General features: G+C 70.7%; 52 protein-coding genes and 1 pseudogene (1 of these 53 running past the window's edge). 31 read left to right on the forward strand and 22 right to left on the reverse strand.

Features of this window, described 5'->3' with window-relative positions; all coding sequences use genetic code 11:
- Positions 1-2,626, reverse strand: partial view of a methionine synthase gene (gene metH / locus NUV38_RS01280; protein WP_374625719.1) — the 5' portion only. The gene continues 1,022 nt to the left of window position 1, outside the view; only the first 2,626 of its 3,648 coding nucleotides appear in the window; its start codon is at positions 2,624-2,626; the stop codon falls past the left edge of the window.
- 272 nt (positions 2,627-2,898) lie between these two features.
- On the reverse strand, positions 2,899-4,203 hold the full coding sequence (locus NUV38_RS01285) for an MFS transporter (RefSeq protein ID WP_257727394.1): 1,305 nt from the start codon (positions 4,201-4,203) through the stop codon (positions 2,899-2,901).
- Between the two features lie 53 nt (positions 4,204-4,256).
- On the opposite strand from NUV38_RS01285, the gene NUV38_RS01290 reads away from it, so the two are divergent.
- The 5 genes from NUV38_RS01290 to NUV38_RS01310 all read left to right on the forward strand — a co-directional run bounded on the left by NUV38_RS01290 (position 4,257) and on the right by NUV38_RS01310 (position 9,155).
- Positions 4,257-4,904: an HAD family phosphatase gene (locus NUV38_RS01290; RefSeq protein WP_257727395.1), complete on the forward strand. Its 648-nt coding sequence runs from the start codon at positions 4,257-4,259 to the stop codon at positions 4,902-4,904.
- A 28-nt stretch (positions 4,905-4,932) separates the two neighbouring features.
- Entirely contained in the window at positions 4,933-5,886 is a 954-nt protein-coding gene (locus NUV38_RS01295) for a site-2 protease family protein (RefSeq protein WP_257727396.1), read from the forward strand.
- On the forward strand, positions 5,883-6,770 hold the full coding sequence (locus NUV38_RS01300) for a tRNA (adenine-N1)-methyltransferase (protein WP_257727397.1): 888 nt from the start codon (positions 5,883-5,885) through the stop codon (positions 6,768-6,770). The genes NUV38_RS01295 and NUV38_RS01300 overlap by 4 nt, the downstream gene beginning before the upstream one ends.
- A gap of 160 nt (positions 6,771-6,930) precedes the next feature.
- A complete protein-coding gene (arc, locus tag NUV38_RS01305; RefSeq protein WP_257727398.1) occupies positions 6,931-8,643 on the forward strand; it encodes a proteasome ATPase in 1,713 nt (570 codons plus the stop codon).
- Between the two features lie 89 nt (positions 8,644-8,732).
- Positions 8,733-9,155, forward strand: coding sequence for a GNAT family N-acetyltransferase (locus NUV38_RS01310; RefSeq protein WP_257727399.1), 423 nt, complete (start codon positions 8,733-8,735; stop codon positions 9,153-9,155).
- Here NUV38_RS01310 and NUV38_RS01315 read toward each other — a convergent pair.
- Entirely contained in the window at positions 9,145-10,320 is a 1,176-nt protein-coding gene (locus NUV38_RS01315; RefSeq protein ID WP_257727400.1) for a glycosyltransferase family 1 protein, read from the reverse strand. The genes NUV38_RS01310 and NUV38_RS01315 overlap by 11 nt on opposite strands.
- A gap of 152 nt (positions 10,321-10,472) precedes the next feature.
- Between NUV38_RS01315 and dop the strand changes: the two genes are divergently transcribed.
- The 5 genes from dop to NUV38_RS01340 all read left to right on the forward strand — a co-directional run bounded on the left by dop (position 10,473) and on the right by NUV38_RS01340 (position 15,532).
- Positions 10,473-11,975, forward strand: coding sequence for a depupylase/deamidase Dop (dop, locus tag NUV38_RS01320; RefSeq protein ID WP_308219632.1), 1,503 nt, complete (start codon positions 10,473-10,475; stop codon positions 11,973-11,975).
- A gap of 72 nt (positions 11,976-12,047) precedes the next feature.
- Entirely contained in the window at positions 12,048-12,254 is a 207-nt protein-coding gene (locus NUV38_RS01325; protein ID WP_257727401.1) for a ubiquitin-like protein Pup, read from the forward strand.
- Positions 12,255-12,265: 11 nt separating this feature from the next.
- The gene (gene prcB, locus NUV38_RS01330) at positions 12,266-13,081 is read left to right on the forward strand and encodes a proteasome subunit beta (protein WP_257727454.1); all 816 of its coding nucleotides are present in this window, start codon (positions 12,266-12,268) and stop codon (positions 13,079-13,081) included.
- A 22-nt stretch (positions 13,082-13,103) separates the two neighbouring features.
- Positions 13,104-13,799, forward strand: coding sequence for a proteasome subunit alpha (prcA, locus tag NUV38_RS01335; protein ID WP_257727402.1), 696 nt, complete (start codon positions 13,104-13,106; stop codon positions 13,797-13,799).
- 113 nt (positions 13,800-13,912) lie between these two features.
- Positions 13,913-15,532: an alpha/beta hydrolase gene (locus tag NUV38_RS01340; protein WP_257727403.1), complete on the forward strand. Its 1,620-nt coding sequence runs from the start codon at positions 13,913-13,915 to the stop codon at positions 15,530-15,532.
- Positions 15,533-15,566: 34 nt separating this feature from the next.
- On the opposite strand, the gene NUV38_RS01345 is transcribed toward NUV38_RS01340, so the two are convergent.
- On the reverse strand, positions 15,567-16,547 hold the full coding sequence (locus tag NUV38_RS01345) for an aldo/keto reductase (protein ID WP_257727404.1): 981 nt from the start codon (positions 16,545-16,547) through the stop codon (positions 15,567-15,569).
- 87 nt (positions 16,548-16,634) lie between these two features.
- On the opposite strand from NUV38_RS01345, the gene pafA reads away from it, so the two are divergent.
- From pafA to NUV38_RS01385, 8 genes are all read left to right on the forward strand, one after another.
- Positions 16,635-17,996 (forward strand): Pup--protein ligase, encoded by a 1,362-nt coding sequence (pafA, locus tag NUV38_RS01350; protein ID WP_257727405.1) that lies wholly within the window; start codon positions 16,635-16,637, stop codon positions 17,994-17,996.
- A gap of 102 nt (positions 17,997-18,098) precedes the next feature.
- Positions 18,099-19,019, forward strand: a complete 921-nt coding sequence (locus tag NUV38_RS01355; RefSeq protein WP_257727406.1) for an FKBP-type peptidyl-prolyl cis-trans isomerase — start codon at positions 18,099-18,101, stop codon at positions 19,017-19,019.
- Between the two features lie 20 nt (positions 19,020-19,039).
- Positions 19,040-20,008, forward strand: a complete 969-nt coding sequence (locus tag NUV38_RS01360; protein WP_257727407.1) for a YafY family protein — start codon at positions 19,040-19,042, stop codon at positions 20,006-20,008.
- A complete protein-coding gene (locus NUV38_RS01365) occupies positions 20,005-20,970 on the forward strand; it encodes a YafY family protein (RefSeq protein ID WP_257727408.1) in 966 nt (321 codons plus the stop codon). Before NUV38_RS01360 ends, NUV38_RS01365 begins: the two co-directional genes overlap by 4 nt.
- Before the next feature lie 27 nt (positions 20,971-20,997).
- Complete coding sequence (gene tatA / locus NUV38_RS01370) at positions 20,998-21,276, forward strand: twin-arginine translocase TatA/TatE family subunit (protein ID WP_257727409.1); 279 nt, start codon at positions 20,998-21,000, stop codon at positions 21,274-21,276.
- A gap of 3 nt (positions 21,277-21,279) precedes the next feature.
- Complete coding sequence (gene tatC, locus NUV38_RS01375; protein ID WP_257727410.1) at positions 21,280-22,113, forward strand: twin-arginine translocase subunit TatC; 834 nt, start codon at positions 21,280-21,282, stop codon at positions 22,111-22,113.
- 25 nt (positions 22,114-22,138) lie between these two features.
- Entirely contained in the window at positions 22,139-23,008 is an 870-nt protein-coding gene (locus tag NUV38_RS01380; protein WP_257727411.1) for a YegS/Rv2252/BmrU family lipid kinase, read from the forward strand.
- A 23-nt stretch (positions 23,009-23,031) separates the two neighbouring features.
- A complete protein-coding gene (locus NUV38_RS01385; RefSeq protein WP_257727412.1) occupies positions 23,032-25,803 on the forward strand; it encodes an RNA helicase in 2,772 nt (923 codons plus the stop codon).
- On the opposite strand, the gene NUV38_RS01390 is transcribed toward NUV38_RS01385, so the two are convergent.
- Positions 25,793-26,734 (reverse strand): 5'-3' exonuclease, encoded by a 942-nt coding sequence (locus NUV38_RS01390; RefSeq protein ID WP_257727413.1) that lies wholly within the window; start codon positions 26,732-26,734, stop codon positions 25,793-25,795. The two genes, NUV38_RS01385 and NUV38_RS01390, sit on opposite strands and share 11 nt — an antisense overlap.
- Before the next feature lie 349 nt (positions 26,735-27,083).
- Positions 27,084-28,631 carry a M20/M25/M40 family metallo-hydrolase gene (locus tag NUV38_RS01395; RefSeq protein ID WP_257727414.1) on the reverse strand — a complete coding sequence of 516 codons (1,548 nt, stop codon included), beginning with the start codon at positions 28,629-28,631 and terminating at the stop codon, positions 27,084-27,086.
- Positions 28,632-28,736: 105 nt separating this feature from the next.
- On the opposite strand from NUV38_RS01395, the gene NUV38_RS01400 reads away from it, so the two are divergent.
- From NUV38_RS01400 to NUV38_RS01410, 3 genes are read left to right on the forward strand one after another with little or no spacing between them, the layout of a single operon-like run.
- The gene (locus NUV38_RS01400) at positions 28,737-29,813 is read left to right on the forward strand and encodes a Xaa-Pro peptidase family protein (protein WP_257727415.1); all 1,077 of its coding nucleotides are present in this window, start codon (positions 28,737-28,739) and stop codon (positions 29,811-29,813) included.
- 13 nt (positions 29,814-29,826) lie between these two features.
- A complete protein-coding gene (gene lnt / locus NUV38_RS01405) occupies positions 29,827-31,323 on the forward strand; it encodes an apolipoprotein N-acyltransferase (protein ID WP_257727416.1) in 1,497 nt (498 codons plus the stop codon).
- 14 nt (positions 31,324-31,337) lie between these two features.
- Positions 31,338-32,150 (forward strand): polyprenol monophosphomannose synthase, encoded by an 813-nt coding sequence (locus NUV38_RS01410; RefSeq protein WP_257727455.1) that lies wholly within the window; start codon positions 31,338-31,340, stop codon positions 32,148-32,150.
- Between the two features lie 12 nt (positions 32,151-32,162).
- Here the strand turns inward: NUV38_RS01410 and NUV38_RS01415 are convergent, their stop codons facing one another.
- The 6 genes from NUV38_RS01415 to NUV38_RS01440 all read right to left on the reverse strand — a co-directional run bounded on the left by NUV38_RS01415 (position 32,163) and on the right by NUV38_RS01440 (position 37,938).
- Positions 32,163-32,537, reverse strand: a complete 375-nt coding sequence (locus NUV38_RS01415; RefSeq protein ID WP_055968259.1) for an RNA polymerase-binding protein RbpA — start codon at positions 32,535-32,537, stop codon at positions 32,163-32,165.
- 62 nt (positions 32,538-32,599) lie between these two features.
- Positions 32,600-33,925, reverse strand: coding sequence for an MFS transporter (locus tag NUV38_RS01420; RefSeq protein ID WP_257727417.1), 1,326 nt, complete (start codon positions 33,923-33,925; stop codon positions 32,600-32,602).
- The gene (locus NUV38_RS01425; protein ID WP_257727418.1) at positions 33,922-34,698 is read right to left on the reverse strand and encodes a glycerophosphodiester phosphodiesterase; all 777 of its coding nucleotides are present in this window, start codon (positions 34,696-34,698) and stop codon (positions 33,922-33,924) included. Before NUV38_RS01425 ends, NUV38_RS01420 begins: the two co-directional genes overlap by 4 nt.
- 44 nt (positions 34,699-34,742) lie before the next feature.
- Positions 34,743-36,278, reverse strand: coding sequence for a UDP-N-acetylglucosamine 1-carboxyvinyltransferase (locus tag NUV38_RS01430; RefSeq protein ID WP_257727419.1), 1,536 nt, complete (start codon positions 36,276-36,278; stop codon positions 34,743-34,745).
- Between the two features lie 45 nt (positions 36,279-36,323).
- The gene (locus NUV38_RS01435) at positions 36,324-37,277 is read right to left on the reverse strand and encodes a DMT family transporter (protein ID WP_257727420.1); all 954 of its coding nucleotides are present in this window, start codon (positions 37,275-37,277) and stop codon (positions 36,324-36,326) included.
- 1 nt (position 37,278) lies between these two features.
- Positions 37,279-37,938: an MBL fold metallo-hydrolase gene (locus tag NUV38_RS01440; protein ID WP_257727421.1), complete on the reverse strand. Its 660-nt coding sequence runs from the start codon at positions 37,936-37,938 to the stop codon at positions 37,279-37,281.
- A 55-nt stretch (positions 37,939-37,993) separates the two neighbouring features.
- Here NUV38_RS01440 and NUV38_RS01445 point away from each other — a divergent pair, with 55 nt between their 5' ends.
- Positions 37,994-38,902: an alpha/beta hydrolase gene (locus NUV38_RS01445; protein ID WP_257727422.1), complete on the forward strand. Its 909-nt coding sequence runs from the start codon at positions 37,994-37,996 to the stop codon at positions 38,900-38,902.
- Positions 38,903-38,947: 45 nt separating this feature from the next.
- Positions 38,948-39,742 carry an alpha/beta fold hydrolase gene (locus NUV38_RS01450; protein WP_257727423.1) on the forward strand — a complete coding sequence of 265 codons (795 nt, stop codon included), beginning with the start codon at positions 38,948-38,950 and terminating at the stop codon, positions 39,740-39,742.
- A 4-nt stretch (positions 39,743-39,746) separates the two neighbouring features.
- On the opposite strand, the gene NUV38_RS01455 is transcribed toward NUV38_RS01450, so the two are convergent.
- The 3 genes from NUV38_RS01455 to NUV38_RS01465 are packed head-to-tail and all read right to left on the reverse strand — an operon-like array spanning position 39,747 to position 41,731.
- Complete coding sequence (locus tag NUV38_RS01455) at positions 39,747-40,133, reverse strand: low affinity iron permease family protein (RefSeq protein ID WP_257727424.1); 387 nt, start codon at positions 40,131-40,133, stop codon at positions 39,747-39,749.
- A 9-nt stretch (positions 40,134-40,142) separates the two neighbouring features.
- On the reverse strand, positions 40,143-41,306 hold the full coding sequence (locus tag NUV38_RS01460; protein WP_257727425.1) for an MFS transporter: 1,164 nt from the start codon (positions 41,304-41,306) through the stop codon (positions 40,143-40,145).
- Positions 41,303-41,731, reverse strand: coding sequence for a hypothetical protein (locus NUV38_RS01465; RefSeq protein WP_257727426.1), 429 nt, complete (start codon positions 41,729-41,731; stop codon positions 41,303-41,305). Before NUV38_RS01465 ends, NUV38_RS01460 begins: the two co-directional genes overlap by 4 nt.
- An 88-nt stretch (positions 41,732-41,819) precedes the next feature.
- On the opposite strand from NUV38_RS01465, the gene NUV38_RS01470 reads away from it, so the two are divergent.
- Both NUV38_RS01470 and NUV38_RS01475 read left to right on the forward strand, forming a co-directional pair.
- The gene (locus NUV38_RS01470) at positions 41,820-44,174 is read left to right on the forward strand and encodes an excinuclease ABC subunit UvrA (RefSeq protein ID WP_257727427.1); all 2,355 of its coding nucleotides are present in this window, start codon (positions 41,820-41,822) and stop codon (positions 44,172-44,174) included.
- A complete protein-coding gene (locus tag NUV38_RS01475; protein WP_257727428.1) occupies positions 44,167-45,120 on the forward strand; it encodes a DMT family transporter in 954 nt (317 codons plus the stop codon). Before NUV38_RS01470 ends, NUV38_RS01475 begins: the two co-directional genes overlap by 8 nt.
- On the opposite strand, the gene NUV38_RS01480 is transcribed toward NUV38_RS01475, so the two are convergent.
- Entirely contained in the window at positions 45,104-46,864 is a 1,761-nt protein-coding gene (locus NUV38_RS01480; RefSeq protein WP_257727429.1) for a GNAT family N-acetyltransferase, read from the reverse strand. The genes NUV38_RS01475 and NUV38_RS01480 overlap by 17 nt on opposite strands.
- Positions 46,865-47,007: 143 nt before the next feature.
- Here NUV38_RS01480 and NUV38_RS01485 point away from each other — a divergent pair, with 143 nt between their 5' ends.
- Together NUV38_RS01485 and NUV38_RS01490 are read left to right on the forward strand one after the other, a co-directional pair.
- Positions 47,008-47,811 (forward strand): alpha/beta fold hydrolase, encoded by an 804-nt coding sequence (locus NUV38_RS01485; protein ID WP_257727430.1) that lies wholly within the window; start codon positions 47,008-47,010, stop codon positions 47,809-47,811.
- A 183-nt stretch (positions 47,812-47,994) separates the two neighbouring features.
- Positions 47,995-48,303: a hypothetical protein gene (locus NUV38_RS01490; protein ID WP_257727431.1), complete on the forward strand. Its 309-nt coding sequence runs from the start codon at positions 47,995-47,997 to the stop codon at positions 48,301-48,303.
- A gap of 33 nt (positions 48,304-48,336) precedes the next feature.
- On the opposite strand, the pseudogene NUV38_RS01495 reads toward NUV38_RS01490, so the two are convergent.
- Positions 48,337-48,843: pseudogene (locus NUV38_RS01495) on the reverse strand (hypothetical protein); the annotation flags it as partial.
- Positions 48,844-49,139: 296 nt separating this feature from the next.
- Here NUV38_RS01495 and NUV38_RS01500 point away from each other — a divergent pair.
- Entirely contained in the window at positions 49,140-49,808 is a 669-nt protein-coding gene (locus NUV38_RS01500; RefSeq protein ID WP_055968287.1) for a TetR/AcrR family transcriptional regulator, read from the forward strand.
- A gap of 27 nt (positions 49,809-49,835) precedes the next feature.
- On the opposite strand, the gene NUV38_RS01505 is transcribed toward NUV38_RS01500, so the two are convergent.
- Complete coding sequence (locus NUV38_RS01505) at positions 49,836-50,843, reverse strand: AraC family transcriptional regulator (RefSeq protein ID WP_257727432.1); 1,008 nt, start codon at positions 50,841-50,843, stop codon at positions 49,836-49,838.
- A gap of 131 nt (positions 50,844-50,974) precedes the next feature.
- Between NUV38_RS01505 and NUV38_RS01510 the strand changes: the two genes are divergently transcribed.
- From NUV38_RS01510 to NUV38_RS01520, 3 genes are read left to right on the forward strand one after another with little or no spacing between them, the layout of a single operon-like run.
- Complete coding sequence (locus tag NUV38_RS01510; protein ID WP_055968291.1) at positions 50,975-51,295, forward strand: 2Fe-2S iron-sulfur cluster-binding protein; 321 nt, start codon at positions 50,975-50,977, stop codon at positions 51,293-51,295.
- A 25-nt stretch (positions 51,296-51,320) separates the two neighbouring features.
- Positions 51,321-52,709, forward strand: coding sequence for a cytochrome P450 (locus tag NUV38_RS01515; RefSeq protein ID WP_055968293.1), 1,389 nt, complete (start codon positions 51,321-51,323; stop codon positions 52,707-52,709).
- Positions 52,706-53,908, forward strand: coding sequence for an NAD(P)/FAD-dependent oxidoreductase (locus NUV38_RS01520; RefSeq protein WP_055968294.1), 1,203 nt, complete (start codon positions 52,706-52,708; stop codon positions 53,906-53,908). Before NUV38_RS01515 ends, NUV38_RS01520 begins: the two co-directional genes overlap by 4 nt.
- A gap of 44 nt (positions 53,909-53,952) precedes the next feature.
- Here NUV38_RS01520 and NUV38_RS01525 read toward each other — a convergent pair whose 3' ends face one another.
- The 4 genes from NUV38_RS01525 to NUV38_RS01540 all read right to left on the reverse strand — a co-directional run bounded on the left by NUV38_RS01525 (position 53,953) and on the right by NUV38_RS01540 (position 57,239).
- Positions 53,953-54,570: a 1-acyl-sn-glycerol-3-phosphate acyltransferase gene (locus NUV38_RS01525; protein ID WP_255354069.1), complete on the reverse strand. Its 618-nt coding sequence runs from the start codon at positions 54,568-54,570 to the stop codon at positions 53,953-53,955.
- Between the two features lie 94 nt (positions 54,571-54,664).
- Complete coding sequence (locus tag NUV38_RS01530; protein ID WP_055968624.1) at positions 54,665-55,120, reverse strand: PaaI family thioesterase; 456 nt, start codon at positions 55,118-55,120, stop codon at positions 54,665-54,667.
- A 137-nt stretch (positions 55,121-55,257) separates the two neighbouring features.
- Positions 55,258-56,325: a BtrH N-terminal domain-containing protein gene (locus NUV38_RS01535; RefSeq protein ID WP_055968297.1), complete on the reverse strand. Its 1,068-nt coding sequence runs from the start codon at positions 56,323-56,325 to the stop codon at positions 55,258-55,260.
- A 188-nt stretch (positions 56,326-56,513) separates the two neighbouring features.
- Positions 56,514-57,239, reverse strand: a complete 726-nt coding sequence (locus NUV38_RS01540) for a transglutaminase family protein (protein ID WP_055968299.1) — start codon at positions 57,237-57,239, stop codon at positions 56,514-56,516.
- Positions 57,240-57,671: the final 432 nt, after the last annotated feature.

The following is a 57,671-nucleotide window of genomic DNA, read 5'->3' on the forward strand; positions in this document are numbered from 1 at the left end:
GGCGCTCGCGCAGGCCGTCGTAGTCGTCCTTGAGGGCCTCGAGGAACGGCGGGCGCTGCTCGTCCGACAGCAGCGACGCGACCACGGGCACCGAGCGGGACGCGTCCTTCACCCACACCACCGGGCCGTGGTAGCGCTCGTCGACCTTGACGGCTGTGTGCGCGCGCGACGTCGTGGCACCCCCGATCAGCAGCGGCACGTCGAAGCCCTGTCGCTCCATCTCGCCGGCCACGGTGACCATCTCGTCGAGGGACGGCGTGATGAGGCCGGACAGGCCGATCGCGTCGGCGTCGTGCTCGCGCGCGGCGTCGAGGATCTTCTGGACGGGCACCATGACGCCGAGGTCGATCACGTCGTAGTTGTTGCACTGCAGGACCACGCCGACGATGTTCTTGCCGATGTCGTGGACGTCGCCCTTGACGGTGGCCATGATGACGGTGCCGTTGCTGCGACCCTGGTCCGCGGCATCCTTGGTCGCCTCGATGTACGGGATCAGGTAGGCGACGGCCTTCTTCATGACCCGGGCCGACTTGACCACCTGGGGCAGGAACATCTTCCCGGCGCCGAAGAGGTCGCCGACGACGTTCATGCCGGACATCAGCGGCCCCTCGATGACCTCGATGGGCTTGCCGCCGCGCTCCTCGATGAGCGCGCGCAGCTCCTCGGTGTCGGCCTCGACGTGCGCGTCGATGCCCTTGACGAGGGCGTGGGTGATCCGCTCGCCGATGGGCAGGGAGCGCCACTCCTCGCTGGCGACCTCGGCCTTCTCGCCGGTGCCGGCGAAGTCCTGCGCGATCTCGAGCAGGCGCTCGGTGGCGTCGTCGCGCCGGTTGAGGATCACGTCCTCGATCCGGTCGCGGAGCTTCTCGTCCACCTGGTCGTAGACCACCAGGGCTCCGGCGTTGACGATGCCCATGTCCATGCCGGCCTGGATGGCGTGGAACAGGAACACGGCGTGGATGGCCTCGCGCACCGGGTTGTTGCCACGGAACGAGAACGACACGTTGGACACGCCACCGGAGACGAGGGCTCCGGGCAGGTTCTGCTTGATCCAGCGCGTGCCCTCGATGAAGTCGATGCCGTACTCGGCGTGCTCCTCGATGCCCGTGGCGACCGCGAAGACGTTCGGGTCGAAGATGATGTCCTCGGCCGGGAAGCCGACCTCGTCGACGAGGATCCGGTACGCCCGCTCGCAGATCTGCTTGCGGCGCTCGAGGTTGTCGGCCTGGCCGTCCTCGTCGAAGGCCATGACCACCACGGCCGCGCCGTACTTGCGGCACAGACGCGCGTGCTCGCGGAACGGCTCCTCGCCCTCCTTGAGGGAGATCGAGTTCACGATCGACTTGCCCTGCAGGACCCGCAGACCGGCCTCGATGACCTCCCACTTGGAGGAGTCGACCATGACCGGGACGCGGCAGATGTCGGGCTCGGCAGCCACCAGCTTGAGGAAGCGGTCCATGGCCGCGACCCCGTCGATCATGCCCTCGTCCATGTTGACGTCGATGACCTGCGCGCCGTTCTCCACCTGCTGGAGGGCGACCGCCAGGGCCGTGTCGTAGTCACCGTCACGGATCAGGTTGCGGAAGCGTGCCGACCCCGTGATGTTGGTGCGCTCGCCGACGTTGACGAACAGCGACTCCGGAGTCACGACGAGCGGCTCGAGCCCGGAGAGCCGCAGCGCGGGATCGACCGTCGTGGGCACCCGCGGGGGCAGGCCCTCGACCGTCGCCGCGATGTGCGCGATGTGGTCGGGCGTCGTGCCACAGCACCCGCCCACGAGGTTGTAGAGGCCGGCCTCGGCGAACTCGCGCAGCACGGCGGCCGTCTGGTCCGGCGTCTCGTCGTACTCGCCGAAGGCGTTGGGCAGGCCGGCGTTCGGGTAGCAGGACACGAAGCAGTCGGCCAGGCGCGAGAGCTCGGCCACGTAGGGGCGCATCTCCTCCGCGCCGAGGGCACAGTTGAGCCCGACCAGGAGCGGCTTCGCGTGCCGGACGGAGTACCAGAAGGCCTCCGTCGTCTGCCCGGACAACGTGCGTCCCGAGGCGTCGGTGATCGTGCCGGAGATGACGATGGGCCACCGACGGTCGTACTCCTCGAACACCGTCTCGACGGCGAAGATCGCGGCCCGGGCGTTCAGGGTGTCGAAGATGGTCTCGATGAAGACGAGGTCGCTGCCGCCGTCGAGCAGGGCGCGCGTCGCCTCGGCGTAGGCGTCGACCAGCTCGGCGTAGGAGACGTTGCGGGCGCCGGGGTCGTTGACGTCGGGCGAGATGGACGCGGTCCGTGTGGTCGGTCCGAGGGCGCCCGCGACGTAGCGGGGCCGGCCCGTGGCCTCGGCGACGGCGTCGGCCTCACGACGCGCGAGCGCGGCGGCCTCGTAGTTGAGCTCGTAGGCGAGCTCGACCATGTCGTAGTCGCGCAGCGAGATCGCGTTGGCGTTGAACGTGTTGGTCTCGATGATGTCCGCGCCGGCCTCGAGGTACTCCCGGTGGATGCCGGCGACGATGTCGGGCTGGGTGAGCGTCAGGAGATCGTTGTTGCCGACCACGTCGCTCGGCCAGTCCTTGAAGCGCTCCCCGCGGTACCCGGCCTCGTCGGGACGGTCGCGCTGGATCGCGGTGCCCATGGCACCGTCGAGCACCAGGATCCGCTCGCTCAGTCGAGCGGTCAGGTCCGCGGTGGCGTCGGGGCGCCACACCTGGGGTCGGGTCACACGCTGCTCCACGGTCGGCTCTGTCCTCCACGATCGACACTGCGAGACGCCCGCGCCGCGTGCTGAGGCACGGACTCGGACTCGTCGGGGTTGATGTGGGAATCCCCAGCCGGCGGCGGGCTCGCGTGGACCTTCGCGGAGATTCGCTCCCATCCTCCCACGAGAACGCAACGGACCGCGTCAGGTCACGGCCCGAGGGGGTGTTCCAGCTCGTCGGCGGGCATGCGGGCGCCGACGATCGCCACCACCGCCACCACGATCGGGACGAATGCCGCGACGAGGAAGACCTCGCGCAGCCCGATCCACTCGGCGGCAGGTCCCGCCACGGCCATGGAGACCGGGACGAGGAGCAGCGACACGAAGAAGTCCAGGCTCGAGGCCCTTCCGAGCAGGTCCGCCGGCACCCGGCGCTGGAGCAGGGTTCCCCAGATGACCATGGGCGCGGAGAGGAAGACCCCGACGACGAACATCGCGACGGCGATGGCGGGCACCGACGTGGTGAGGCCGACGACGAGGAGCGGCAGGCAGGCCACCCCCCACATGACGTTCATCACGGTCAGGTAGCGCCGTGGCAGGCGCAGCATGCTCATGCCGAGCGAGGCCACGGCGCTGCCGACGCCGTACGCGGCGAGGATCCAGGCGTGGTCCGTGGCATCGCCTCCTGCGCCCTCCACGACGAAGGGGATGAGCACCTCCATGGGACCGACCACGACGAGGAGCATGAGGCAGGCGAACAACAGTGTCGCCAGGAACCACGGCGTGGTCACCATGTAGTGCACCCCGCCGCGCAGGTCCGCGAGCGCGGCCCGGACGGGCTGGTCGCCCAACGCGGCGGGATCGCGCCGCAGGGCCACGGGTCTCAGCAGCAGGAGCGTGAGCAGGCAGCCGAGCTGGCAGAGCGCCACGAGGACCAGGGCCCAGGCGGGCGACGCCGACGCGACCACGAGGCTCGCGATGGCGGGCCCGCCCGCGTGCTGGAGCGTGGGTCGCAGGAACCCCTCCACGCCGTTGGCCGCCAGGAGGTCCTCGGGCTCCACGATCGCCGGCAGGAGGGCGCTGTAGGCGGGGAAGTAGAAGCCGACGGCCATGCCGAGCACCACGCCGCCGACCGCCAGGTGCCACAGCTCGAGGGCGCCGGCCAGCGCGAGGGCCGCGATGAGGGCGAGCACGACCATCCGCACCGTGGCCGTCGTCATGAGGATCCGGCGCTGCGGCACCCGGTCGGCAGCGACACCGCCGACGAGCACCGTGAGGACCATGCCCAGGGAGTACCCGGTGACGGCGAAGGAGAGAGCCGCCGGACCGCCCCCGAGCTCGATCACCTGCCACACCACGGCGATGATCCACACGCCCTCGCCCAGGAGCTCGAAGGCAGCGGCCCCGATCAGAGGGCGGTACTGGCGGTGCCGGAACGGCCGCAGCGGACCGCGGGCCCAGCCCGTCGTGGTGACGGCCGGGGCCCCTGTGGGCGCTGGGAAGAGGTCTGGCATGACGGTCACAACCTACGTTCGGCCGCCGACACTCGATCTCCTAGGCTCGAGCGGTGACCTCACCAGCCGCCGTCCTGTGGGACCTCGACGGCACCATCGTCGACACCGAGCCGCTCTGGATGGCCGCCGAGACCGCCCTCGCGGCCAGGCACGGTGCCCCCTGGACCGAGGAGGACGGCCTCTCCCTCGTCGGGAGCGACCTGCTCGAGGCCGCACACCGGATCGAGGCCCGCATCGGCTCGGGGCTCCAGCCCCAGCAGATCGTCGACCACCTCGTGGGCGAGCTCGGCGAGGCGATGCGGCGCGACCAGCCGTGGCGCCCAGGTGCCCCCGAGCTCGTGCGTGCCCTCGCCGAGGCCGGCGTGCCCCAGGCCCTCGTGACGATGTCGTACCGCTCGATCGCCGCACCGGTCGTCGAGGCGTTGCCGTTCGATGCCGTCGTGACCGGCGACGAGGTCACCCGTGGCAAGCCCCATCCCGAGCCCTACCTGGCGGCCGCCCGGATCCTGGGGGTGGACCCGTCCGAGTGCCTGGCCATCGAGGACTCCGCCACCGGAGCCGCGTCGGCGGACGCCGCAGGCTGCGTCGTCCTCGTGGTGCCGCACATGGTGACGGTGCCGGACGGTCCGCGTCGCCTCGTGCGGCCCAGCCTGGCCGGCCTCGACGTCTCGACGCTGAGCGAGCTCTGGGCCACCGCGTGACGGCGGGACCGCCCGCTAGGTTGGCGTCGTGAGCGTCCCGTCCAGTCCTCGTCCAGCGGGTACCGTCCGGTTCGGCCGGCTGGCCGGCGCGGACCTGCTCGCCCGCCCGTCACTGCTGGTCATGGGCGTGGTGCTCGTCGTGCTGTTCGCCCCACGCTTCGCCGTCGAGGCCAGCACCAACGCCTACGTCGTGGCTGCGTCGTTCGTCCTGGCGCTCTACGTCTCGGTCCTCGTGCACGAGCTGGCCCACCTCGCCGTCGCCCGGTCGTTCGGCATGCGGGTCCCGACGGTCACGCTGCACCTCCTCGGCGGCGAGACCGCCATCGAGGGGGAGAGCCGCACGCCGTGGCAGGAGCTGGTCACGTCGATCGTCGGTCCCCTCGCGTCGCTCGCGATCGGTCTGCTCGCCCACGGGATCGCCGACGGCTCCACCGGCGTCGCCCGCGACCTGTGGTGGTCGATCGGCTGGGTCAACCTGCTGGTCGCGGCCTTCAACATGCTCCCGGGTCTTCCGCTCGACGGTGGTCGGGTCCTGCGCGCGATCATCTGGCAGGTCACCGGGTCCGAACGTCGGGGCGTCGTGGTGACCGCGTGGATCGGACGTCTGGCAGCAATCGCCCTGGGCGTCCTCGTGGTCGTGCGCGCCGTCCAGGGCGCCACCTGGGGCGCCCGCTGGTGGATCGACGTGCTCCTCGTCGGCTTCGTCGCGTTCTTCCTCTGGACGGGAGCCACGGCCGCGCTGCGCGGCGCCGACCGCGGGGCACGCATGAACGCGCTGCGCGCCGACGAGCTCGGCCGCCCCCTGGGCGACGACGTGTCGCCGGAGTGGCCGCGCCTCAGCGTGCGGGCCCGAGGCACCACGCTGCTGCGGGCGATGACCGCCCACCCCGCCGACGTGTACCTGCTCGTCGACGACGACGACCGCCCGGTGGGGATCCTGCTGGCGTCGGACGTCGACACCGCCTACCGAAGGGAATCATGACCACCTGGATGCGCAGTGGACCGTTCGTCGAGGGGGAGTGGGTGCGACTCTCCGACGCGAAGGGGCGCAAGCACAACATCCGGCTCGAGGTCGGGCGCGAGTTCTCGACCAAGAAGGGCCAGCTCCGCCACGACGACATCATCGGCGAGCCCGAGGGGATCGTCGTCACGTCGTCGCTCGACGGGCAGTACCAGGTGTTCCGTCCGTTGCTGTCGGAGTACGTGGTCTCGATGCCGCGCGGCGCCGCGATCATCTACCCCAAGGACGCCGCCCACATCGTCACGATGGCCGACATCTTCCCGGGAGCGCGGGTCGTGGAGGCCGGCGCCGGCTCCGGCAGCCTGACGGCCTACCTCCTCAGGGCGATCGGACCGGACGGGCACCTGGGCTCGTACGAGATCCGTGAGGAGTTCGCCGAGACGGCACGCCAGAACGTCGAGCAGATCGGGGGCCCGGACCTTCCGCAGTGGACGCTCACCGTAGGCGACGTGCGCGAGGTCATGGCCGAGCCGGAGGTCGACCGGCTCGTGCTCGACATGGTCGACCCGTGGTCGTGCGTCCCGCTCGCGGCCGAGCGTCTGGTCCCCGGTGGTCTCGTGTGCGCCTACGTGGCCACCACCACGCAGCTGTCGCGCTTCGTGGAGACCCTGCGTGCCGACGGCGGCTTCACCGAGCCGACGGCCTGGGAGACGATGCAGCGCGGCTGGCACCTCGAGGGGCTCGCCGTGCGCCCCGACCACCGCATGGTCGGGCACACCGCCTTCCTGGTCACCGCACGGCGCATGGCGCCCGGCCACCCGGCCCTGGAGAAGACCCGTCGCCCCGCACCGGGGGCCTACGGACCCGACTACGACGGACCCCGACCGGCCGGCATGTCCGACTGAGCACGTCGGGCACCACCGGCCCGACGAGACCGGCCCGACGAAACCGGCTCGACGAAACCGGCCCGACGAAACCGGATCGTCATCCGCCGCGCGCTCGGTCGACCCTTGGTGCAACCTGATCTCGGCTAGGGTCGAACTCGACGAGCAGGAGGTGGCGATCGTGAACGAGAACCCCGGTGGATCGGACCACGAGCTGGCGTACCTGCGCGCGGAGGTCGAGCACCTCCGGCGCCGGTTGGGCTCGGAAGGTTCCCTCGACTCCCGGCTGTCCGACCTCGAGGCCCGGCTGTCCTCGACCAACGCGCAGAACGAGCGGCTCACGTCCACGCTGCGCGAGGCGCGTGACCAGATCGTCACGCTCAAGGAGGAGGTCGACCGGCTCGCGCAGCCGCCGACCGGCTTCGGCACGTTCCTCCAGCTCAACGCCGACGAGACGGTCGACGTGTTCACCGGTGGCCGCAAGCTGCGCGTCACCGTCAGCCCGGCCGTGGACAAGGACGAGCTGCGCAAGGGCCAGGAGGTCATCCTCAACGAGGCCATGAACGTGGTCGCGGCGCTGGACTTCGAGACGACCGGCGAGGTCGTCATGCTCAAGGAGATCCTGGCCGACGGCGAGCGCGCCCTGGTCCTCGGCAACGCCGACGAGGAGAAGATCGTCCGGCTCGCCGACTCGCTGCTGGGGATGAAGCTGCGCGCGGGTGACTCCTTGCTGCTCGACGGCCGCGCCGGCTACGTGTACGAGCGGATCCCCAAGAGCGAGGTCGAGGAGCTCGTCCTCGAGGAGGTCCCCGACATCGACTACGAGTCGATCGGTGGCCTGCGCAGCCAGATCGAGTCGATCCGCGACGCCGTCGAGCTCCCGTACCTGCACCCCGAGGTCTTCGTCGAGCACGAGCTCAAGCCGCCGAAGGGCGTCCTCCTGTACGGGCCTCCCGGCTGCGGCAAGACCATGATCGCCAAGGCCGTCGCGGCGAGCCTGGCCAAGAAGGTCTCCGAGCGCACCGGCGAGGAGGGCCGCTCCTTCTTCCTCAACATCAAGGGACCGGAGCTGCTCAACAAGTACGTCGGCGAGACCGAGCGGCACATCCGGCTCGTCTTCCAGCGGGCCCGCGAGAAGGCCAGCGAGGGCACGCCGGTCATCGTCTTCTTCGACGAGATGGACTCGTTGTTCCGCACCCGCGGCTCGGGGGTGTCCTCCGACGTCGAGAACACGATCGTCCCGCAGCTGCTGAGCGAGATCGACGGTGTCGAGGGCCTGGAGAACGTGCTCGTCATCGGCGCCTCCAACCGCGAGGACATGATCGACCCGGCCATCCTGCGCCCGGGACGCCTCGACGTGAAGATCAAGATCGAGCGTCCGGACGCCGAGTCCGCCCGCGACATCTTCAGCAAGTACCTGACGCCCACGCTGCCGCTGCACCCCGACGACCTCGCCGAGTGGGGCGGCGACCGGACGGCCACGACGCAGGGCATGATCCAGCGCACCGTCGAGGCCATGTACACCGAGTCCGAGGACAACCAGTTCCTCGAGGTCACGTACGCCAACGGCGACAAGGAGGTCCTGTACTTCAAGGACTTCAACTCCGGGGCGATGATCCAGAACATCGTGGACCGCGCCAAGAAGATGGCGATCAAGGACCTGCTCGAGACCGGCCAGAAGGGCTTGCGCGTCCAGCACATGCTGCAGGCCTGCCTCGACGAGTTCAAGGAGAACGAGGACCTCCCGAACACCACGAACCCCGACGACTGGGCCCGCATCTCCGGCAAGAAGGGCGAGCGCATCGTCTTCATCCGCACCCTGATCACGGGCAAGGGTGGCAACGAGCCGGGCCGTTCGATCGACACGGTCGCGAACACGGGGCAGTACCTCTGAGCGCAGGACCCGGGGAGCGCAGCGCGGCCGGTCCCTCGGACCGGCCGCTGCTGCGTCGTGCCCGGTACGCCGATCCCGACGTCGTCGCGATGACCACCGAGGTCCAGGCCGAGTACGGCCGGCTGTACGGCGGCAGCGGCGACATCTCGCCGATCGAGGACCAGCACTTCGTGCCCCCGCGCGGGCTCTTCCTGGTGCTGGAGCTCGAGGGTGAGGCGGCGGCGATGGGCGGCTGGCGTCGCGGCGGACCGCAGGGGGAGTTCGACGCGGAGATCAAGCGCATGTTCGTGCGCGACGCCTACCGCCGGCGAGGCCTGGCGCGCGTCGTGCTGGCCGAGCTGGAGCGCACCGCCGCCGAGGCGGGGCTGCGTCGGCTGGTGCTGGAGACCGGTACGCAGCAGCCCGAGGCGATCGCCCTCTACCGGTCGGCCGGGTACCTCGACGAGCCCGCGTTCGGCTTCTACGCGGCCTACGACGACAGCGTCCACCTGGCGAAGGTGCTCAGCTCCTGACCATGCGTCGGGTCGTCCAGTGCAGACGCCCGATGTCGTGAGGTCCGGTGCCGCGGTGCTGCTCGATGGCAGCGGCGTAGTGGCCGACGAGCTCGGAGCACACCGCCTGCCAGCTCCGGCCCTCCACGGAGCGGCGGGCCGCCCGTCCGAACGCCGCGCGCTTGGCGTCGTCACCGGTCAGGTCACGCACCCGCGCGGCGAGACCACCGAGGTCGCCCGGCTCGTAGAGCCAGCCGGTGCGGCTGTGGTCGACGAGGTCGACCGGGCCGCCGACGCCGGCGGCGACGACCGGGACGCCGGAGGCGAGGCCCTCCTGGACCACCTGGCAGAAGGTCTCGGTCTCGCTCGTAATGACCAGCACGTCCAGCCCGGCCACGGCTGCGGCCAGGTCCGTGCCGTGGAGCATGCCGGTGAAGTGGGCACCGGGCAGCACCCGCTCGAGGCGGGCGCGCTCCGGCCCGTCGCCCACCACCACGATCCGGGTGCCGGGCAGGTCCTGCAGGATCGCCAGGTCCTGGACCTGCTTCTCGGGCGCGAGACGGCCCACGTACCCCACGAGACGCTCGCCCCCGGGCGCGAGCTCGCGCCGCCACGCCTCGTCACGACGTGCCGGGCAGAAGCGCTCGGTGTCGACCCCGCGCCGCCACAGGCGCAGCCGCTCCACCCCGCGCTCCTCGAGCGTCCGGATGGTGGCCGTCGACGGGGCCAGCGTGAGGTCGGCCCGACCGTGCAGGTCGCGGACCCGCTTCCACAGCAGGTTCTCCACGCCCCGCACGCCGTACCGACCCGCGTAGGTCGGGACGTCGGTCTGGTAGACGGCGACCACGGGCAGGTCCAGCGCCGAGGCGGCCAGGGCCGCTCGCCAGCCCAGGGCGAACGGCGACGCGAGGTGCACCACGTCGGGACGGAAGTCCCGCAGGATGGCGGTGATCGGGGAGACGCGTCCGGTGGCGACCCGCACGTCGGCGTACCCGGGGAACGACCAGGCCGGCACGGTCACCACACGGGCTCCGCCCACGGTCGCGGGGACGTCCGGTCCGGCGTCGGGTGCGACGACCAGGACCTCGTCCCCGCGGGCCGCGAGGTGGTCCAGGACGCGGAGCACCGAGTGCACGACGCCGTTGGTCTGGGGGAGGAAGGACTCTGCGACGATCACGATCCTCATGCCGTGAGCCTCGCGGGTGCCGACGACGTCACGGTCACCGCGAGGTGGCCGACGGTTGAAGGGTGGGCGACGAGCGGGCGCCCGGCCCGGCCGACGTCCGCCCCGGGCGCCGGACGTCGGGGGAGTGGGGCGGGGACGCCTAGGCTGGGGCCATGACGGTGAGACGCGTGCAAGGCAGCGAGGTCGAGTACGGCATCGCGGTCCAGGGGCAGCCGAACGCGAACCCGATGGTGGCGTCGACCCACGTCGTGAACAGCTACGCCGCGGCCCACGGGCTCACCCGGCGCGCCCGCTGGGACTTCGAGGAGGAGAGCCCGCTGCGCGACGCACGCGGGTTCGACCTGAGCCGTGAGGTCGCCGACCCGACGCAGCTCACCGACGAGGACCTGGGCCTGGCCAACATCATCCTGACCAACGGCGCCCGCCTGTACGTCGACCACGCGCACCCCGAGTACTCCTCGCCGGAGGTCACGTCGCCCCGCGACGTCGTGGTCTGGGAGAAGGCCGGCGAGCTCGTGATGCGGCGCGGCGCGGAGCTCGCCGCGCAGGTGCCCGGCGCGGGCTCGATCGTGCTCTACAAGAACAACATCGACAACAAGGGTGCCTCCTACGGCTCCCACGAGAACTACCTCGTGGACCGCGCGGTCCCGTTCGACGCGATCGTCGCGCAGCTGACGCCGTTCTTCGTGTCGCGGCCCGTCGTCTGCGGCGCCGGTCGGGTCGGGCAGCGCCAGGACGGCAGCGTGCACGCCTACCAGCTCTCGCAGCGCGCCGACTACATGGAGGTCGGCGTGGGGCTGGAGACCACGCTCAAGCGACCGATCGTGAACACGCGCGACGAGCCGCACGCCGATCCGAAGAAGTACCGACGTCTGCACGTGATCATCGGCGACGCGAACCTGGCCGAGACGTCGATCTACCTCAAGCACGGCACCACCTCGATCGTCCTGGCCATGCTCGAGGCGGGGTTCCTGACCCCGGCTCCCGCCCTGGCGCAGCCGGTCAAGGCCCTGCACGACATCTCGCACGACACGACCCTCACCACGCTCGTCGAGCTGCAGGACGGCACCACGGCCACCGCCCTCGACCTGCAGTGGCACTACCTCGAGCAGGCACGGGCCTTCGTGGCCCGCGAGGGGTCCGACGAGCAGACCGACGACGTCCTGCAGCGCTGGGAGAGCGTGCTCACCCGTCTCGCCCGCGACCCGATGGAGTGCGTCCGCGAGCTCGACTGGGTGGCCAAGCTGTCGCTTTTGGAGTCCTACCGCGAGCGCGACGGTCTCGACTGGGACCACGCGAAGCTCCACCTCGTCGACCTGCAGTACCACGACGTGCGCGCCGAGCGCGGCATCTACCACCGGCTCGTGCACTCCGGACGGATCGACCGGATCGTCAGCGACGCCGAGGTGGTCCGCGCCGTCGAGGAGCCGCCGCACGACACCCGGGCGTTCTTCCGCGGGCGCTGCTTGAGCACCTTCGCGTCCGAGGTCGCCGCAGCCTCGTGGGACTCGGTGATCCTGGACCTGCCGGGCTACGAGTCCCTCCAGCGGATCCCGACCATGGAGCCCCTCCGCGGCACGGCCGACCACGTCGGTGGGCTCTTCGAGTCCAGCGCCGACGCCACGGCGCTGTTCCGGGCGATCACCGGCCGCTGAGTCCCGCATCCGGCCGCCCGAACCGGCCCGAGCTCGAGCGGCGTGTGGGTCCCAGGGGGATAGGCTGACGGCATGGCCGAGCAGCAGCACAGGAACACGCGCAAGTCCTCCGACGACGAGGAGCAGGTCGAGACCTCCCACGTCGACACCACCCAGGACACCGACCGCAAGGAGAAGCTCGACGACGACGTCGACTCGATCCTCGGCGACATCGACGACGTCCTGGAGGAGAACGCCGAGGAGTTCGTGCGCAGCTTCGTCCAGAAGGGCGGCCAGTGAGCGGCCCCGTGATGCTTCCCGACGGCTACCGGTCGGTGGGAGGCACCTCGTTCGCCGATCTCCTGGCCTCGCAGTCGCCCGAGATGCTCCCCGGTGCGGCCGGCGCCGCCTCCGGTGAGCTCGCCGGCGTCGCGCACGGCACCACGATCGTGGCCGCCACGTTCGACGGCGGTGTGGTGATGGCCGGCGATCGCCGCGCGACGATGGGCAACGTCATCGCGCAGCGCGACATCCAGAAGGTCTTCCCCACCGACGAGTTCTCGTGCGTCGGCATCGCGGGCACGGCGGGCATCGCCATCGAGATGACCCGCCTGTTCCAGGTCGAGCTCGAGCACTACGAGAAGATCGAGGGCGCCACGCTCTCCACCGACGGCAAGGCCAACCGGCTCGCCGCCCTCATCCGCGGCAACCTCGGCATGGCGATGCAGGGTCTCGCGGTCGTGCCGCTCTTCGCCGCCTACGACCTGGTGCAGCAGTGCGGACGCATCTTCGCCTTCGACGTGACGGGCAACAAGAACGAGGAGCGCACCTTCCACTCGGTCGGCTCGGGCTCGACGTTCGCCCGCGGCTCGCTCAAGAAGCTGTACTCGCCCGAGATGGACGAGCGCTCCGCGGTCACCGCCGTCATCCAGGCGCTCTACGACGCCGCGGACGACGACACCGCCACGGGCGGGCCCGACCTGACCCGGCGGATCTTCCCGCTGGTCAGCGTGATCACCGCCGACGGCTACCGCGCCTGGGACGAGACCGAGACCGCCGCCGTGGCCGACGCGGTCATCGGGGGCCGCATGACGCGCCCCGACGGGCCCTCGGCCCCCCTCACCTGAACGCCCCCTCCGGAGGAGCAGCATGACCGCACCGTTCTACGTCTCGCCCGAGCAGCTGATGAAGGATCGGGCCGACTTCGCGCGCAAGGGCATCGCCCGGGGCCGCAGCGTGGTCGTCCTGCAGTACGCCGACGGCATCCTGCTCGTGGCCGAGAACCCGTCGCGCGCGCTGCACAAGATCAGCGAGATCTACGACCGGATCGGCTTCGCCGCGGTCGGACGGTACAACGAGTTCGAGAACCTGCGCATCGCGGGCGTGCGTCTCGCCGACATGCGCGGCTACGCCTACGACCGGCGCGACGTCACCGGCCGCGGCCTGGCCAACGCCTACGCCCAGACCCTCGGCACCATCTTCTCCTCCGGTGGCGAGAAGCCCTACGAGGTGGAGATCTTCGTCGCCGAGGTGGGCGACTCCGTCGAGACCGACACCATCTACCGGCTCATGTACGACGGCTCCGTGGCCGACATCCAGGGCCACGCCGTGATGGGCGGCCAGAGCGACCAGGTCGACGAGCACCTCACCCAGCACTTCACGGCCGGCCTCGACCTCGCCGGTGCCGTGCGCCTCGCCACCCGGGCCCTGGCCTCCGACGCCGATCCCGCCCGCTCGATCGCCGCCGGCGACCTCGAGGCCGCGGTGCTCGACCGCACCCGCACGCAGCCGCGCAAGTTCAAGCGGCTCGACGAGGCGACGATCGCGTCGGCCCTCGCCGGCTGACGCCTGCGCTCCGCCGGAGGGATGAGGCGGGATCGGCCGCGCGACCGATGCGTCGACCCGACCGCGGCGCCTAGCGTCGTGGGGTCACGTCATCGATCCCTCGGGGGGAACCCATGCGACGTCTCCTGTCGTGCGTCACCGCGGCCACGCTGACCGCCGGCCTGCTGGCCACCACCACCGCACCCGCCCAGGCCCGCAGCGGCTCGGAGCAGGAGCGGCTCGACCGCATCGCCACGCCCTCGCTGGACTGGGGGGCCTGCGGCGCGGGCGCGCCGGCGGGCTTCGAGTGCGCCACCGTCGAGCTGCCCACCGACTACGACCGGCCACGCGGCGCGACCACCAGCGTCGCGCTCACCCGCCTCCCGGCGAGCGACCCGGACGCGCGGAAGGGCAGCCTGTTCTTCAACTTCGGCGGCCCCGGCGGCGAGGGTGTCTCGACCCTGCACCAGATCTCCGACCTCGTCGTCACGCCCGGGGTGCGCGAGCGGTACGACCTCGTCGGGTTCGACCCGCGCGGTGTCGGCCTCTCCGACCCCGCGCTCTGCTACGACGACGCGGCGGACGAGGCGGCCGCGCTCGAGGGTCTCCCGGCGTTCCCGATCACCCGGGCCGAGGAGCGCGCCTTCGTCCGCCAGTCGGCACGGATCGCCCGCGCCTGCCGCGACGAGGCCGGTGACGTCATCCGGCACGCGTCCACCGCGAACGTGGCACGGGACCTCGAGCTCCTGCGTCGTGCCGTGGGCGACGACGCGCTCGCCTACCAGGGCTACTCCTACGGCACCTACCTCGGCGCGACCTACGCCCGCCTGTTCCCGGACCGGGTCGGCTCGATGGTGCTCGACGGCACCGTCGACGTGGACGCCTACTCCGGTGCGAACCGCGACCCGCGCTCCGTCGGCGCACGTCTCGCCCAGGGTCCGGCCGCCGAGGAGGTCTTCGACCAGTTCCTCGAGCAGTGCCGCGAGGCCGGCGACCGCTGCTCCCTCAACGCGCTGGGTGATCCCTCGGACGTCGTCCGCGAGCTCCTCGAGCGGCTGAGGACGCAGCCCGTGACGCTCGACGTCCAGGGCACCGCGGTCGAGTACACCTACTCGCTGGCGATCTCCTCGATCTTCCTCCAGCTCTACTCGCCGAGCGCGTTCGCCGGTCTCTCGGACTTCCTCGTGCTCCTCGCCCAGGGCGGTGGCGAGCCGTCGACGACGCTGCAGCGGCAGCTGGCCCCGGCCCAGGAGCGCTACACCTCGCTGGGCAGCTCGTTGGCGCAGCTGTGCGTCGACTCCCGCTCGACCCTCCCGGCCGCCGCGTATCCCGTGCTCGCCGACCGGGAGGACCGCCTCGCGCCGCGGTTCGGACGCTTCCGCAGCTGGGTCGGCGTCCAGTGCCCGCAGATCGGCCTGCGGGACGCCGACGCCTTCACCGGGCCGTGGACGCAGACCACCGCCGCGGACGTCCTGGTGATCGGCACGCGCTTCGACCCGGCGACGCCGTACGCGAACACCCGACCCTTCGCCGAGAACTTCGGGGACGCCCGCGTGCTCACGGTCGAGGGCTACGGCCACACGACGCTCGGGGTCAGCACGTGCGCCGACTCCGTCGTCGAGCGCTACCTGGTGGACGGGGACGCGCCGGACGACGGGGCGACGTGCGCGCAGGACCGTGCCCCGTTCGCGGAGCAGCCCGCCACCCGGGGCGCCCCGGCGCCCAGCCTGCCGGCACCGCTGCCCGGGCTCTGAGCCGCACCCCGACGACGTCCGCCCCCGCTGGGACTCACCAGCGGGGGTGGACGGCCTCCCGCAGGCGGGTGTCGTAGATGCGCCGGACGCCCTCGAGCAGCTCGGGCCCGACGTCGACGGCGGCGGCGCGCGCGTTGGCGCGGGCCTGCTCGGGGGAACGGGCGCCGGGGATGACCGTGCTCACGTCCTCCTGGGCGACGACCCAGGCGACGGCGGCCTGGGCCGGGGTCACGCCCTGGGGGACCAGGTCGGTGAACTCACGGGCCGCCTGCACCCCGACCTCGTAGTCGACGCCCGAGAAGGTCTCGCCGACGTCGAACGCCTCGCCCTGGCGGTTGTACGAGCGGTGGTCGTCCTCGGCGAAGGTGGTCTCGACCGTGTAGCGCCCGCTCAGCAGGCCACTGGCCAGCGGCACCCGCGCGACGATGCCGACGCCGGCCGCCCGCGCAGCAGGGAGGACCTCGTCGAGCGGCTTGAGCCGGAAGGCGTTGAGGATGATCTGCACCGTCGCGACCCCCGGTCGCGCGATCGCGGCGAGCGCCTGGTCGCACGTCTCGACGCTCACGCCGTACGCGGAGATGACGCCCTCGGAGACGAGCGTGTCCAGGGCGTCGTACACCTCGTCGTCGGTCACGACCGCGCTCGGGGGGCAGTGCAGCTGGACGAGGTCCAGCGTGTCGACGCCGAGGTTGCTGCGCGAGCGGTCGGTCCAGGCGCGGAAGTTGTCCATGACGTAGTTCTCGGGCACCTGGTCGAGCCGGCGGCCCATCTTGGTGGCCACCGTGAGGTCGAGGTCGGGACGCGCTCGCCGGAAGTCCGCGATGGCCTGCTCGCTGCGTCCGTCGCCGTACACGTCGGCCGTGTCGAGGAACGTCACTCCCGAGTCCACGGCGGCGTCCAGCACGGCCCGGGCGTCGTCGCGGCTCACGTCGCCCCAGTCCGCTCCGAGCTGCCACGTGCCGAGTCCGACGACCGAGACCTCGCGGCCGGTCCTGCCAAGCGTCCTGTGCTCCATGCCGCCGACCCTACGGGCGCGCCACGACTCGCGCCCGACCACGTGCGTCGACCCCCGCGGCCACCCACCCGCGACTAGGCTGGCGTCATGGACCGGCGGATCTTCGGGATCGAGAACGAGTACGGCGTCACCTGCTCGTTCAAGGGCCAGCGCAGGCTCTCTCCCGACGAGGTCGCCCGCTACCTCTTCCGCCGCGTGGTGTCCTGGGGGCGCAGCAGCAACGTCTTCCTCCGCAACGGCGCACGGCTGTACCTCGACGTCGGCAGCCACCCCGAGTACGCCACCCCCGAGTGCGACGACCTGATCGACCTGGTCACGCACGACCGCGCGGGGGAGCGGATCCTCGAGGGCCTCATGCTCGACGCCCAGCAGCGCCTGGCCGACGACGGCGTGGACGGCGACATCTACCTGTTCAAGAACAACACCGACTCTGCCGGCAACTCCTACGGCTGCCACGAGAACTACCTCGTCGGACGAGGCGGCGAGTTCAGCCGGCTGGCCGACGTGCTCATCCCGTTCCTCGTCTCGCGACAGATCATCTGCGGCGCGGGCAAGGTCCAGCAGACGCCCCGCGGCACGATCTTCTCGGTCAGCCAGCGCGCCGAGCACATCTGGGAGGGCGTCTCGAGCGCCACCACCCGGTCGCGGCCGATCATCAACACCCGCGACGAGCCGCACGCCGACGCCGAACGCTTCCGCCGGCTGCACGTCATCGTCGGCGACTCCAACATGAGCGAGACCACGACGTTGCTCAAGGTCGCCACCACCGACCTGGTCCTGCGCATGATCGAGGCGGGCGTCACGATGCGCGACATGACGCTGGAGAACCCGATCCGGGCGATCCGCGAGATCTCCCACGACATGACCGGACGGCGCAAGGTCCAGCTCGCCAACGGCCGTGAGCTCTCCGCCCTGGAGATCCAGGCGGAGTACTTCGGCAAGGCCGCCGAGTTCGTCGACCGGCACGGACTGCACACCCCCACCATCGACCGCACGATGGACCTGTGGGAGCGGACCCTCAAGGCCGTGGAGTCCGAGGACCTGTCCCTCGTCGAGCGCGAGATCGACTGGGTCATCAAGTTCCGCCTGCTCGACCGCTACCGCACGGCGCACGGCCTGAGCTGGGCAGATCCGCGGATCGCGCAGCTGGACCTGGCCTACCACGACATCCGTCGCGACCGCGGCATCTTCTACCTGCTGCAGAACCGCGGAGCGGTCGCGCGGGTGACCACCGACCTGGGGGTCTTCCAGGCCAAGTCGGTGCCACCGCAGACCACCCGGGCGCGGCTGCGCGGCGACTTCATCAAGCGCGCCCAGGAGCGCCGGCGCGACTTCACCGTCGACTGGGTGCACCTCAAGCTCAACGACCAGGCCCAGCGCACGGTGCTCTGCAAGGACCCGTTCCGCTCCGCCGACGACCGCGTGCAGCGGCTCATCGACGGCATGTGACGCAGCGCCCGACCCCACGGCCGATGCACGGTCACCGCTCAGGATCCTCTTGGGCGCCCGGGCTACGGTGATCGAGGCCATCACCCCGACGAAAGTGCTCCCGTGCGTCGAAACCTTGCGATCGTCCTGACCTCCGCCCTCGTCCTGGTCGGCTGCGGCTCCGGCTCCGGTGGGGGCCTCGACGCCGTCGAGGTCGGCTCGAGCAAGAACCCGAGCGTCACGGTCCCGGAGGACTTCACCACCGACTCCACGCAGACGCGGGTCGTCAACGAGGGCAGCGGCGACGAGGTCGAGGACGGCGACACCGTCAAGCTCAACTACGTGGCCGTCAACGGTCGCACCGGCAAGCAGTTCGACAACTCGTTCAAGGCCGAGAGCCCGCTCACGACGCAGCTCACCGAGGGGAGCGTGCTGACCGGGTTCGTCAAGGGCCTGACCGGCCAGAAGGTCGGCAGCCGGGTGCTGGTCGCCATCCCGCCGAAGGACGGCTTCGCCGAGGGCCAGGCGCGCGACCAGGCCGAGCAGACGCTCGGCGTCAAGGCCGACGACACCATGGTGTTCCTGTTCGACATCGTCGCCAAGGTCCCCACCGAGGCGAAGGGTGTGGCCGAGAAGCTGCCCAAGACCGTCCCCTCGATCACCCTGAAGGACGACAAGCCGGCGGGGTTCGAGACCAGTGGCGACGTGACGAAGGACCCCAAGAAGGCGGCTGCCTACGTCGCGATCAAGGGCGACGGCGAGAAGGTCGCCAAGGGGGCCAGCATCACGGCGCACTACGTCGGCCAGGTCTACCCCGACGGCAAGGTGTTCGACAGCAGCTGGGACCGCGGTACGCCGTCGACGTTCTCGCTCGACCAGGTCATCGCCTGCTGGAAGGACCTCCTGCCCGGCCAGACGATCGGCAGCCGCGTGGTCCTGGTGTGCCCCGCCGACTCCGCGTACGGCGACAGCCCGCAGGAGGGCAGCGGCATCGAGCCCGGCGACACGCTGACCTTCGCGATCGACCTGCTGGACGCCTCCTGACCGTCTGACATGCTGGGGGCGTGGCCGACCGCAAGACCGAGAGGTTGATGAACCTCATCTTCACCCTGCTCGTCACCCGTCAGTACCTGTCCAAGGAACAGATCCGCCAGGCGATCGCGGACTACCGCGCCTCGACCCAGGTGGCCTTCGAGCGCAAGTTCGAGCGCGACAAGGAAGAGCTGCGCGAGCTCGGCATCGCCGTCGAGACCGGCACCAACGACAAGTACTTCGACGACGAGCCCGGCTACCGGATCCGACGCGACGCCGCCGAGCTGCCCGACCTCGACCTCACCCGCGAGGAGGCCGCCGTGCTCGGGCTGGCCGCGCAGGTGTGGGAGCACGCCGGCCTCGCCACCAGCTCCACGTCGGCCCTCGTCAAGCTCAAGGCTGCAGGTGTCGCGGTCGACACCGACGTGCTGCGCATGGCCGAGCCCAAGCTGTCGGCCCACGAGCCCGCCTTCGAGGCGGCCCTCGACGCCGCCACCCGTCGGATCCCCGTGCGCTTCGAGTACCGCCGTCCCGGCGCCGAGGCCACACAGCGGCGGGTCCTGCCGTGGCGGATCCTGTCCTGGCGCGGCCGGTGGTACCTCGTCGGCCACGACGTCGACCGTGACTCGCCGCGCATGTTCCGTCTCTCCCGCGTCGTCGGGGACCTCGAGCACGACGGCGAGCCCGGCGCGTTCGAGCGTCCGGCCGAGGATGTCGTGTCCGCGGCCGCCACCGCCCTCTTCCCCCGTCCGTCCGACCGCACCGCACGCCTCAGCGTCGCGCCGGCCCGGGCGAACGCCCTGCGGCGCAGCGCCACCTCCGTCACGCCGGGCGACGACGGTCGCGACGAGCTCGTCGTCCCGTTCTCCACCGGCTGGGACCTCGCCGCCGAGATCGCCTCGTACGGGCCCGACGTCGTCGTCCTCGACCCGCCCGAGCTGCGTGACCAGGTGATCGGCCGCCTGCGCGCCGTGCTCGAGGCCGCGGGGGCGGCGTCGTGAGCCGTCCGACGAACCGCTCCGCGCAGCAGGTCGTGCGGATGCTCGCGCTCGTGCCGTACCTGCAGGGCAACGACGGGGTGCCGGTCCACGACGTCGCCCGCGAGTTCGGTGTCGCGCCCAAGCAGATCCGTGACGACCTGCGCCTGCTCATGTTCACCGGGGTGGGGGAGTACGCCGGCGAGCTCATCGACGTCGACCTCGCCGCCCTCGAGGGCGACGACGTCATCCACATCCGCGACGCCGAGTTCCTGTCCCGACCCCTGCGCCTGACCGCCGACGAGGGCATCGCGCTCGTCGCCGCACTGCGCACCCTGCGCGCGTCGGCCGCCGGTCCGCAGCTGCCGATCGTCGACGCCGCCCTGGCCAAGCTGGAGACCGCCGTGGCCGGCGACACCGCCGTCGAGGCCGTCGACGTGCACGTCGCCGAGGTCGATCCCGCCATCCGCGACACCGTGGCCGCCGCACTGGCCGACGGCCGCCGTCTGGAGCTGGACTACGCCACCGACTCCCGCGACGACGTCACGACCCGTCAGGTCGACCCTCAGCAGCTGTTCGCCCGGCAGGGCCACACCTACCTCGAGGCCTACTGCCTGCGCGCCGAGGACGTCCGGTTCTTCCGGCTCGACCGCATCACGCGCGCCGTCGACACCGGCCGGGCGGTCGAGCGCCACGACACCACCACCCGCGACCTCGGCGACGAGCTGTTCGCCGTGAGCGACCAGACCCCGTCGGCCGTCCTCGACCTCGACCCGGCTGCGCACTGGCTCACCGAGTACTACCAGGTCGAGGAGCTCGGCGAGGTCGACGGCCGCCGCCGCGTGCGCCTGTACGGGGGCGACGAGGCCTGGCTGCGTCGACTCGTGCTGCGCAACGGCGGCACGGTCCACGTCGTCGAGCCACGCACACTGCGCGGACAGGTGATGGACACGGCGCGTTCAGCACTCGCCGCGTACGATGGTTGAGACCGCACCCGACGAAAGAGACATCCCATGTTCAGGCAGATCGGCCCTACGGAGATCCTCCTCATCCTCGGCGTGGTCCTGCTGCTGTTCGGCGGCCGCAAGCTCCCCGAGCTCGCCCGCGGGTCCGGACGTGCCCTGCGGATCTTCAAGTCCGAGGTCAAGGAGCTGAACGACGGCGACGACAAGCGCGACGACACCGACGCGGCCGCCGCCTCCGACCCGACCGTGCGTCCCGACCAGCTGGCCGACGACCTCACGGTGCGCCCCGAGCCGGTGCGCCGCGACTCCACGCCCGAGCAGGGCTAGGGCTTGGCCGCGATCAGCGGCACGCCGTCCGGGGCCACGGGCGGCACCATGCCGCTCGTGGAGCACCTCCGCGAGCTCCGGACGCGACTCACGCGCGCCGTGCTCGCGATCCTCGTCTTCACCATCCTGGGCTTCGTCTTCTACGGCCCGATCCTGGACTTCCTCACGCAGCCGTACAACGACATGCGCCCGATCCTGCAGACGCAGGGGATCGAGTCCGAGCTGGTGATCACCGGCGTCGGCGGCGCGTTCCAGTTCCAGCTCAAGATCTCGCTGGTCTTCGGCCTGCTGGCCTCGAGCCCGCTGTGGCTGTGGCAGCTGTGGGCGTTCATCCTGCCGGCGATGCACCGGCACGAGAAGAAGTGGGCGGCCATCCTCGCCGGCACGGGCGCCCCGCTGTTCGTCGGTGGCGCCGCCCTGGCCTACGTCGTGCTGCCGAAGGCGATGGAGATCCTCATCGGGTTCGTGCCCGACGGGTTCGGCAGCCTCGTGACCGGGGCCGAGTACTTCGACTTCATCATCAAGATGCTGCTGGTCTTCGGCGTCGCCGCCGAGATCCCGCTCGTCGTGGTCATGCTGAACCGGCTCGGCATCGTGTCGGCGAAGCAGCTGGCGTCGGCGCGGCCCTGGACGATCATCGGCATCTTCGTGTTCGCCGCGATCGCCACGCCCACCACCGACCCGCTCACCATGCTCTTCCTGGCCGCACCCATGACGATCCTGTACCTCATCGCCGAGGTGATCACGAAGATCACGGACCGTCGCCGCGGACGCGCCGCGATCGACGAGGTCGACGACGACGAGGCGTCCCCGCTGGACCGACCTCCTGCCGTCTGAGGTGCACGCGGTCTAGGCTGCGGCCATGCTCGTGACGCTCGTCGTGAACCCGGTCTCGGGCAAGCAGCGCGGCGAGCAGATCGCGCGGGACGCGGGGGAGCGTCTGTCCCGCGCCGGACACGACGTGGTGCGGGTGCACAGCGCCGACGGCGCCCAGGCACGTGCTGCCGTCGCGGCCGAGGTCGACGCGGGCGCCGAGCTCGTGCTCGTCGTCGGAGGTGACGGCCTGCTGCACGACGTGTTGCCCGCGCTCACCGCGGCCGACGTCACCATCGGCCTGCTGCCCGCCGGCACCGGCAACGACACCGCACGGTCCCTCGGGATCCCGGTGGGGGACGCCGACGCCGCGCTCGACGTCGTCCTGTCGGGCCGCACGCGCACGATCGACCTCGCGGACACCGACCACGGGCCGGTCGTCACCGTCGTGGCGTCGGGGTTCGACTCCAAGGTCAACGAGCGCGCCAACGCGATGCGCTGGCCCCGCGGCAACATGCGCTACAACCTCGCGATCCTCGCCGAGCTCCGCGCGTTCTCCCCGCTGCCGTTCACGCTGACCCTCGACGGCGTCCGGCTCGACACCGAGGCCATGCTCGTGGCCGTGGGCAACGGACCGTCGTTCGGCGGGGGACTGAGGATCGCCGAGGGAGCGGTGCTCGACGACGGGCTGCTCGACGTCTGCATCATCCGGCCGGTCAGCAAGGCGAAGCTCGTCCGCGTGTTCCCGCGGCTGTACCGCGGGACGCACGTGGATCTCCCGGAGTTCGAGCGGCACCTGGTCCGCGAGGCCGTCCTGGAGTGCCCGGGCATCGTCGCGTACGGCGACGGCGAGCGTCTCGGCCCGCTTCCGATGACGACCCGTGTGCGCCCCGCCGCGTTGCGCGTCCTCGTTCCGTAGCCGCGATCCGTAGGCTGGGGAGCATGACGAGCCCGGCCGAGAAGTTCGCCCAGGCCACGGCCTCGCGTCGCCACCCCCACCTCGCCGAGTTCCGTGGTCTCTACGGCTTCACCCTCGACCCCTTCCAGGTCGAGGCGTGCCACGAGGTCGAGGACGGGCGCGGGGTCCTGGTCGCGGCTCCGACGGGCTCCGGCAAGACGCTCGTCGGTGAGTTCGCGGTGCACCTCGCCCTCGCGACGGGGCGCAAGTGCTTCTACACCACCCCGATCAAGGCGCTGTCGAACCAGAAGTTCCACGACCTCGTCGAGCGCTACGGTGCCGACCGCGTGGGGCTGCTGACCGGCGACAGCACCGTCAACGGGGAGGCTCCCGTGGTGGTCATGACCACCGAGGTGCTGCGCAACATGCTCTACGCCGGGTCGCGCACGCTCGACGGGCTCGGCTTCGTGGTGATGGACGAGGTGCACTACCTCGCCGACCGGTTCCGCGGCGCGGTGTGGGAAGAGGTCATCATCGGGCTGCCCGAGTCGGTCAGCGTGATCTCGCTGTCGGCCACGGTCTCCAACGCCGAGGAGTTCGGCGATTGGCTCAGCGAGGTCCGTGGGTCCACCACCACCATCGTCGAGGAGCGGCGACCGGTCCCGCTCCACCAGCACGTGCTCGTGGGTCGCAAGCTGTTCCCGCTGTTCGAGGACGACGAGGCCGAGTCGGCGCCCGGTGGCGACCCGGCGCGGGTGAACCGCCAGCTCGAGAGCATGGCCCGGCAGGACTGGCAGCTCGACCGGGCGCGCAAGGGCGGAGGTCGTGGACGGCCGGCCAAGGGGCACCGCCGTCCGCAGAGTCGCCACCGCACCCCCAGCCGCGTGGAGACGGTCGACAAGCTGGCCGCGGAAGGCCTGCTCCCCGCCATCGTCTTCGTGTTCAGCCGCGCCGGCTGCGCCGCTGCCGTCCAGCAGGTGCTCGACGCCCGCACGATGCTCACGACCCCGGAGGAGCGGCGAGAGATCGAGGCACGCGTCGACGAGGCGTGTGCCCACCTGCCCGACGAGGACCTGCACGTGCTCGGCTTCCACGAGCTGCGTGACGGCCTCGGCCGTGGCGTCGCGGCCCACCACGCGGGCATGCTGCCGGCGTTCAAGGAGGTCGTGGAGCAGCTGTTCAGCGACGGGCTCGTCAAGGTCGTCTTCGCCACCGAGACCCTGGCCCTGGGCATCAACATGCCGGCGCGCTCGGTGGTGATCGAACGGCTGACCAAGTGGAACGGTGAGGCCCACGTCAACGTCACGCCGGGGGAGTACACCCAGCTCACCGGCCGCGCCGGGCGCCGCGGCATCGACGTCGAGGGGCACGGGGTGGTGCTGTGGCAGCCCGAGCTGGACCCCCGGCAAGTCGCCGGACTCGCGTCGACCCGCACCTATCCGCTCAACTCCTCGTTCCGTCCGTCGTACAACATGGCGGTGAACCTCGTCGACCAGATGGGCCGACGACCCGCCGGCGAGCTGCTCGAGCAGTCGTTCGCCCAGTTCCAGGCCGACCGCGCCGTGGTCGGGATGGTGCGCCAGATCAAGAAGGCCGACGACGCCCTCGACGGGTACCGCGACGCCGCGCAGTGCCACCTCGGGGACTTCCTCGAGTACGCGCGACTGCGCCGCGACCTCAAGGACGTGGAGTCCTCGGGCGCGCGTCAGCGCAAGGTGGACCGGCGCCAGGACGCCGTCGCCTCTCTGGCGCGGTTGAAGGTCGGCGACGTCATCAACGTCCCCGGCGGCAAGTTCGCCGGTCTCGCGGTCGTCCTCGACCCCGGCGTCGCGGGTTCGGCCGAGGCACCGCGCCCGCTGGTGCTGACGGCGAGCCGCCACTCACGCCGGCTCGGGCCGGTCGACTTCCCGGTGCCGGTGGAGCCGATCACCCGCATGCGGATCCCCAAGTCGTTCAATGCTCGCAACGCCCAGGCCCGTCGCGACCTCGCCTCGACCCTGCGCAACCGCGCCGAGGGCCTGCGCTGGCAGCAGGACACCGGCTACCGTGCCGACCGACCCACCGAACGGGTGGTGGACGACCGCACCGATCCGCGCGTCGCCGAGCTCCGGGCCGCCATGAAGGCGCACCCGTGCCACGCGTGCCCCGACCGTGAGGCTCACGCCCGCTGGGCCGAGCGGTACACCAAGCTCGAGCGTGACACCGAGCAGCAGCGCCGTCGCATCGAGCAGCGCACCAACACGGTCGCCCGTCAGTTCGACCGGGTGTGCGAGGTGCTCGACGACCTCGGCTACCTCGACGGCGACGTCGTGACCGACGACGGCCGGCGGCTCCAGCGTCTCTACAGCGAGCTCGACCTGCTGGTCAGCGAGTGCCTGCGTCGGGGGGTCTGGGACGGCCTGGACGCCGGCCAGCTCGCGGCCGTCCTGTCGGGCCTGACCTTCGAGAGCCGCAAGGACGACCCGCCCGCGCCGCGGTTCCCCGACCGCACGACCCTCGACGTCGCCGACGAGATGGCCTCACTGTGCTCCGACCTGCAGGCGCTGGAGCGTCAGCACCGGGTCAGGTTCCTCTCGACCCCGGACTTCGGGTTCGCGGAGACCGCCGCTGCGTGGGTCGGCGGGGCGACCCTGGACGAGGTCCTGCGGACCACCGGCATGGCCGCAGGCGACTTCGTGCGCACCATGAAGCAGCTCATCGACCTCGTCGCCCAGGTCGCCGACGCCGCCGGTCCCGGACCGTTGCGCACGACCGCCCGGCAGACGCTCGACGGCCTGCGGCGCGGCGTGGTGGCCTACTCCTCGCTCAGCGGCTGAGCGCCTCCACGAGACGCTCCGGCACGCCGCCGAGGCCCCACCGCGCCCCGAACGCCTCGAGGGCGTCGCGCTGCTCGGGGGACAGCGGGGCGAGCGGCCGCACGACGTCGGTGCTGCACACGTCGTCGCGCACCCGCACGACCTGACGCATGACGTCGATCAGCTCGCGGGTGTCCAGCAGCGACTGCCGGACCCGCGGCTTGATCGAGGAGTCCGGGTCCTGGGCGGCCGCGACGATGCCGTCGAGGTCGTGGAACTCGCCCAGCAGGGTCGCGGCGGTCTTCTCGCCGATGCCGGCGACACCGGGGATGCCGTCGGACGTGTCACCGCGCATGGTCGCGAAGTCGGCGTACTGCTGCGGCTCCACGCCGTACTTGGCACGGATCCACGCGGCGTCGACCACGTCGGCCGACGAGACCCCTCGCGCCGTGTAGAGCACGCGCACCTCCGCGTCGTCGTCGACGAGCTGGAACAGGTCGCGGTCGCCGGTGACCACGTCGACCGGGCCGTCCCACGCCTGCGCGAGCGTGCCGATGACGTCGTCGGCCTCGGCGCCCTGCCTGCCGACCACGGGGATGCCGAGGATGCCCAACGCCTCGGCGATGAGGGGGACCTGCGGGCTCAGGAGCTCCGGCGACTCCTCCGCCACCACCTCGCCTGAGCCGGGGTCGGCGGCCTCGGCCACGCGGTGCGTCTTGTACGACGGCAGCAGGTCGACCCGCCACTGCGGACGCCAGTCGTCGTCCCAGCACGCCACGACGGCGTCGGGGTGGTGCTGGTCGACGAGGGTCGAGACGAAGTCGAGGAGGCCGCGCAACGCGTTGACGACCGTGCCGTCGGGCGCCTTGAACGAGTCGGGCACCCCGTAGAAGGCGCGGAAGTACAGGCTGGCGGAGTCGAGAAGCAGGAGTCTCTGAGGGGCCGGGGTCACGCTGCCAGGTTAGCCGCGGGGGAGGGCGTCACTGGGTTCGCGCGGCAGATCCAGAAACCTCGCCGTTGGGCTGGGCCCGAGCCCGCCCGAGGCGCGCCTACCCGGCAAGGTGCGTCCTGCCCGCCGTTCGTGAGGGTGGCTGCCCGTTCGAGCCGGGCCGGGTCGTCACACCGTGGCCCGCGCATCGTTCCCTCACGAATGCACGGGAAGCATTCCGTGCATCCATGAGATGTGCGTGCGTGGCGGGAGATTTCCAGACCGACCTCGGACCTGCGGATCGGAATCGACGCGAACGCGCGACAACGCCCTCCTGGCGGGGCCGGGAGGGCGATGTCACGGGCACTGGATGTCAGCGCTGGGCCTGCGGGCCCTTCGTGACGGCCGGAGCCTTCTTGGCGCTCGTGCGGACCTTGGCCCGCGCGGCGTCGCCGTAGAGGCCCTTCTTCGACAGCGCGAGCGTCGCGGTGGCGTGCGCCGCCCCGTCGCTCAGCTGGCCGAGGACGGTCGTGTTGATGTTGGTGATGTCGTCGGCGGCCGAGTGGTAGTTCTGGTCGAGCGTCTCGCCCGCCGTCCCTCCGTAGATCGCGGCCTGCTCCGGCGTCTTGACGTCGTCGGCACCGCTGAACAGGCCGCCGGCCGGGATGCCGTACTGGATGAACGGTCCGTAGTCGGAGCGACCGTCGAACGCGGTCGGATCGGTCTCGAGGCCCGAGCCGTCGAAGAAGTCCGTGAAGACCTTCTCGATCTGGCCCGACCCGGCGGGACCGGCAGCGCCGAAGGCCGAGCCGTCCCCGTCGTAGACCAGGCGGACGAAGTTGGGCGAGCCCAGCATGTCGAAGTTCAGGTTCGCGTAGATCTTCGAACGGTTCGTGTCGGACAGCGTGTCGACGTAGTGCTGCGAGCCCAGCAGGCCCAGCTCCTCGGCACCCCAGAAGGCGAAGCGGACGGGGCGCTGTGCCTTCTTGGTGTAGCCGGTCTTCGCCATCTGCTCGGCGATCTCGAGGATCGCCGCGGTGCCGGTGCCGTTGTCGTTGATGCCCGCACCCTCCGGGACGGAGTCCAGGTGGGCACCGACCACGACGACCTGGTCGTCGTTCTTGGTGCGCTTCGGCCAGTCGGCGATCAGGTTGTGCGTCTCACGCTCGAGGTCGGTCACGGTGTCCGTCGTGACGCGAGCCGTGGCGCCGCCGGAGCGTGCGTCCTGGACGAGGGCGACGGCGTCGTCGTAGGACAGGCCCACGACAGGCACGTCGACCGGCGCACCCAAGGTGCCCACGGCGAGCTCGGTGCGCTCGGGGTTGCCCTCGTTGAAGATGATCACGGCGTCGTAGCCGGCAGCCTTCGCGTTGGCCGCCTTGACGCCGAAGTCGCAGGTGCCGCGCTGGACCAGCGCGATCGCGGGATCCGCGGGGGCCGCCGCGAAGTCCGACGCCTCGCAGCCGGAGGTGCTGCTCGGCTCGGGCGTGGCCGGGATGACGACGTCCTTCGTCGGCACGACCGTGCCGGTGACCGAACCCGACCCGGAGTACGTGAACACGGCCGTCTCGAGCGTCTTCTCACCCGGCGTGAGCTGGGTCAGCGTGGCCGGGCTGTTCTCGGCGAAGAACGGGAAGGTGAACGTCTGCTTGCGCACGGTGTAGCCCGCCGCACGCAGCGTCTTGGCGACGTAGGCCGAGGACGCGTCGTAGCCGGGCAGTCCGGACGCGCGGTTGCCGCCGTTGCGGTTGGCGATGGTCTGCAACTGGCGCAGGTGCTGGAGCACCCCGTTGACCTGCACCGCCTTGGTCAGCGTGGTGGTGTCGACCTCGCCCTTCGAGCCGCCGGCGAGTGCCGGTGACGCGGAGACGAGCCCGGCGGACAGGACGACGGCTGCTGTGGCAGCGACGATCTTGCGCATGGGACCCCCCGATCCTCGATGTGATGTACGCCTCACCCTAGGCGAAGACTGCCGTGAGGGCACCTGTCGACGGTCGTGCGTTGGCCCACGACGTAGGCTCGCCGGGTGACGTCGAGATGGATCCGCGCCCAAGAGCTCGCTCGTGCCCAGTCCGTCGGAGCCGTGCTCGTCACGCCCGGCGCCGACCTGCGCTACCTGACCGGGTACCACGCCAAGCCCCTCGAGCGCCTGACCTGCCTGGTGGTGCCCGCCGAAGGGCCCGCGACCCTCGTCGTGCCGGCTCTCGAGCGGGCCGCCGCGGAGGCCGCCGGGGTCGACGTGGAGATCGCCACCTGGGGCGAGACCGACGATCCGTACGCCCTCGTCGCCTCGCTCCTGCCCGCCGACGCCACCGTGGCGGTGGACAACCAGATGTGGGCCGAGCGCGTGCTGGCCCTGCAGGACCGGTTCGCCCGGGTGAGCCTCGCCGGCCCCCTGCTCACCCAGCTGCGCATGCGCAAGGACACCGACGAGATCGCGGCACTGCGCGACGCGGGCGCCGCCATCGACCGCGTGCACGCTCGCATGGGGGAGTGGCTGCGTCCCGGACGCACCGAGCGCGAGGTCGGCGCCGACATCGCCCGCGCGATCATCGACGAGGGGCACGCGCAGGTCGACTTCGTGATCGTCGGGTCAGGACCCAACGGTGCGTCGCCCCACCACGAGGTCTCCGACCGCACGATCGAGGTGGGCGACCCCGTGGTCGTCGACATCGGCGGCACGACGGCGGCCGGGTACTGCTCGGACTCGACCCGCAACTACCTCGCCGGCGGGAGCGCCCCCACGGAGTACCTCGAGGCGTACGCCGTGCTGGAGGAGGCCCAGCGCGTCCAGCGCGAGCACGCACGACCGGGCGTCACCGCGGAGTCCGTCGACGCCGTGGGCCGTCAGGTCCTCGTCGATGCGGGCCTGGGTGACCTGTTCATCCACCGCACCGGGCACGGCATCGGTACCGAGACGCACGAGGAGCCCTACATCGTCGAGGGCAACGACCTCGTGCTGGAGCCCGGCATGGCGTTCTCCATCGAGCCCGGCGTGTACCTCGAGGGGCGCTTCGGCGCCCGCATCGAGGACATCGCGGTCTGCACCGATGACGGCCTCGAGGTCCTCAACCACGCACCGCGTGCGCTCACGGTCCTGTGAGCCGGTCAGCACGATGAGGTGGTACCTGGCCTCCGTGCTGGCGGCCGTCTCCGGACTGCTCAGCGCAGCAGCCTTCGACCCGTGGTCGGTGCCGTACGCCATGGTCGTCGGCGTGGCCCTGCTCGTCTGGGTGCTGCGCCGCCAGCGGGAGGCTCGCGTGGTCGCGGTGATGACCACGGGCGCGGTCTACGGGCTCGCCTTCATGGCACCACTCATCTGGTGGATGAACGCGGTCAGCAGCGGGGCCTACGTGGCGCTCGTGCTCGCCCAGACCGTGCTGCTGGCCCTCATCGCCCTGCCGCTCCGCGCGGCACTGCGACTGCCCTGGTGGCCCGTGTGGGGCGCCGCTGCCTGGGTGCTGGGCGAGCAGGTGCGTGGTGGCTTCCCGTTCTCCGGCTTCCCGTGGGGGCGGCTCGCCCACACGTCCATCGACACCCCCCTCGCCCCCTACGCTCGCCTCGTCGGGATGCCCGGCACCTCGGCCCTGCTGTTCCTGCTCGCGGCCATGCTGGTCGTGCTCGCCGGCTCCGGCGTCCTGCGTCGGACAGCGGCCGTGGCCGTGGTCGTCGCCGTGCTCGTCGGCGGCCTGTTCCTGCCGACGGGGGTCGCCGACCCCGGCCCTGAGCGACGCATCGCGGCGATCCAGGGCAACACACCGGGCGCCTTCCTCACGTGGCCTCGCGGAGAGATCGGCGAGCTCCACCTCGCCGAGACGAGCAGGCTGGCCGCGGCCGTGGAGTCCGGCAGGACCCAGGCACCGGACCTGGTGATCTGGCCGGAGAACGCGCTCGACGTCGACCCGTACGCCGACGAGGCGCTCGGCGCCCGGATCCAGTCACTGGTGCAGCGCATCGGCGCTCCCATCCTCGTGGGCGCCATCCTCGACGGCGCGACGAACGACACCGCCTACAACGCCGGTGTGGTGTGGAACGGCGACGGCCCCGGCGACGTCTACGTGAAGCGCAAGCTCGTGCCGTACGGCGAGTACGTGCCGTTCCGTCGTGAGCTGGGTGGGCTCGTCCCGCGCTTCGACCGTGACATCCCGCGCGACATGCTGCCGGGGGACCAGGCGGGCGACCTGCAGGCCGGGTCGGTCGTGGTCGGCGACACGATCTGCTGGGACATCGCCTACGACGGCATCGTCGAGGACGCGGTGCGCGGCGGGGCCGAGATGCTCGTGGTCCAGACCAGCAACGCCAGCTTCACCGGCACGTCGCAGCCCGCCCAGCAGTTCAAGATCTCCCGGCTCCGCGCGATCGAGACCGGCCGCTGGGTCGTCGTGCCGTCGACGAACGGCATCAGCGGCATCGTCGACGCAGACGGGCGCGTGGTGGAGCGGGCGCCCACCGAGGAGCCCGCCACCCTGATCGCCGACGTCGGCACGGCCACCGGGACGACCCCGGCCACCGCCGCCGGCCGCTGGCCCGCGCTGGCGCTGAGCTCACTCGGCCTGCTGGGGTGGGTCCTCGGCGTCCTGCACCGCCGTCGCGCGCTCCGGAGGTCGTCGTGACCGTCCTCGTGATCATGCCGACCTACGACGAGGCGGAGAGCCTGCCCGGGACCCTGGAGCGGCTCCGCAGCTGCGTCCCCGACGCCGACGTCCTCGTGGTCGACGACGCCTCGCCCGACGGCACCGGCCGGCTCGCCGACGAGCGAGCCCTGCGCGACCCCGCCGTCCACGTGCTCCACCGCACGGGCAAGGACGGGCTCGGGGCCGCCTACCGGGCCGGCTTCGCCTGGGGCCTCGACCGCGGGTACGACGTCCTGGTGGAGATGGACGCCGACGGCTCCCACCTGCCCGAGGAGCTGCCCGACCTCCTGGCCGCCGTCGCGTCCGCCGACCTCGTGATCGGTTCGCGCTGGGTCCCGGGCGGCTCGGTCGTCAACTGGCCCTGGCACCGACGGATGATCTCGCGCGGCGGCACGATGTACGCCCGGCTCGCACTGGGCCTGCCGGTGCACGACACCACCGCCGGCTTCCGCGCCTTTCGGGCCGACACGCTGCGACGGATCGCCTTCGCGGGCGTCGCCTCGCAGGGGTACTGCTTCCAGATCGACATGACGCGGCGGGTCCACGCGGCAGGGCTGCGGATCGTGGAGGTGCCGGTCACCTTCGTCGAACGTGCCCTCGGACGGTCCAAGATGAGCTCGGCGATCGTGCGCGAGGCGTTGTGGCGCGTGACCCTCTGGGGCCTCGCACGCCGGGTGCCTCGCCGGCTGCGGGTGGGACCGCTCGCCCGGGCCGCCCTGCCCCGCGCCCGTGACGCCGGACCCGGACAGCACGAGACCCCGGTGCATGACCGGGGTCTCGGGGCGGGCGCGGACGGGTCGGGTTGAGCCCGAGGCCCGTCAGGCCGTCTTGCGCTTGCGGCGGTGTAGGTGCGGCGGACCGATCTCGCCGGAGCGCAGCAGCTCCAGGCGCTCGGTGAGGATCTCCTCGAGCTCGGACTCCGAGCGTCGCTCCAGCAGCATGTCCCAGTGGGTACGCGCTGCCTTCTCCTCCTTCTTCGCCGGCTCCGCGACGTCGGCCTGCTTGCCGATGCGGCCGGTCTTCGGGTCCTCCCACTCGTAGGGGACCTCGGCCTCGACCGACATGGTCACCGTGAAGGTGTGTCCGTCGTCGCAGACGTACTCGATCTCCTGACGAGGGGCCATCTCGACCCCGCGCTCGTCCTCGAAGCTCTGGGCACCCAGCCGGGCCCCGCGCAGTGCTCGTTCAGCCATGGGTCACTCCTCTCATCGGTACCAACGTAGGGCACCCCCTTGAGATTCCCCTGAGTACGACCTCACCGCACCTCGAGTGCCCGGTCGCGGACCTGGGGAGCGACCAGGAACAGCGCCGCGAGCCCCGCGGCGAGGACCACGAGGATGCCGACGATGCCCCACCGGTCGTCACCACCGATGAAGGCGAAGAGCCCGAAGAGCGCGGGGGACAGGAACGACGCGGCGCGTCCGGTCATGGCGTAGAGGCCGAAGTTCTGGCCCTCCTTGCCGACCGCCGTCAGCCGCACCAGGTAGGTGCGGGACGCCGACTGCGCAGGACCGACGAACAGGCACAGGAGCAACCCGAAGATCCAGAACCCGGTGCTGCCCTCGACGAACAGCAGCACCGTGCCCACGACCATCATCGACACCAGCGAGAACACCACCACGCGACGCGGTCCGCTGCGGTCGTCGAAACGACCGGCGAGGATCGCACCGCCCGCCGCGGCCACGTTGGCCACGATGCCGAACGGGATCACGGTCTCGTCGGTGAAGCCGTACACGGACACGGCGATGACCGCGCCGAAGGTGAAGACCCCGGCCAGGCCGTCGCGGTAAAGGGCGCTGGCGATGAGGAACTTGAGGGTCTCGCGGTCGTCGCGCCACATGGTCCGCACCTCGGCGAACAGCACCCGGTAGGAGTCGACGAAGCCGGTGCGGGGCAGCGGGCTCGCCTCGGCCGGAAGCTCGGGCACGAACAGCAGCACGGGCAGCGCGAACACGAGGAACCAGACGGCGGACACGATCGCCACGAGCCGGATGTTCAGCCCGTCGTCGGTCGTCACGCCCAGGAGACCACCGTCGCCACTGATCAGCCCGACGAACACGATGATCAGCAGCACGATGCCGCCCAGGTAGCCGAAGCCCCAGCCCAGCCCGGACACCCGGCCCACGGTCTCGGGGGTCGACACCTGACGGAGCATGGCGAAGTAGGGGACCTGCGCCAGCTCGAACAGCACGATGCCCAGCGAGATCAGGAGCAGACCGAGCCACAGGTAGTGGTAGTCCTCCTTCACGAAGAACATGAGGGCCATCAGGACGACGACGGCACCTGTGAGCAGGGCCAGGGAGCGCTTGCGCCGCCCACCCGCGTCGGACCGCTGCCCGAGGACGGGGGCGAGCACGGCGATCACGAGGGAGCCTGCCGCGATCGACCACGCCAGCCAGGTGCTGGCCGACACGGGCCCGGGCAGGTCCTTGCCGACGCCGTCGGTCAGGTAGACCGAGAACACGAACGTCACGATCACGGCGTTGAACGCGGCCGAGCCCCAGTCCCAGAAGGACCACGCCAGGACCTGGCCCCGGCTGGTGCTGCGAGCGACCGCGTCGCCGGGGTGTGTGCTGCTCATCGTGGCCAGGCTCCTCGTTCGGTCAGCACGTCGCGCAGGACGTCGGGACGGTCGGTGACGATGCCGTCGACGCCGATGTCGAGCAAATATCGCATCTCGTCGGGGTCATCGACGGTCCACACGTGCACCTGCAGACCGGTCGCGTGGGCGTGGCGGACGAATCGCGGCGTCACGACCGTCACGGGTCCCCGGCGCACCGGCACCTGCAGGCAGTGGACACCGCGCCGGGCGGCATGCCGGCGGATGGCCGCGACGGGGCCCAGCCGCAGCGCCGCGACCTCGAGCGGCCCGGCCGAGCGAGCGGCCTCGGGGCAGAGCCGCCGGAGGTGGTCCAGACGACGACCGGAGAACGACGCGAGGCAGACCCGCTCCTGCGCCCCGGCAGCACGGATGACCTCGACCGTCGGGACGACGGCGGCGTCGGACTTCACGTCGATGTTGAACCGCGCGTCCGGGAAGGCCTCCAGCAAGGTCGACAGGCGCGGAACCGGCTCCTGGCCGACCACCCGCACGGCGTCGACCTCCTCGGCCGTCAGGTCGGCCAGGGGCGTGTCGACCCCGGTCAGGCGACCCAGGTGCTCGTCGTGGAGGGCGTAGACGACGCCGTCCCGCGAGGCGTGCACGTCGGTCTCGAGGTAGCGGTACCCGAGCGCGACCGCGTTGGTGAACGCTGCCAGCGTGTTCTCCAGGCCCCCGTTCACCGGGAGGAGGGCTCCACCGCGGTGGGCCAGGGCCAGGGGGAGGGGCGCGTCGAGGTACGGGTGGCTGGACACCACCTCACGCTAGCGCCCGCGAGGTCCGCGGGACGCCCGCGCGATCAGATGTCGCGGAACGTCTCGATCTGCGCGCCGAGCGCGTTCAGCCGCTCGGCCAGGTCCTCGTAGCCACGGTTGATGACGTACACGCTGCGCAGCACCGAGGTGCCTTTGGCGGCCAGCATGGCGAGCAGGATAACGACGGCCGGACGCAGTGCCGGCGGGCACACGATCTCGGTCCCGCTCCAGTGGGTCGGGCCGTCGACCAGGACGCGGTGCGGGTCGAGCAGCTTGACCCGCGCCCCCAGCTTGTTGAGCTCGGTCAGGTAGATCGCACGGTTCTCGTAGACCCAGTCGTGCAGCAGGGTCTGACCCTCGGCCGTTGCGGCGATGACCGCGAAGAACGGCAGGTTGTCGATGTTGAGCCCCGGGAACGGCATCGGGTGCACCTTGTCGATCGGTGCTCGCAACGACGAGGGGTGGGTGGTGATGTCGACGAGACGGGTCTGGCCGTTCTCGGCCGGGTACTCCTCGCTCCGGTCGTACTGGAGTCCCATCTCCTCCAGGAGGGCGAGCTCGATCTCCATGAACTCGATCGGGACGCGACGCACCGTGATGCTGGACTGCGTGACGATCGCGGCGGCGATCAGGCTCATCGCCTCGATCGGGTCCTCGCTCGGCGCGTAGTCGACGTCCGTGTTGATCTTCGGCTTGCCAGTGACCCGCAGGGTCGTGGTGCCGATGCCTTCGATGCCGACGCCGAGCTTCTCGAGGAAGAAGCAGAGGTCCTGGACCATGTAGTTGGGGCTCGCGTTGCGGATCACGGTCACGCCGTCGAAGCGGGCGGCGGCCAGGAGCGCGTTCTCGGTGACGGTGTCGCCGCGCTCGGTGAGCACGATCGGGCGCTCCGGCCCGACGCCCCGGGCGGCGTCGACGTGGTAGCTGCCCTCGGTGGCCACGACCTTGAGCCCGAACGGTCGCAGCGCCGTCATGTGCGGCTCGACGGTGCGCGTGCCGAGGTCGCAGCCACCCGCGTAGGGCAGCTCGAACTGCTCCACGCGGTGCATGAGCGGCCCGAGGAACATGATGATGCTGCGGGTGCGCCGGGCCGCGGCCTCGTCCATGGCCGCGAGGTCCAGCTCGGCCGGCACGACCAGCTCGAGGTCGCCCTCGTCACCCAGCCAGCGGGTGCGCACACCTATGGAGGACAGCACCTCCAGGAGCCGGTTGACCTCCTCGATCCGCGCGACCTTGCGCAGGATCGTCGTGCCCTCGTTGAGCAGCGACGCGCAGAGCAGCGCCACACCGGCGTTCTTGCTGGACTTGACGTCGATCGAGCCCGAGAGCCGCGTGCCGCCCTTGACCCGCAGGTGGCTCGGGCCGGAGGTGCCGACGCTGACGATCTCGGAGTCGAGCGCGGTGCCGATGCGCGCGATCATCTCGAGGGTCAGGTTCTGCTGGCCCTTCTCGATCCGGTTGACCGCGCTCTGGCTGGTGCGCAGCTGCGTGGCCAGCTCGGTCTGCGTGAGACCGCTGTGCTGACGCGCGTCGCGGATGAGGGTGCCGATCCGGGCGAGGTAGTCGTCTCGTGAAGTCACCGGACCACACTATCTCAGTTGTGAGATAAGACAACGACGGTCAGGTCACGTCCGTGCAGGCCGCCGTGCGACGAGCGCCACGACCACGCCGAGCACGGCCAGCACCCCGCCGAGCAGGCCCAGCGGAGACACCGCGACGTCGGGATCGACCACCTCGACCACCTCGGCCGCGACGACCTGGCCGGCGATCGAGCACAACCCCAGCACGAGGACCCCGTGGATCTGCACGGCCACGGCGGAGATGGCGATGAAGCCGACCCCGAGGACGCCGCCGACGTAGTACCACCACTGCGTGGGGAAGCCGTCGATCCTGCCGGGGACGGCCAGGCTCACCACGAGCAGCACGAGGAGGGCGGCCGTGCCGACCACGAAGTTGTTCCACGTCGTCGCGAGGGGACCGCCGACCGCCGACACCCGGCCGTTCAGCGCCTGCTGCACCGCCTGCAGGCAGCCGGCCACCAGCGCCAGGGTCGCCAGCAGGAGGGAGAGCCCGAGTTCGGTGCCGTCGAGGTCGCCGAGCACCTTGACCGTGACCGCGGCGACGGCGAACAGGGCCGCGATCGCCCGCGGTCGGGAGGCAGCCTGCCGGCCGCCCGGTCCGAGCCCCACGTGGTCGACCACGAGGGAGGCCACCGACTGACCGGCCGTGAACGCCACGATGAACAGCGCCACACCGATGATGCCGACGGCGATGCCCTGGCTCGCCACGAAGAGCGCCCCGCCGAGCCCGCCGAGCAGCTCGACCGGCCGCAGCCTGCGGAGCCGCAGGGCGTCGCGCACCCGCAGCAGCCCGGCGCGTCGGCGCGGGTGCGACAGGACCACGAGCGTGAGGACGAGGAACCCACTGCCGAAGCTCACGACCGCGGCCAGGGCGCCGGCGCGCAGACCGTCCCCGAGCTGGCCGGCGAGCGAGCCGTTGACGCGCGACTGCAACGTGACGAGCGCACCGACGAGCAGCATCAGCGGGACCGTCAGGGCCCGCAGGAGGGGACGTTCCACCTCAGGCGTCGAGGGTGTCGCCGGGCGCGAGGCGGTGCGCGTGCTCGGCGTCGACCCCACCGTGGTTCACGGCGTGATTCCAGTACAGGTCGTACGCGACGTCGGCGATGGTCGCGTCGTGAATGGGCAGGAAGCCACGCGGCGCGACGCCGGACAGGAAGGCCACCGTGTCGCTGATCCTCGCCCAGGGAGCGCTGAGGGGCAGCGCCAGCAGGTCGACCCCGGTCGGGGTCGACTCGTAGGAGTCGCCGGGGTGGAAGAGGGTCGTCGTCCCCCCGTCGGTGCTCGGGCCCTCCACGAGCACGCCGACGTTCGCCACGACCGGGATCGAGGGCAGGATCGTGGCGTGCTGCGCACCGACGCCCGTGAGGGTGATGTCGCCGACCTGCGTGACCACGCCGTCGGCGTGCGCGCGCCACGGTCCACCCTGCTGCTCGACGGTCTCGGGATCGGCCAGAAAGACCGCCCCCGGGCTGGCGGCCACGACGTCGGCGGCGCGCGCCGGGTGCAGGTGGTCCGGGTGCTGGTGGGTGACGACCACGGCGTCCAGGTCGCTCAGCTCGAAGGCGGCGTCGAGGCTGAACGCGCCCGGATCGACGAGCACTCTCGCCTCCGACGTCTCGAGCAGGAGGGCGGCGTGTCCGAGTCTCGTGATCCTCACACGCCCATGATGCACCTGCGCCGATCCGGACGCAGCGCGGTGTCGAATGGCTCACATGGGCTGGTACGCGGACGCCACGGCGCTCCTGATGAACCTCACCGCACCGTTGACGGTGCGCTACGGCGATGCCCTGCAGATCTCCGGCGCCGACGTCGAGGACCCCGAGACCTGGCGCGTGCCCACCCGGCACGGGACGGTCCGCTGCTTCGTCTACCGACCCACGGCGGGCCGGCACGCGGCACGCTCCGTGACCGCACCGACGGCGCCCGGCGTCTACGTGCACCTGCACGGCGGGGCCTTCCTCATGCGGCACGCGGCGATGGATGACTTCTTCGCCCGGCACGTCGTCGCCACGACGGGTGCGGCCGTGGTGAACGTCGACTACGACGTGGCACCGCGACACCGGTACCCGGTCGCGCACCACCAGGCGCACGACGTGGTCGAGTGGGTCGCCCAGAACGCGGGGACGCAGGGGCTCGACGGGCGCCGTCTCGTGGTCGGCGGCTTCAGCGCCGGGGGGAACCTCGCCGCGTCGGCCTGTCTGCAGGCCCGCGACCAGGGGCACCAGCCGGCGCGCCTGCAGCTGCTCGGCGTGCCGTCCCTCGACGTCTCGACGACCCGCAAGCCCGCCACGGTGCCGCGCCCGATGATCAGCGAACGGACCGTCCGGCTCGTCCGCGCGACGTACTTCAAGGACGCCTCACGTCGCAGCGAGCCGTACGCGTCACCCCTGCTCGCCGACGACCTGCACGGGCTGCCCCCGGCGCTCGTCGTCACCGCCGAGCACGACGCGCTGCGGACGGAGGGGGACGCGTACGCCCGACGTCTCGCCGAGGTGGGCGTCCCGGTGGAGCACCACGTCGTCCCCGGTCAGGACCACTACTTCCTCGACCCGGCGGACCTGCGCCAGGCGCGTCGCTGGATGGACCTCATGGCCGACGCGATCGCACGGGCGCTCCGCTAGGACGGCACGTGCGGACGGTCCGCACCGTCGCTCTACCCTGGGTCCGTGACCGACGCCATCTACGCCCGCGAGGTCGGCGACACGGGGGAGCGGGTCGTGTTCCTGCACGGACTGTTCGGCCAGGGCCGCAACTTCACGCAGGCGGCGAAGGCGCTGCAGCCGGAGCTGCGCTCGCTCCTCGTCGACCTGCCCAACCACGGCCACTCCGCGTGGACCGACTCGGTCGACTACGTGGACGTGGCCGACCAGGTGGCGACGTTCCTGCGCGAGGGGTGGGCGTCGGACGGTCGCACCCACGTCGTGGGGCACTCCATGGGCGGCAAGGTCGCCATGGTGCTGGCCCTGCGTCACCCGGACCTCGTGGACCGACTCGTCGTCGTCGACATCGCCCCCGGTCCCAGCGACGGTGCCGGGGAGTTCGAGCACCTGCTGGACAGCCTGGCCTCGCTCGACCTCGACACGCTGGAGCGGCGCGGTGACGCCGACGACCGGCTGCGCGGTCGGATCGACAACGACACGGTGCGCGGGTTCCTCCTGCAGAACCTGCGCTCGATCCCTCCGAGCGAGGGCGGAGGGTTCCGCTGGATGGCGAACCTGGCCCTCCTGCGCCGGGACCTGCCGGTCATCGGCGGCTTCCCCGGGATCGACGCGACCTTCGACCGGCCCGTCCTCTGGCTCGCGGGGGAGCGGTCGGACTACGTCGGCGACGACGACGCCGACCGCATGCGCACCCTGTTCCCTCGCACCCGCCTCGCGACGATCAAGGGCGCCGGCCACTGGGTGCACTCGGAGAAGCCGGACGCCTTCGTGTCGGCGCTGCGGACCTTCCTGCTGGCCTGAGCCGTCAGTGCCGGTCCTCGAGACCGACCGCGTCGCGCAGGCGCTGCACCGACTCACCCAGCCGCTCGTCGTCGCGCGCTCGTGACTCCATCAGGTCGGCCAGCGCCTCGGCCAGCACGTTCAGCTTCTCCTGCGAGGCCTCCTCGGCCCGCCGTCCGGCGTTCTCCAGGAGGGCAAGAAGCAACAGCGACTGGACGCTGGCGACGGTGTGGATCGCGACCTGCCAGGCCTTGAGGTCGGCCCAGAGCGGCAGGCTCACCGCCCACGCCACCACGATGCCGGCGCACACCAGGAAGAACGGTGCCCGGGTGACCACCGACTCCGCCGACTCCACGAAGCGGTCGAAGACGGACCGGTCGTCGCCGCCGCGGGCGGCCTCCTCTGTACCCATGTCCGCACGCTAGGGCGTGCGGCGCTCCCGCGCAGCAGGAACGACGAGCGCCGACGGGACCAGCAGGGCGGCCACCACGAGCAGCGCCTGGAGCGTGCCGGAGTGCTCGCCGACGAACCCGACCAGGGGCGGACCGGCCAGGAAGGCGGTGTACCCGATCGTGGAGACCACGCTGACCCGGGCCGCGGCGCGGCGTGGGTCGTCGGCCGCGGCGCTCATGCCGACGGGGAACCCGAGCGAGGCGCCCAGTCCCCAGAGGAGGATGCCGACGACCGCGAGCGCGGGGACGGGCGCCAGCACGGTGAGGAGCACGCCGACGAAGGCCAGCGCCATCGTCGACCAGAGCACCGTCACCCGACCGTGGCGGTCGAGCAGCGCCGGGCCCACCACCCGGCCCAGCGTCATCGCCGTGACGAAGGCACCGAAGCCGAGCGCGCCGGCCCAGTCCGGCACGTCGTAGCCGTCGACCAGGGCCACCGCCAACCAGTCGTTGGCCGTGCCCTCGGTGAAGGCGAGGGCCAGCACCATCAGGCCGATGAGCAGCGTGCGCGGCTCGGTCCAGGCCGACGCCGAGGGGGCGCCCTGCGGATCCTCACCGTGGTCCTCGTGGCCGGGCAGGAACGCCCTGACCGCTGCGAGCGCCCCCACGAGACCGATCGCGCTGGTGACCGCGAGGTGGACCACCAGGTCGAGGTCCAGCGCCGCGGCACCGGCGCCCAGCCCCGCACCGACCACGGTGCCGAGGCTGAAGCCGGCGTGGAAGCGGGGCATCACCGTGCGGCCCATGTGCTGCTCGACCCGGGCACCGTGCAGGTTCATCGCCACGTCCCAGGCGCCGATGCCGAAGCCCATGAAGGCCATCGGCACCGCGGCGGCGAGCGCGACGCCCGACTCGGCTCCGGCGGCCGCCGCGGTCTGCGCCACGGCGACGACCACCGCGGAGACGGCGACCACGCGGGCGGCGCCGAACCGGTCGCACAGGGCTCCGGCGAGCGGGAGGCCGGTCAGCGACCCCGCAGAGATGGCGAGCAGCAGGAGACCGAGCTGGGCAGGGGACAGCCCGAGCGCGTCGCGGACCGCGGGGAGCCGCGCCATCCAGCTGGCGAACATGAACCCGTTGAGGGCGAAGACGACGGCGACGGCGTTGCGCGCCGCTCGGACGGCGGCGGTCACGTGTCGCGCTCGGGACCGGACCGCGCCGCTCGTGGCCAGGCTCCGAGGGACCACAGCGCCCACAGCACCAGCAGCGGCTGGAAGAGCAGGCGGACGAGTCGCGCACGGTCCGTGTCGAGACCGAAGGCGTCGACGCCCTCCACGTACTGCGCGACGTTGCCCGGGAAGACCAGGACGAACAGCGTCGCGACGAGCAGCCCGACCAGCGGCCGCCGTGCTGCCGGGGCCAGCAGCACCGCGAGGCCGAGGACCAGCTCCACCGCACCCGACGCGAGCACGGTGACGTCCTCGTCGATCGGGAACCACGAGGGAACCTGCGCGCGGAACTCCTCGCGCGCGACGACGTGCGCCACCCCGGCGAGGACGAGGAAGGCGCCGAGCAGCACGCGGGCGACGTGCTGGGCCACACGGTGGGGAGTACTCACCGCACGAGGATGCCAGGTGGCCCGCCGCGGCTCCGATGCTGGGCGCGGACGGCGTCCGGCGGTCCCGTGGATCGCTAGCCTGGGCCCCATGGCCCACACCGCCGACACCCACGACGTCATCCGCGTGCAGGGCGCCCGCGAGAACAACCTCCAGGACGTGAGCGTCGACCTGCCCAAGCGTCGGCTCACCGTGTTCACCGGGGTGTCGGGCTCGGGCAAGAGCTCGCTCGTGTTCGGCACGATCGCCGCGGAGTCCCAGCGCCTCATCAACGAGACCTACAGCGCGTTCCTGCAGGGGTTCATGCCGTCGCTCGCGCGGCCCGAGGTGGACCACCTCGAGGGGCTGACGACGGCGATCATCGTCGACCAGGAACGCATGGGCGCCAACCCGCGGTCCACCGTCGGCACCGCCACCGACGCCAACGCGATGCTGCGCATCCTGTTCAGCCGCCTCGGCGACCCGTTCGTGGGCCCGCCGACCGCCTTCGCGTTCAACGTGCCCACCCGCACCGCCAGCGGCGTGATGCAGACCGAGAAGGGCGGCCGGATCGAGAAGCGCGTGGCGCGCAAGGAGGTCTACCTCGGCGGCATGTGCCCCCGCTGCGAGGGGATGGGGGCGGTCAACGACTTCGACCTGACCGCCATCTACGACGCGGAGAAGACCCTCGCCGACGGCGCCCTGCTCGTCCCCGGCTACAGCATGGACGGCTGGTACGGCCGCATCTTCTCCGGTGCCGGCCTGCCGATGGACACGCCGGTGGGGGAGTTCACGCAGGACCAGCTGCAGACGCTCCTGCACGGCGAGCCGACCAAGATCAAGGTCGACGGGGTGAACCTCACCTACGAGGGCGTCCTGACCAAGGTCAGGAAGTCGATGCTGAGCAAGGACCTCGAGGCCATGCAGCCGCACGTGCGTCGGTTCGTGGAGCGCGCGGTCACGTTCACGACCTGCCCCGACTGCGACGGCACCCGGCTCACGCCCGAGGCACTCTCCTCGCGCATCCGGGGCAGGAACATCGCCGACCTGTGCTCGATGCAGGTCAGCGACCTGGCCGAGTGGCTGCGCGAGCTGGACGAGCCGTCGGTGGCACCGCTGCTCAAGGGCCTGCAGCACCTGCTCGACTCCTTCACCGACATCGGCCTGGGCTACCTCTCGCTGGAGCGCCCCGCCGGCACGCTGTCGGGCGGCGAGGCGCAGCGGACCAAGATGATCCGGCACCTCGGGTCGTCGCTGACCGACGTCACCTACGTCTTCGACGAGCCGACGATCGGCCTGCACCCGCACGACATCGAGCGGATGAACCGGCTGCTCGTGCAGCTGCGCGACAAGGGCAACACGGTGCTCGTCGTCGAGCACAAGCCCGAGACGATCGCCATCGCCGACCACGTCGTCGACCTCGGACCCGGAGCCGGCTCCGGCGGGGGGACCATCTGCTTCGAGGGTGACGTCGCCGGCCTGCGGGCCAGCGACACCGTGACCGGCCACCACCTCGACGACCGCACCCGGGTCAAGGACACCGTCCGTCGACCCTCCGGCCACCTGGAGGTCCGCGGCGCCGACACCCACAACCTGCAGGGCGTCGACGTCGACGTACCGCTGGGCGTGCTCTGCGCCGTGACCGGCGTGGCCGGCTCGGGCAAGAGCTCCCTCGTGCACGGCTCGATCGCCGGGCGTGACGGGGTCGTCGTCATCGACCAGGGCGCCATCAAGGGGTCCCGGCGCAGCAACGCCGCCACCTACACGGGCCTGCTCGAGCCGATCCGCAAGGCGTTCGCCAAAGCCAACGGGGTGAAGCCGGCGCTGTTCAGCGCCAACTCCGAGGGCGGCTGCCCCACCTGCAACGGCGCCGGCGTGATCATCACCGAGCTGGGCGTCATGGCGACCGTCGAGTCGCCGTGCGAGGAGTGCGAAGGGCGTCGGTTCCGCACGGAGGTGCTCGAGCACACCCTCGGGGGCAAGGACATCGCCGAGGTGCACGAGATGTCGATCATCGAGGCGGAGGCGTTCTTCGCCGAGGGGGAGGGGCGCGTCCCCGCGGCCCAGAAGATCCTCGCGCGCCTCGTCGACGTCGGCCTGGGCTACCTGACGCTCGGGCAGCCGCTCTCCACCCTCTCCGGCGGAGAACGCCAGCGGCTGAAGCTGGCCGCGCAGATGTCGGACGGCGGAGAGGTGTACGTGCTCGACGAGCCCACCACCGGCCTGCACCTCGCCGACGTCGAGAACCTGCTCGGGCTGCTCGACCGGCTCGTCGACGACGGCCGCTCGGTCGTCGTGATCGAGCACCACCAGGCCGTGATGGCGCACGCCGACTGGATCATCGACCTCGGTCCGGGCGCGGGCCACGAAGGTGGCCGTGTGGTCTTCGAGGGGACCCCGGCCGACCTGGTCGCTGCCCGCGCCGGTCTGACCGGGCAGCACCTGGCCGACTACGTCGATGCCTGAGGGCGCACCCCGAGGCCGGGCCGTCGGCGCGATCGTCCTCGCCGCCCTGTGCTTCGCGACCACCGGGACCGCGCAGGAGCTGGCCGACGTGGCCGGGTCGCCCGTCGCCGTGGGTCTGGCCCGCATCGCCCTGGGCGGCACCCTCCTGGCCCTGGGCGCGACGTGGCTGTCCCGGGGCCGGGCGACCGCCGTCGCTCCACCGCCTCACACCGGCGCGAGGGTGCCGACCTGGGTGGTCGTCGCCACCGGCGCCGGGGGAGTCGTGGCCTACCAGCCCACGTTCTTCGAGGGCACGGCCCGCAACGGCGTCGCCGTGGGCACCGTCGTGGCACTCGGGTCCGCACCGGTCGTGACGGGCGCGCTCGAGGCGGTGCTGCGTCGTCGTGTGCCCGGCGTCCGGTGGGGCGTGGCGACGGCTCTCGGCATCGCCGGCGTGGTGCTGGTGTCGGGCCTCGCGTCGGGGTCGGCGGTCGCGGGCTCCGCCGTGGTGTGGTCCGTCGGGGCCGGTGCCTCCTACGCGCTGTACACGCTCGCGGCGAAGGAGCTGCTCGGCCGCGGATGGTCGTCGGGCCGCACCATGGGGGTCCTGTTCGGCACGGCCGGCCTCGTCAGCCTTCCGGCCCTCGTGCTGCTGGCCGGTCCGTGGCTCTGGAGCGGCGCCGGCGTCCTGCTGGTGCTGTGGCTCGGCGTGGTCACCACGGCGGTCGCGTACCTGCTGTTCGGCTGGGGACTCGCACGCCTGCCCGCCGCCGACGTCGCCACGCTGACGCTCGCCGAGCCGCTCTGCGCCACGGTGCTGGGTGTCGTCGTGCTGGGGGAGCGGGTCGGCGCCGTCGCAGGCCTCGGCCTCGTGGTGCTGGCGTGCGGCCTCGCGGTGCTCGCCACCGCTCGCGCCGATCCGTCACGACCCGCCCAGGGCCGGTCCGGTCTCAGAGCGGACGCTTGAGCCCCAGGTGGCTCGCCTCGTACCCGAGGCGCTCGTAGAACCGGTGGGCGTCGACGCGCGACGCGTCGGTCGTCAGCTGGCTCAGCACGGCACCGCGGGCACGTCCGTGCTCGTGCGCCCACTCCAGCAGGGCACCACCGAGCCCTCGGCCGCGCCATGGTGACGCCACGCGCACGGCCTCGATCTGCAGCCGGGTGGCGCCGCCACGCGACAGCCCCGGGATGACGGTCAGCTGCGCGGTGGCCGCCACCGTGTCGCCGTCGCGCACGACCACGAGCAGCTGGGACGGGTCGCGCACCAGGGCGTCGTAGGCGTCCTCGTAGGCGGTCGCGTCGGCCAGCTCGCGCGTCGCGCCGATCGGGTCGTCCGCGAGCAGCGCGAGGATCGCCGGCACGTCGTGCCGCTCGGCCCGTCCCACCCGCAGCAGCGCACCGTCGACCTCCAGCGTCGCCCCGGCGTCGCGCGCTGCTCGGCGGATCTCCTCGACGGCCTCGTCCAGCCATCCTCCGACGCTCGCCCGCGCCTGCTCGGTGTCGGGGTAGCGGCACCGCAGGTGCATCCCCGCCTCGTCGAGCACGAACCAGACCATGACGCCGTCGGTGCGCCCGGCCGCGCTCACGTACTGCGCCTCGAGCCCGACGTGGTCGACGTGCACCGGCAGCCGCCGCAGGTCCAGCCACGAGATCGCGAACATCCCCGGCGACTGCGGCATGCCGCCCCAGGGCGCGAACACGTCCTCGAGCGGCCACGAACCGAGGCCGATGGCCTCCTTCACGGCCGCGGCGCACGCCACGGGGTCGGCGTCGGGGGAGTCGAGGACGGCGTTGGTGATGAACCAGCCGACCGAGTCGTGCCACGTGTCCTCGTACCGGCTGTGGACCGGGAACACGGCGCGCAGGGGAGCGTCGGCCAGGTCGCGGGTGACCTGGGTCAGGGCCGAGGTCACGAGCGCGAGCGTCGACACGCTGCGGGCGCGCGCCCCTCGCGACAGCCAGGCGAGCGCGTCGACGTCGAGGACGTCACGCAGCTCGACCCGCTCGGGAACCGGTCGATCCACGTCGCCCAGCGGGAGCGGGAAGCGCGGCATGGTGTCGCCGCACGCCTCGATGATGTCGTTCCAGCGCTCGCGCACCGACTGCGGTGCGCGCTCACGCTCGACGAGCGCGGCGGTGTGGTCGGCGAACGGTCGCGCCGGAGCCGCGTCGTCGAGGGTTCCGGCGAGCGCGCGCTGCAGGTCCCGCACGACGACCAGCAACGACCACATGTCGACGTGTGCGTGGTCCGCGGCGACCACGACGGTGGGCCGGTCGTGCGACTCGACCACGCACAGCCGGTGCGAGGGCGACGAGAACGGCGTGCAGTGCTCGTCGAGCACCCCACGGATCGCGTCGCTGAGCCGCGTGCCGGGACCCACCGGGTGCTCCCGCCACCGCCCGGGCCCCAGCTCGACCTCGTGCAGCGTGGGACCGGCGTCGGGCTCGTCGGAGGAGGCGGGGGAGAAGACCGTGCGGAGCGTGCCGTGGCGCCGGACCACCGACAGCCAGGCCGCGGCCAGCGTGTCGCGGTCCACGTCGGGCGGGCGGAAGGTGATCGCCATCCACGACCCGGCGCGGTCGCCCAGGCCCACGTGGCGAGCCTGGTCGAACGAGATCGGCAGCTGCTCGCCGACGGGTCCGACGTCGAGGTCGTAGCCCACGATGCGACCGAACGGCAGCCGGAGGTGGGCCACATGGGTCAGCCGCATGCGGCTCACTCTAGGCCGCTCGAGTCACCGGTCAGGGCAGGCGCGTGTCGGCTCGGTCACACGTGGGGTCGCGCCGGCGCTCGGAGCGTCCCGGTCGTCGTAGCCTGGGTCGTCAGGGGAGCCGAGCACGAGGAGCAGCCACCGTGTCGTCGTTCGCGGTACCAGGGGCCACGCTCGACTTCGACGTGACCGGTGCGGACGGGCCTGCGGTGGTGGCGCTGCACGGCCTCACGTCGAGCCGTCATCGCGAGGCGGTCCTGGGGCTCGACGTCGCCGGTGGGCTCGAGGGCGTGCGGCTCCTTCGCTACGACGCCCGTGGGCACGGTCGGTCCACCGGGCGCGACCGCATCGGCGACTACTGCTGGCCGCAGCTGGCCGAGGACCTCCACCTGCTCGTCGAACACGTGTTCGGTGGGGAAGTGGTGCACGGGATCGGGGCCTCCATGGGCACGGGGACGCTCCTGCACGCCGCCCTCGGCGACCCGGCCAGGTTCGCGACCCTCACGCTGATGATCCCGCCGACCGGCTGGCGGACCCGCGCGTCGAAGGCGTCGGAGTACGAGTGGGCGGCGCGGCTCGTCGAGTCCAGCGGCGTGGCGGCCTGGATGGCCGCCGGCGCAGGCGCTCCGCAGCCTCCGGCGACCCGTGGGCGTCCTGACACCCTGCCCGACGTGCCACCGAGCCTGCTCCCGACGGTGCTGCGCGGCGCGGCGTCGTCGGACCTGCCGTCCAGGTCGTCCCTGACGACGCTGGACGTCCCGACACTGGTGCTGGCGTGGACGGCCGACCCGGCGCACCCGCTGGAGACCGCCGACGAGCTCGGCGCCGTCCTGCCGCACTGTCGCAGCGTCGTGGCGGAGGATCCGGACGACGTGCGCGGGTGGGCGAGCGAGCTGGCCGACCACGTCGGCGCAGTGGCCCCGACAGGCCCCTCTCGCCCACTCTAATTGCGCTCCGATAATGCACATTATGTCAAGTAGTGGACATCGTGGCACGCCTCACGGCGCCCAGTGCTGTCAGTTGTCAGGAAAGGTGTCATTTTGCCAAGTTGGTTGTCATCTTTTGCCAACTAGTTGTCATGTGCGATTCGCTCTGAGCGTCGACGGCTGATCTCGATCAAGGATCTCGGCATGTCGAGAACATTCCGCACCGACGCTCAGCTGGCCTTGGACGTCGCGGCGCACACCGCCCGCCAGAACGCCGATCGCGGCGCGTGGTCCGATCCCCGAGCCGACGCACACATGCCCGATCCCCCGTTCCCAGATCCGGACAATCCGGTCCTGGACTACTTGGTCCGGACGGCCGAGGCATCCCTACGTCGCGGCGAGAACATTCAACTCACCCTGGTCCACCTGGCTGTGCACGCTTGGTTTGAAGGCGGTGTCGCAGGATACGACCGAGGACGCGGCGACACGGCGCACGACCCAGATAGCGCTTGACGTGGGACCGCCGCTCCCCCATCAAACCCGCCGCTATGGTTGAACCAACGACTCTCGACAGTTCTGTCTTCGACCTTTGCCCCGCATATGACGTGCCGACGATGTGGTGGAACAGCACGCCAGTGCGTGCCAGGCGCACAGGCCCTCGATCCCGACCTGCGCCGCGGTGTACCGCTCGAGCCAGTCGCGAGCCTCGTCGACGCCGGCGGTCTGGGGCACAAGCTGGATCGGCGGCCGCACATCGGCCAAAAGCTCCTTGAGCACGTGCCGGCGATCGCGCAGGATGTGCGCGCGCCGGTCGACGCCATCGCTCTGCAGGACGTCGAACGCCATGAACGTCGCTGGCGGCCGAGACCCGACACGACGGGTGGCGCCGCGTGAGGCGAGCTGGCGCTGCAGCTCGCCGAAGTCGAGCGCCCCATCACCCCACACGACGAGTTCACCGTCCAGGACCGTGCCGGCCGGCAACATCGCGGCCGCCGCGTCCGCGACGTCGGGGAAGCCGCTCGTAATGTCGTGACCGCGTCGCGACTGAATCCGGCACCGCCCGCCCGGGTACCTATCCGGTGTCGGTCGTGGCGCCGCGCTCGGTGGTCGTCTCGGGGTTCAACAGCGCAGCCTCGGGGCGGCGCTCACCCAAGTCCGTAATCGGTCCTTTGCGGCGTTCGGCACCGAAGGGAGTCGGTAACCCGCGCCAGAACCGTTCGAGGTTTCAGGGGCCGAAAGTTTCGGCGCTAGGTTTTCGGACACACCAGTGTCTTCGAATGACCATCGATGCATCGCTAGTTTCCGCTCGAGTCACTGTCGACGGATGAACAATCGCCTAGGATTTGTCCATGCCCACGCCGCTTCGGGAGTCGTACCGAGCCCATCTGCGGAGACGTGCTTTGGAGGCGGCGTACGTCGAGACCGTGGCAAAGGGCTGGGACAAGGTCCGGGTGGGACACATTGCGATCCTGATCGGTGCCCCGCGCGCCATGTTGTACAAGGAGTTCGGCGACAAGCAGGCGCTGGGTGAAGCGCTGGTCCTTCACGAGGCCGACCGTTTCCTTGCGGGGATCAAGAATCTTCTGGCGTCGTACCCGACCGACGCCGCGGGCGGCATCCAGGCGGCGGTTCAGTACACCTTGACCGAGGCGGAGAGGAGCCCGTTGTTGCGGGCAGTCCTCGTCTCACACCGCGATCCGGCGCTGGAGACCAGCGCTCTCGACGCCCGCAAGGGCATGCTGCCCCTCATCACGACCTCAGGGCGTCTGCTCGACGTCGCAAGCGATGCCCTGGCGGCTTGGATGCATCAGCAGTTTCCTCAGCTTGACGTCGTCGACGTCCAGAACGCGACCGACGCCCTCGTCCGACTTGCCGTCAGCCACCTCGCCCTCCCGGGCGCGGATGCCGAGGCCACGGGCCAGCAGATCTCCGAGGTGGCACTTCGGTACCTCGGACTGCGTCGATCGGAGCCCGCCGACGCGCCCCGACGTGTCGACCCCACCGTCACCGTCCGCTGACCAGACATATCCGGCAGGGCCCGGGTATCACCGAACTTCCTGCTCGCGCTGGAACTGACGCGGAGACTTCCCGGTCCATCGCTTGAACGCGTGCGAAAAGTTGGCAAGGTCGCTGTAGCCAAGGTCGCTGGCAATCTCGCTCACCGTCGCCGTTCGCTCCAGCAGACGCAGTACCGCCCGCTCTCGCAGGGAGGTCTCGCGCAGCTCACGGAAGGTGGTTCCCTCACCGGCAAGTCGCCGCTTGAAAGTGCTGGCCGACATCGACAGCTCATCGGCGACCGATCGGCTGCTTCTCAGGACGTCGCCCTCATCCACCAGAAGCCTCACGGTCCGTGAGAACGACAGAGGCCCATTCCGGAGCTCGAGAGCCTTCTCGAGCTCGGCGATCGCGTGCCGGTAGGCGATCGGATCGGAGAACCGACAAACCTCGCTCAGGGTCTCAGCAGGTACCCGGAGGAATGAGATCGGGGCATCGAAAGCCAGCTGGCCACTCAGCACATCCGGATGACCGGCCAGGTCTGCAGGCGCCGACCAAGCCAGGTGCAGCGTGACGGCCGACATGTCACCGACGAGCAGCTTCAGCAGTCGCACGAGTGCCGATCCGCAATAAGTGATCACCAACCGATCCAGGTCCGGATCACCGGTATGTCCGGTGAAACCGACGGTCAGACCGTGATCGGAGTGATGCAGCTGAGGACTGAGAGCGGTCGAAATCAACGGCAGGTAGGTCAGCAGCTCCACGATCTCCGCGACCGAGCCTGCACTGACCAACGGCAGGCTCAGTGGCCCGAAGGTGGTCAATTGAGCCTGCGCCGCGCACGCACGTCCGAGATGGGTGGCTTGGGCGGAGTCAAGTGCCGGATACACCTCTCGAAACCAGCGCAGCGGCGCCTGGACATCGCGTTCGACCATCGTCGACTCGCTGACTCCCTCGCGAGCCATGACGCGGCGAAACCGCGCGACGGCGTCCGGCTCCAGCGCTTCGCCCGCGAGCAGCTGCACGAATGCAAGCGGCGGCACGCACGGCTCGACCATATTCACCCTCTCGTCTCTTCGTGAGCCGAAATCACAAGGTATTGACTTCGGTGACCATAGCCACCGCTGTCGGACCCGGCAACACTCTTATGAAGTTCATCACGCCCGGGACAGTTCTTCAGGAGACTCACATGGCAGTTGTCACCTTCGTGTCGCACGACGGCGAGAAGTACGAAGCCCCGCTGGAGGAGGGCCAGTCGTTGATGCAGGTCGCGGTCAACGAGGCAATCCCGGGCATCGACGGGGACTGCGGCGGAGAGGCTGCCTGCGGGACCTGTCACGTGGTCGTCGACCCCCAGTGGTCCGAGCAGGTCGGCCTGTCCGGAGCTGAAGAAGAAGCAATGCTCGCGATGAACCCCGAGCGGCAGCCGACTTCCCGGCTCGCGTGCCAGATGTCGGTCTGCCCCTCGTGGGACGGCTTGACCGTCAAACTGCCCGAATTTCAGCTGTGACGACGAGAGAGACGGAAGCCACGCCATGAAGATCTCAGAAGCCATCTCCACCAGGGTCCAGTCGACCATCCCGGTCGACCGCCAGATCCAGGGTGCGCACCTCTACGACAAGACCCGCCGTTGGGTGACCGGCACGAACGGCCAGAAGATGTTCGTCGAGGAGCCGATCCCCCCGGTGGAGGACGTGGAGCTGACCGACATCGACGTCAGCAACCCGTTCATGTACCGCCAGGGACGCTGGCTCTCCTACTTCGAGCGGCTGCGCAAGGAGGCTCCGGTTCACTACCAGGCGAACAGCCCGTTCGGACCGTTCTGGTCCGTCACCCGCCACGCCGACATCGTGGCTGTCGACAAGAACCACGACGCCTTCTCCGCCGAGCCGTTCATCATCATCGGCACGCCGCCGCGTTTTCTCGACGTCGAGATGTTCATCGCGATGGACCCTCCCCGACACGACCTCCAGCGAGCAGCTGTCCAAGGTGTCGTCGCCCCGAAGAATCTTCGCGAGATGGAGGGGCTCATCCGATCACGCGTCCAGGAGGTCCTTGACGAGTTGCCCGTGGACCAACCGTTCGACTGGGTCAGCAACGTCTCGGTCGAGCTCACCGCGCGGATGCTTGCCACGCTGCTGGACTTTCCCTACGAGCAGCGCCACAAGCTGGTCGAATGGTCAGACCTCGCGTCCTCGATGGAGCAGGCCAACGGTGGCCCCTCCGACAACGACAAGGTGTTTCGCGGCATGCGGGACGCGGCGCTCGGTTTGAGCGCCCTCTGGCGCGACAAGGCCGCGCGGACTGCCGCTGGCGAAGCTCCCGGCTTCGACCTGATCACGATGCTGCAGAGCAACGAGGACACCAAGGACCTGATCGATCGCCCAATGGAATTCCTTGGCAACCTCACGCTGCTGATCGTCGGCGGCAACGACACCACCCGGAACTCGATGAGCGGAGGAGTCCTGGCGCTCAACCGATTCCCCGACCAGTTCGAGAAGCTGAAGGCGAATCCCGACCTGATTCCCAACATGGTCTCGGAGATCATCCGCTGGCAGACCCCGCTCGCGTACATGCGCCGTATCGCCAAGAAGGACGTCGTGCTCAACGGCCAGTTCATCCGCAAGGGCGACAAGGTCGTCATGTGGTACGCCTCCGGAAACCGCGACGAGGCGCTGTTCGACCGCGCCGACGACCTGATCATCGACCGAGCCAACGCGCGCAACCACATCTCGTTCGGCTTCGGCGTCCACCGCTGCATGGGGAACCGGTTGGCCGAGCTGCAGCTGAAGATCCTCTGGGAGGAGCTGCTGCCGCGCTTCGAGAACATCCAGGTCGTCGGCGAACCGGAATATGTGCAGTCGAACTTCGTGCGAGGCATCAGCAAGCTGATGGTCCAGCTCACACCGAAGACCAGCACATGACACTGCCCCGAGCGGTGATCGTCGGGGCGAGCCACGCCGGAGCACAGCTCGCGGCCAGTCTGCGCCAGGAGAAGTGGGACGGAGAGATCATCCTCATCGGCAACGAGTCGGCGTTGCCCTACCAACGACCCCCATTGTCGAAGGCCTACCTCTCCGGCAGGAGCACGCTCGAAGACCTAGCGATCCGAAGCTCCGAGTTCTACGCCAAGCAGGACATCAAGCTGATGGACGTCACGGTCGAGGCGATCGACCGTTCGGCGGGACAGCTTGGGCTGAGCAACGGGCAGACCCTGACCTTCGACAAGCTCGCGCTGTGCCTCGGCGCTCGCGCCCGGCGACTTCCGGCGCCAGGGGCCGATCTGGCGGGAGTCTTCTACCTGCGCACAGCCGCCGATGTCGAACTGATCCGGGACGCCGCCACCACTGCCCGTCGCGCAGTCATCGTCGGAGGCGGCTACATCGGACTCGAGACGGCCGCCTCGCTTCGGACCCTCGGTCTGGAGGTGACCGTCTTGGAGGCCACCGAGCGGGTCCTCGAGCGCGTCACGGCGCCCGCAGTCTCGGCGTTCTTCGATCGCATCCACCGCGAAGAGGGGGTCACCATCCGGACCGGAGCTCTCGTCCACGCACTCGCCGGCGACGTCCAGGTCCGCGAGGTGGTCCTGTCCACGGGCGAATCGATCCCCGCCGACCTGGTCATCGTCGGAATCGGTGTCGAACCGAACGTCGAGCTTGCCGCAGCAGCAGGCCTGACCGTGGACAACGGCATCCTGATCGACTCGCAAGCACGCACGAGCGATCCGGACATCGTGGCCGCTGGCGACTGCGCCAGCGGCGACATTGCCCGATACGGCCGCCGGATTCGTCTGGAGTCAGTGTCGAGCGCGGGCGAGCAGGCCAAGGTGGCCGCGGCGACGATGTGCGGCAAATCCAAGGAGATCGCCGCTCTGCCATGGTTCTGGTCGGATCAGTACGATCTCAAGCTCCAGATCGCCGGCCTCAACACTGGGTATGACGAGGTGATCCTGAGCGGCGACCCGGCGTGCGACCGCGACTTCGCCTGCTTCTACCTGCGCGAGGGCGAGCTCATCGCCGCCGACTGCGTCAACCGGCCGCGCGACTTCATGTTCAGCAAACGAGCCATCACTCAGCGAACTCCCGTGCATCGGGAGGAGCTCCTCGGCCTGTCCGTCGGTTGAGGTGGCGCCCCGACGTTCAGCGGCCAGACGCCCGCCAAAGGGCTTCACACGGGGCGCCGACCTCGCACGAGATCCTCGATCATGGTCGTCAGGATGTTCGTCAAGCGGCGGGTCCCGATTTGCACGACTTCCGGCCCGGATCCGCGCCTGCGAAGGTTGTCCAACCCCAGAGGCTGACCGACGTCGATCGTGACCACGGGCCGCTTGAAAAGCCGCGGCCGTCGACTGTATGCCGGGAGGACTTGCTGAGCTCCGAGCTGCGCCACCGGAATCAGCGGTGCACCTGACTCGAGCGCGAGTCGCACGGCTCCCGACTTCAGCCCCATCAGACGGCCGTCGTTGTTCTTGGTGATCGACCCCTCCGGGTACACCACGACGAGAGTGCCCGCGCGAAGCGCCTCCAGGGCGGCATCGAATCCGCCGCGACCATGGTCGCGGTCTACCTGGACGTGCCCGGCGGCTCGGAACCACCGACCCACGATCGCGCTGTCGAACAAGCTGCTCTTGGCCAGGAAAGCCGGAGTCCGTCCCGTGGCGAGCACCGCTTCAGCCACGAGCAACGGATCGAGTTCCGAGACGTGATTGACGGCGAGCACCACGCCTCCCTCTTGGGGGATGTTGTCGAGGCCGCGCCAGTCCCGACGACGCACCACCAGTAGCACGGGCTTACAGACCAGGAACGCGGTCCACCACGCTGCACCCCACCGCGGAGGGAACCGTGGACCGAACGATCGAGTCACCACAGCCCGGCCGGCGTTAATCGACTTCTCCGTCAGGCCGCTGCCCGCCTGAGGCGAAGTGACCAGCACCGACCACCACGAAGGTCGCCGTGGCCGAACCCGCCATACGTCCAACGTTGTCCCACGCTTCAGCGTGCAGGAGAAGCCGTCGACCGTTCCGCTCTCTCAACTGCGCGCGGAACGTGTACGGGTGGTGGAGACGGAAAGGCGCCTGGTACTCGACCGTGATGCTGCGGGTGACTGCAAGTGCACCGACGGTGTAGAGGGTGAAGCCGAACAGGTCGTCGAAAGCGAGCGCGACAGCGCCTCCGTGGGCGATGCCAGGTGCACCGACGTGAGCGTCAGAAAAGCTGTGGACCGCCTCAACCCCGTCCGCCGTGCGCACCACCTGCAGGCCGAGACCTGCAGGATTGGCTGGTCCGCACCCGACGCATTCCTGCGAATGAGGAGGCAGCGTCTGGCCGATAGCCACGGCCTCCTGAGCTGCGAGATGGGATGTCCACTGCGCGAAGAGCTCCGCGTCCGCTCTTCGGATCTCAGCGTCGCTACTCAGGGTCGGGTCACTGCCACCAGGGCGCCGCACGTCCATCTCGCCTGTCACCTCAACACTCAACGATCCGCAGCCGCCAAGGATTCGGCGGCCGCTTCCAGTGACTCGACCACCTTCGCCTCGAGGTCGGGCAAGGCGCTGGCTGCCTCGGCGACCGCCTCGGCGCGAGCTCGGGTGTCGACGTCGCGCTGCACTGCGGCGCGCGCAGTCTGCGTCCACGCCTGCGCGCACCGGCTGGCCGCTTCGGCAAGGTCAGCGGTTGCAGCGTCTCCGGTCAATCGGGCGACGTCCTCACAACCGTCGGCGAGCAAGCGGCGGAACAGTCCGCCCCCGGTCCCGGCCTTCTCGACGAACGCGCTCAGGCTGAACAGCAGCACCTCGAGCTCGTCGGCCGGAAGGTCGACCCAGGTCTGCACATCGGAGGCCAGCAGCGCCACCCCGGCGAGGCCTTCGGCGCCGTGGCCTGCCGCCGCGAGATCGATGATCCCCGGACCCGACGGGTGGCTCATCCGCGATGCGGACTGCTGGAACGCTTCGGCCGCGACCTCCGAAAGCTCGGGCAGCACTTCAGGCCAAGTGATCCGGTACGTGCAGTGGCGCGTCGGCTCAGGGAAGGACTTCGACGACCGCGCACGCGCCAGGGCCTCGAGTGGGACTTCTTGAACGTCGGCCCGGTCGTTGTCCACCACATACGCCACGCGCTGGCGTTCGTCGTAGCCGATCACCACGATGTCGTGACGGCTCATCTGGAGCTTGACCCGCAGGTACGGGAGCTCGGCGATGTCACCCCAGACAAGACTGGGACGGCCGGCGTCGACCTCGTCGCGGACCCACGTCCATCCCTCCTCGGGATCGTCCGTCGTCAGGACCTTGACCTTCCCTCCCAGGCGCACGGGGAGATCGACCTCGAAGTCTGAGCCCCGACCCACCAGGTAGACCGGAGGCATCAGGCCACTCGATCGCACGTACGACAAACCCAGAGCACCGCCGAGCGCAAAGACCAGGCCCTCGCGTGGCGGGCCCTCCCATCCCAGCCCGTTCCAGTGCAGCAGGTCGCGCAGAGCACCAGAGCCACAGTGGCCGCCCATCTGGTGGGGGTAGTCCTGGATGAGCGCGGTGTCTGACATGTGACGTCCTTTGGCAGATCTCGGTAGGTCAGGGGCAGAAGGAGGCGGCTCAGGCTTCGCGGCGAAGAGGTGCCGCGGGCCTCACATTCAGCTGAGCCGCGGACTGGGCATGACGGATGGGGTGGCGGGGTCCTTGCGCCGAGTGACCCGGCGGCGGTCGTGGCCGAGCAACCCGGCAGCGGTCGTGCTCATCGGCGATCTGCCGGCGAGTCAAGAGGACGTGAACTGTCATCGGACGACGCGCTCGTGGCTGGAGGATCGGTGAACTCATCCGTCACGCGCTCCGCGGAGGCGACCATCAGCGACCCGTAGGAACGACGAAGCTCCGTCAGGATGTCGGTCAGCGGCAGGTCGTCGAAGACGCCGCGATCCTGGACGTACTCCATGTGCTGGGTTCCATCGGCGGTGAAGGCGTGCATCAGCGCGTCGTGCTCGCCGTCGAACTCGACCGGGGGAACTCCGAATCGGGCGCACAGCTCGGTGTTGAACGCCGGCGTCGCCTTGACCCACCTGCCGTCGATGAACAGTGAACTGTAACCGTGATAGACGAACAAGTCCGACCCGCTCATGAGGCTGCGCAGCGAGTCAGTCTGCAGATGATTACGGACGTCGGCGAAGCCAAGCCGAGCCGGGATCCCGGCGGCCCGGCACACCGCGGTCAGCAGCACCGCCTTCGGAACGCAATAGGCACGCCCTGCTTCTAGGACGAAGCTCGCTCGGTAGTGAGCAGGGTCTTCCGACGCCGAGTAGGGGTCGTACCAAATCTGATCGCGGACTGCGGTGAAGAGGCGAACCGACTTCTCACGGTCGGTTCTCGCGCCCTCGATCGAAGCTGCAGTGAACTCGCGGACAGCTGCGTGCTCGATATCGAGGAACTCCGTCGCGTCGAGAAAGGCTGCCGGCGACTGACTCATCTGTGTTCCGCACTGCTCATGGGCCCGACGGCCGTGACGGATGAGTACGTGACCGAGGCCAGGTCATCGTCGCGCAAGCCTCGTCGACGGACAGGAGCAACGCGAACGCCGCTCACCGACGGGAGGCTCGGCATCAGGTGTCCTTTCGCCGCGGTCCAGGTCGCTGCTGCCACTCGCCCCCGGACGTCTAGCTTCCGAGAGGACAGGTCGCACCAACACGAGATTGGGTTTGACAGTGCGATGCCCAGTTGTCTGCACATCAGCACACCCTTGCCATGGTGTGACAACTTACAGTTTTTGTCAACGAAGCGACATAGCTTTGATTCTGTTCCGGTCGCAGCGGCCCGCGCCAGCGCTCCGCACAACGCGAACCGCCGCGCGTACGGCCCGCTCTCCTCTCCGCGCATGTCGGAAGACCGCGCTCGCGTCACG

Origin of the sequence: Aeromicrobium sp. 50.2.37, from assembly GCF_024655735.1 — a bacterium.
Taxonomy (GTDB): Bacteria; Actinomycetota; Actinomycetes; order Propionibacteriales; family Nocardioidaceae; genus Aeromicrobium.

Bases quoted from the DNA above. Each gene is read 5' to 3' on its own strand.
- NUV38_RS01285 (WP_257727394.1), bottom strand. From the start codon at position 4,203: ATGCCAGACCTCTTCCCAGCGCCCACAGGGGCCCCGGCCGTCACCACG.
- NUV38_RS01300 (WP_257727397.1), top strand. From the start codon at position 5,883: ATGACCACCTGGATGCGCAGTGGACCGTTCGTCGAGGGGGAGTGGGTG.
- NUV38_RS01310 (WP_257727399.1), top strand. From the start codon at position 8,733: ATGACCACCGAGGTCCAGGCCGAGTACGGCCGGCTGTACGGCGGCAGC.
- NUV38_RS01315 (WP_257727400.1), bottom strand. From the start codon at position 10,320: ATGAGGATCGTGATCGTCGCAGAGTCCTTCCTCCCCCAGACCAACGGC.
- dop (WP_308219632.1), top strand. From the start codon at position 10,473: ATGACGGTGAGACGCGTGCAAGGCAGCGAGGTCGAGTACGGCATCGCG.
- NUV38_RS01325 (WP_257727401.1), top strand. From the start codon at position 12,048: ATGGCCGAGCAGCAGCACAGGAACACGCGCAAGTCCTCCGACGACGAG.
- prcB (WP_257727454.1), top strand. From the start codon at position 12,266: ATGCTTCCCGACGGCTACCGGTCGGTGGGAGGCACCTCGTTCGCCGAT.
- prcA (WP_257727402.1), top strand. From the start codon at position 13,104: ATGACCGCACCGTTCTACGTCTCGCCCGAGCAGCTGATGAAGGATCGG.
- NUV38_RS01340 (WP_257727403.1), top strand. From the start codon at position 13,913: ATGCGACGTCTCCTGTCGTGCGTCACCGCGGCCACGCTGACCGCCGGC.
- NUV38_RS01345 (WP_257727404.1), bottom strand. From the start codon at position 16,547: ATGGAGCACAGGACGCTTGGCAGGACCGGCCGCGAGGTCTCGGTCGTC.
- pafA (WP_257727405.1), top strand. From the start codon at position 16,635: ATGGACCGGCGGATCTTCGGGATCGAGAACGAGTACGGCGTCACCTGC.
- tatA (WP_257727409.1), top strand. From the start codon at position 20,998: ATGTTCAGGCAGATCGGCCCTACGGAGATCCTCCTCATCCTCGGCGTG.
- NUV38_RS01380 (WP_257727411.1), top strand. From the start codon at position 22,139: ATGCTCGTGACGCTCGTCGTGAACCCGGTCTCGGGCAAGCAGCGCGGC.
- NUV38_RS01385 (WP_257727412.1), top strand. From the start codon at position 23,032: ATGACGAGCCCGGCCGAGAAGTTCGCCCAGGCCACGGCCTCGCGTCGC.
- NUV38_RS01395 (WP_257727414.1), bottom strand. From the start codon at position 28,631: ATGCGCAAGATCGTCGCTGCCACAGCAGCCGTCGTCCTGTCCGCCGGG.
- lnt (WP_257727416.1), top strand. From the start codon at position 29,827: ATGAGGTGGTACCTGGCCTCCGTGCTGGCGGCCGTCTCCGGACTGCTC.
- NUV38_RS01410 (WP_257727455.1), top strand. From the start codon at position 31,338: ATGCCGACCTACGACGAGGCGGAGAGCCTGCCCGGGACCCTGGAGCGG.
- NUV38_RS01415 (WP_055968259.1), bottom strand. From the start codon at position 32,537: ATGGCTGAACGAGCACTGCGCGGGGCCCGGCTGGGTGCCCAGAGCTTC.
- NUV38_RS01420 (WP_257727417.1), bottom strand. From the start codon at position 33,925: ATGAGCAGCACACACCCCGGCGACGCGGTCGCTCGCAGCACCAGCCGG.
- NUV38_RS01445 (WP_257727422.1), top strand. From the start codon at position 37,994: ATGGGCTGGTACGCGGACGCCACGGCGCTCCTGATGAACCTCACCGCA.
- NUV38_RS01455 (WP_257727424.1), bottom strand. From the start codon at position 40,133: ATGGGTACAGAGGAGGCCGCCCGCGGCGGCGACGACCGGTCCGTCTTC.
- NUV38_RS01470 (WP_257727427.1), top strand. From the start codon at position 41,820: ATGGCCCACACCGCCGACACCCACGACGTCATCCGCGTGCAGGGCGCC.
- NUV38_RS01475 (WP_257727428.1), top strand. From the start codon at position 44,167: ATGCCTGAGGGCGCACCCCGAGGCCGGGCCGTCGGCGCGATCGTCCTC.
- NUV38_RS01480 (WP_257727429.1), bottom strand. From the start codon at position 46,864: ATGCGGCTGACCCATGTGGCCCACCTCCGGCTGCCGTTCGGTCGCATC.
- NUV38_RS01490 (WP_257727431.1), top strand. From the start codon at position 47,995: ATGTCGAGAACATTCCGCACCGACGCTCAGCTGGCCTTGGACGTCGCG.
- NUV38_RS01500 (WP_055968287.1), top strand. From the start codon at position 49,140: ATGCCCACGCCGCTTCGGGAGTCGTACCGAGCCCATCTGCGGAGACGT.
- NUV38_RS01505 (WP_257727432.1), bottom strand. From the start codon at position 50,843: ATGGTCGAGCCGTGCGTGCCGCCGCTTGCATTCGTGCAGCTGCTCGCG.
- NUV38_RS01510 (WP_055968291.1), top strand. From the start codon at position 50,975: ATGGCAGTTGTCACCTTCGTGTCGCACGACGGCGAGAAGTACGAAGCC.
- NUV38_RS01515 (WP_055968293.1), top strand. From the start codon at position 51,321: ATGAAGATCTCAGAAGCCATCTCCACCAGGGTCCAGTCGACCATCCCG.
- NUV38_RS01520 (WP_055968294.1), top strand. From the start codon at position 52,706: ATGACACTGCCCCGAGCGGTGATCGTCGGGGCGAGCCACGCCGGAGCA.
- NUV38_RS01535 (WP_055968297.1), bottom strand. From the start codon at position 56,325: ATGTCAGACACCGCGCTCATCCAGGACTACCCCCACCAGATGGGCGGC.
- NUV38_RS01540 (WP_055968299.1), bottom strand. From the start codon at position 57,239: ATGAGTCAGTCGCCGGCAGCCTTTCTCGACGCGACGGAGTTCCTCGAT.